The sequence below is a fragment of the Streptomyces noursei ATCC 11455 genome (genome assembly GCF_001704275.1).
Taxonomy (GTDB): Bacteria; Actinomycetota; Actinomycetes; order Streptomycetales; family Streptomycetaceae; genus Streptomyces; species Streptomyces noursei.
This window is the reverse complement of record NZ_CP011533.1, coordinates 3,539,643-3,597,313: the sequence shown is the minus strand read 5'-3', so window position 1 is coordinate 3,597,313 and position 57,671 is coordinate 3,539,643. Positions and strand designations below refer to the sequence as shown.

General features: G+C 74.1%; 45 protein-coding genes, 2 tRNA genes and 1 pseudogene (2 of these 48 cut by a window edge). 34 read left to right on the top strand and 14 right to left on the bottom strand.

The genetic code is table 11. The features are described 5' to 3' along the window. The 5 genes from SNOUR_RS14880 to moeZ form a co-directional block, all read left to right on the top strand. Positions 1-1,237, top strand: the 3' portion of a protein-coding gene (locus tag SNOUR_RS14880) for a DUF3152 domain-containing protein (RefSeq protein WP_067347150.1). Its footprint begins 200 nt before the window's first position; only the last 1,237 of its 1,437 coding nucleotides appear in the window; the start codon falls outside the window, past its left edge; the stop codon is at positions 1,235-1,237. A 369-nt stretch (positions 1,238-1,606) separates the two neighbouring features. Continuing rightward, positions 1,607-3,364 carry a DUF3492 domain-containing protein gene (locus tag SNOUR_RS14875; RefSeq protein ID WP_067347148.1) on the top strand — a complete coding sequence of 586 codons (1,758 nt, stop codon included), beginning with the start codon at positions 1,607-1,609 and terminating at the stop codon, positions 3,362-3,364. A 241-nt stretch (positions 3,365-3,605) separates the two neighbouring features. Then, positions 3,606-4,865 carry a hypothetical protein gene (locus SNOUR_RS14870; RefSeq protein WP_067347146.1) on the top strand — a complete coding sequence of 420 codons (1,260 nt, stop codon included), beginning with the start codon at positions 3,606-3,608 and terminating at the stop codon, positions 4,863-4,865. 250 nt (positions 4,866-5,115) lie between these two features. After that, on the top strand, positions 5,116-6,075 hold the full coding sequence (locus SNOUR_RS14865; protein WP_067347144.1) for an NAD-dependent epimerase/dehydratase family protein: 960 nt from the start codon (positions 5,116-5,118) through the stop codon (positions 6,073-6,075). A gap of 419 nt (positions 6,076-6,494) precedes the next feature. Next, on the top strand, positions 6,495-7,673 hold the full coding sequence (gene moeZ / locus SNOUR_RS14860) for an adenylyltransferase/sulfurtransferase MoeZ (RefSeq protein ID WP_067347142.1): 1,179 nt from the start codon (positions 6,495-6,497) through the stop codon (positions 7,671-7,673). Between the two features lie 114 nt (positions 7,674-7,787). Here moeZ and SNOUR_RS14855 read toward each other — a convergent pair whose 3' ends face one another. Then, entirely contained in the window at positions 7,788-10,793 is a 3,006-nt protein-coding gene (locus SNOUR_RS14855; protein WP_079142643.1) for a lysylphosphatidylglycerol synthase transmembrane domain-containing protein, read from the bottom strand. 187 nt (positions 10,794-10,980) lie between these two features. Here SNOUR_RS14855 and SNOUR_RS14850 point away from each other — a divergent pair, with 187 nt between their 5' ends. From SNOUR_RS14850 to nudC, 5 genes are all read left to right on the top strand, one after another. Next, positions 10,981-11,430 carry an MGMT family protein gene (locus tag SNOUR_RS14850; protein ID WP_067347138.1) on the top strand — a complete coding sequence of 150 codons (450 nt, stop codon included), beginning with the start codon at positions 10,981-10,983 and terminating at the stop codon, positions 11,428-11,430. A 175-nt stretch (positions 11,431-11,605) separates the two neighbouring features. Further along, positions 11,606-15,130 carry an ATP-dependent helicase gene (locus SNOUR_RS14845; RefSeq protein WP_067347136.1) on the top strand — a complete coding sequence of 1,175 codons (3,525 nt, stop codon included), beginning with the start codon at positions 11,606-11,608 and terminating at the stop codon, positions 15,128-15,130. 87 nt (positions 15,131-15,217) lie between these two features. Then, a complete protein-coding gene (locus SNOUR_RS14840; RefSeq protein ID WP_067358322.1) occupies positions 15,218-18,841 on the top strand; it encodes an ATP-dependent helicase in 3,624 nt (1,207 codons plus the stop codon). 10 nt (positions 18,842-18,851) lie between these two features. Beyond that, positions 18,852-20,252: a dipeptidase gene (locus SNOUR_RS14835; protein ID WP_067347135.1), complete on the top strand. Its 1,401-nt coding sequence runs from the start codon at positions 18,852-18,854 to the stop codon at positions 20,250-20,252. 75 nt (positions 20,253-20,327) lie between these two features. Continuing rightward, positions 20,328-21,263: an NAD(+) diphosphatase gene (gene nudC, locus SNOUR_RS14830; protein WP_039632985.1), complete on the top strand. Its 936-nt coding sequence runs from the start codon at positions 20,328-20,330 to the stop codon at positions 21,261-21,263. 117 nt (positions 21,264-21,380) lie between these two features. Here nudC and SNOUR_RS14825 read toward each other — a convergent pair whose 3' ends face one another. Then, positions 21,381-21,626, bottom strand: coding sequence for a mycoredoxin (locus SNOUR_RS14825; protein ID WP_039632983.1), 246 nt, complete (start codon positions 21,624-21,626; stop codon positions 21,381-21,383). Positions 21,627-21,857: 231 nt separating this feature from the next. Here SNOUR_RS14825 and SNOUR_RS14820 point away from each other — a divergent pair, with 231 nt between their 5' ends. The 5 genes from SNOUR_RS14820 to SNOUR_RS14800 all read left to right on the top strand — a co-directional run bounded on the left by SNOUR_RS14820 (position 21,858) and on the right by SNOUR_RS14800 (position 25,659). Next, on the top strand, positions 21,858-24,092 hold the full coding sequence (locus SNOUR_RS14820; RefSeq protein ID WP_067347133.1) for an ATP-dependent DNA helicase UvrD2: 2,235 nt from the start codon (positions 21,858-21,860) through the stop codon (positions 24,090-24,092). A gap of 142 nt (positions 24,093-24,234) precedes the next feature. Further along, a complete protein-coding gene (locus tag SNOUR_RS14815; protein WP_067347131.1) occupies positions 24,235-24,561 on the top strand; it encodes a hypothetical protein in 327 nt (108 codons plus the stop codon). Positions 24,562-24,680: 119 nt separating this feature from the next. Further along, positions 24,681-25,031, top strand: a complete 351-nt coding sequence (locus SNOUR_RS14810) for a WhiB family transcriptional regulator (protein WP_039640881.1) — start codon at positions 24,681-24,683, stop codon at positions 25,029-25,031. Further along, positions 25,028-25,345: a putative WhiB-interacting protein gene (locus SNOUR_RS14805; RefSeq protein WP_039632976.1), complete on the top strand. Its 318-nt coding sequence runs from the start codon at positions 25,028-25,030 to the stop codon at positions 25,343-25,345. The genes SNOUR_RS14810 and SNOUR_RS14805 overlap by 4 nt, the downstream gene beginning before the upstream one ends. Before the next feature lie 113 nt (positions 25,346-25,458). After that, positions 25,459-25,659, top strand: coding sequence for a hypothetical protein (locus SNOUR_RS14800; protein WP_067347130.1), 201 nt, complete (start codon positions 25,459-25,461; stop codon positions 25,657-25,659). Between the two features lie 3 nt (positions 25,660-25,662). Here the strand turns inward: SNOUR_RS14800 and SNOUR_RS14795 are convergent, their stop codons facing one another. Then, positions 25,663-27,081 carry an ABC1 kinase family protein gene (locus SNOUR_RS14795; RefSeq protein WP_067347128.1) on the bottom strand — a complete coding sequence of 473 codons (1,419 nt, stop codon included), beginning with the start codon at positions 27,079-27,081 and terminating at the stop codon, positions 25,663-25,665. 34 nt (positions 27,082-27,115) lie between these two features. Continuing rightward, complete coding sequence (locus SNOUR_RS14790; protein WP_174717958.1) at positions 27,116-28,255, bottom strand: ThiF family adenylyltransferase; 1,140 nt, start codon at positions 28,253-28,255, stop codon at positions 27,116-27,118. A 190-nt stretch (positions 28,256-28,445) separates the two neighbouring features. Here SNOUR_RS14790 and SNOUR_RS14785 point away from each other — a divergent pair, with 190 nt between their 5' ends. Then, complete coding sequence (locus SNOUR_RS14785; RefSeq protein WP_067347125.1) at positions 28,446-29,057, top strand: M48 metallopeptidase family protein; 612 nt, start codon at positions 28,446-28,448, stop codon at positions 29,055-29,057. A gap of 109 nt (positions 29,058-29,166) precedes the next feature. Then, positions 29,167-30,276: pseudogene (locus tag SNOUR_RS14780) on the top strand (TerD family protein); the annotation flags it as partial. Positions 30,277-30,523: 247 nt separating this feature from the next. Here the strand turns inward: SNOUR_RS14780 and SNOUR_RS14775 are convergent. Both SNOUR_RS14775 and SNOUR_RS14770 read right to left on the bottom strand, forming a co-directional pair. Then, a complete protein-coding gene (locus SNOUR_RS14775) occupies positions 30,524-31,066 on the bottom strand; it encodes an NUDIX hydrolase (protein WP_067347121.1) in 543 nt (180 codons plus the stop codon). Continuing rightward, complete coding sequence (locus SNOUR_RS14770; protein ID WP_067347119.1) at positions 31,063-32,553, bottom strand: zinc-dependent metalloprotease; 1,491 nt, start codon at positions 32,551-32,553, stop codon at positions 31,063-31,065. Before SNOUR_RS14770 ends, SNOUR_RS14775 begins: the two co-directional genes overlap by 4 nt. Positions 32,554-32,743: 190 nt before the next feature. On the opposite strand from SNOUR_RS14770, the gene SNOUR_RS14765 reads away from it, so the two are divergent. The 4 genes from SNOUR_RS14765 (at position 32,744) to SNOUR_RS14750 (ending at position 36,192) form a co-directional block, all read left to right on the top strand. Beyond that, complete coding sequence (locus SNOUR_RS14765; RefSeq protein ID WP_067347117.1) at positions 32,744-33,892, top strand: SDR family oxidoreductase; 1,149 nt, start codon at positions 32,744-32,746, stop codon at positions 33,890-33,892. Positions 33,893-34,035: 143 nt separating this feature from the next. Then, positions 34,036-34,515, top strand: coding sequence for a molybdenum cofactor biosynthesis protein MoaE (locus SNOUR_RS14760; RefSeq protein ID WP_039632957.1), 480 nt, complete (start codon positions 34,036-34,038; stop codon positions 34,513-34,515). A gap of 283 nt (positions 34,516-34,798) precedes the next feature. Further along, positions 34,799-35,002: a hypothetical protein gene (locus tag SNOUR_RS14755; RefSeq protein ID WP_067347116.1), complete on the top strand. Its 204-nt coding sequence runs from the start codon at positions 34,799-34,801 to the stop codon at positions 35,000-35,002. Positions 35,003-35,097: 95 nt separating this feature from the next. Next, on the top strand, positions 35,098-36,192 hold the full coding sequence (locus SNOUR_RS14750; protein WP_067347114.1) for a YlbL family protein: 1,095 nt from the start codon (positions 35,098-35,100) through the stop codon (positions 36,190-36,192). 59 nt (positions 36,193-36,251) lie between these two features. Here SNOUR_RS14750 and SNOUR_RS14745 read toward each other — a convergent pair whose 3' ends face one another. Beyond that, the gene (locus SNOUR_RS14745; RefSeq protein WP_067347112.1) at positions 36,252-36,806 is read right to left on the bottom strand and encodes a PPA1309 family protein; all 555 of its coding nucleotides are present in this window, start codon (positions 36,804-36,806) and stop codon (positions 36,252-36,254) included. Between the two features lie 136 nt (positions 36,807-36,942). Here SNOUR_RS14745 and SNOUR_RS14740 point away from each other — a divergent pair, with 136 nt between their 5' ends. The 4 genes from SNOUR_RS14740 to SNOUR_RS14725 all read left to right on the top strand — a co-directional run bounded on the left by SNOUR_RS14740 (position 36,943) and on the right by SNOUR_RS14725 (position 42,258). Then, entirely contained in the window at positions 36,943-39,834 is a 2,892-nt protein-coding gene (locus tag SNOUR_RS14740) for a UPF0182 family membrane protein (protein WP_312635988.1), read from the top strand. A gap of 111 nt (positions 39,835-39,945) precedes the next feature. Further along, positions 39,946-40,019: transfer RNA gene (locus SNOUR_RS14735), tRNA-Met, on the top strand. 208 nt (positions 40,020-40,227) lie between these two features. After that, positions 40,228-42,063 (top strand): tetratricopeptide repeat protein, encoded by a 1,836-nt coding sequence (locus SNOUR_RS14730; protein WP_174717871.1) that lies wholly within the window; start codon positions 40,228-40,230, stop codon positions 42,061-42,063. A 121-nt stretch (positions 42,064-42,184) separates the two neighbouring features. Beyond that, positions 42,185-42,258: transfer RNA gene (locus SNOUR_RS14725), tRNA-Met, on the top strand. A gap of 179 nt (positions 42,259-42,437) precedes the next feature. On the opposite strand, the gene SNOUR_RS14720 is transcribed toward SNOUR_RS14725, so the two are convergent. Continuing rightward, complete coding sequence (locus SNOUR_RS14720; RefSeq protein ID WP_039632946.1) at positions 42,438-42,857, bottom strand: Fur family transcriptional regulator; 420 nt, start codon at positions 42,855-42,857, stop codon at positions 42,438-42,440. A gap of 160 nt (positions 42,858-43,017) precedes the next feature. Here SNOUR_RS14720 and SNOUR_RS14715 point away from each other — a divergent pair, with 160 nt between their 5' ends. Beyond that, positions 43,018-44,481 (top strand): catalase, encoded by a 1,464-nt coding sequence (locus SNOUR_RS14715; RefSeq protein ID WP_067347105.1) that lies wholly within the window; start codon positions 43,018-43,020, stop codon positions 44,479-44,481. A 179-nt stretch (positions 44,482-44,660) separates the two neighbouring features. Here SNOUR_RS14715 and SNOUR_RS14710 read toward each other — a convergent pair whose 3' ends face one another. Further along, positions 44,661-45,059, bottom strand: coding sequence for a CBS domain-containing protein (locus SNOUR_RS14710; protein WP_067358320.1), 399 nt, complete (start codon positions 45,057-45,059; stop codon positions 44,661-44,663). Between the two features lie 202 nt (positions 45,060-45,261). Then, entirely contained in the window at positions 45,262-46,065 is an 804-nt protein-coding gene (gene hisN, locus SNOUR_RS14705; protein ID WP_067347103.1) for a histidinol-phosphatase, read from the bottom strand. Between the two features lie 184 nt (positions 46,066-46,249). On the opposite strand from hisN, the gene SNOUR_RS14700 reads away from it, so the two are divergent. Further along, entirely contained in the window at positions 46,250-46,897 is a 648-nt protein-coding gene (locus tag SNOUR_RS14700; RefSeq protein ID WP_067347101.1) for a TetR/AcrR family transcriptional regulator, read from the top strand. Positions 46,898-46,914: 17 nt separating this feature from the next. On the opposite strand, the gene SNOUR_RS14695 is transcribed toward SNOUR_RS14700, so the two are convergent. From SNOUR_RS14695 to SNOUR_RS14680, 4 genes are all read right to left on the bottom strand, one after another. Next, positions 46,915-47,238 carry a DMT family transporter gene (locus tag SNOUR_RS14695; RefSeq protein ID WP_067347099.1) on the bottom strand — a complete coding sequence of 108 codons (324 nt, stop codon included), beginning with the start codon at positions 47,236-47,238 and terminating at the stop codon, positions 46,915-46,917. A 137-nt stretch (positions 47,239-47,375) separates the two neighbouring features. Then, a complete protein-coding gene (gene rsgA / locus SNOUR_RS14690; protein ID WP_039632936.1) occupies positions 47,376-48,383 on the bottom strand; it encodes a ribosome small subunit-dependent GTPase A in 1,008 nt (335 codons plus the stop codon). A 13-nt stretch (positions 48,384-48,396) separates the two neighbouring features. Continuing rightward, positions 48,397-49,749: a 3-phosphoshikimate 1-carboxyvinyltransferase gene (gene aroA, locus SNOUR_RS14685; protein ID WP_067347098.1), complete on the bottom strand. Its 1,353-nt coding sequence runs from the start codon at positions 49,747-49,749 to the stop codon at positions 48,397-48,399. A gap of 176 nt (positions 49,750-49,925) precedes the next feature. Beyond that, positions 49,926-50,639 (bottom strand): M50 family metallopeptidase, encoded by a 714-nt coding sequence (locus SNOUR_RS14680; protein ID WP_067347096.1) that lies wholly within the window; start codon positions 50,637-50,639, stop codon positions 49,926-49,928. A gap of 35 nt (positions 50,640-50,674) precedes the next feature. On the opposite strand from SNOUR_RS14680, the gene SNOUR_RS14675 reads away from it, so the two are divergent. The 7 genes from SNOUR_RS14675 to SNOUR_RS14645 form a co-directional block, all read left to right on the top strand. Continuing rightward, positions 50,675-51,505 carry an SOS response-associated peptidase gene (locus tag SNOUR_RS14675; RefSeq protein WP_067347094.1) on the top strand — a complete coding sequence of 277 codons (831 nt, stop codon included), beginning with the start codon at positions 50,675-50,677 and terminating at the stop codon, positions 51,503-51,505. Between the two features lie 54 nt (positions 51,506-51,559). Continuing rightward, the gene (locus SNOUR_RS14670; RefSeq protein ID WP_067347092.1) at positions 51,560-52,207 is read left to right on the top strand and encodes an alpha/beta hydrolase family protein; all 648 of its coding nucleotides are present in this window, start codon (positions 51,560-51,562) and stop codon (positions 52,205-52,207) included. A 341-nt stretch (positions 52,208-52,548) separates the two neighbouring features. Beyond that, entirely contained in the window at positions 52,549-53,250 is a 702-nt protein-coding gene (locus SNOUR_RS14665) for a sigma-70 family RNA polymerase sigma factor (protein WP_067358318.1), read from the top strand. Next, positions 53,247-53,639, top strand: a complete 393-nt coding sequence (rsrA, locus tag SNOUR_RS14660) for a mycothiol system anti-sigma-R factor (RefSeq protein ID WP_039632928.1) — start codon at positions 53,247-53,249, stop codon at positions 53,637-53,639. The genes SNOUR_RS14665 and rsrA overlap by 4 nt, the downstream gene beginning before the upstream one ends. Positions 53,640-53,912: 273 nt before the next feature. Beyond that, entirely contained in the window at positions 53,913-55,316 is a 1,404-nt protein-coding gene (locus tag SNOUR_RS14655) for an HD-GYP domain-containing protein (protein WP_067347090.1), read from the top strand. Further along, positions 55,313-56,713: an HD-GYP domain-containing protein gene (locus SNOUR_RS14650; protein WP_107407300.1), complete on the top strand. Its 1,401-nt coding sequence runs from the start codon at positions 55,313-55,315 to the stop codon at positions 56,711-56,713. Before SNOUR_RS14655 ends, SNOUR_RS14650 begins: the two co-directional genes overlap by 4 nt. A 333-nt stretch (positions 56,714-57,046) precedes the next feature. Next, positions 57,047-57,671: the 5' portion of a tetratricopeptide repeat protein gene (locus SNOUR_RS14645; protein ID WP_039632926.1), read on the top strand. Its footprint extends 374 nt past the window's final position; only the first 625 of its 999 coding nucleotides appear in the window; its start codon is at positions 57,047-57,049; its stop codon lies beyond the right edge, outside the window.

Below are 57,671 nucleotides of genomic sequence, written 5' to 3'. Positions count from 1 at the left end.
AGCCGCACCGCACGGCTCCGCGCGGGGCGTGCCGGCCGAGCCGAGGATCCCCCGGCCGCGGTCCGCCGAGCCCGGTGGGCCGGTTTCCGGCACGCCGCCGTTCGGCACGCCGGCGTCCGGCACCCCCGTTTTCGGCACGCCCGCCTTCGGCACGCCGGTGGTCTCGCCGCCGGGCGGCGGTCCGGGGCCGCGGCAGGAGTATCTGGAGGCGTTCGGTGAGACGGCCCGCCGGGCCGCGCCGGGCACGCGGGCCGACGGTTTCCCGGTGGGCTCCCCGGACGGTGCCGCCGCCGGCTTCCCGGAGGGCGTCCCCGACGCCGTCCGCCAGGGGAACGCGGCGCCGCGGACCGATCGCCGGGACGGCGGTGGCGGGCTCGGGCCCGAGGCCGCCGGGCCGACCGATGACGGATCCGGCGCGCGGGGTCCCCGGAAGGGGAGCAGGGCGCGGACCTTCACCGGCGCGGCCGCCGCGGCGGTGACCACCGCGCTCGCCGTCGTCATCGGGGGCCAGGTCGCCGACCAGCACCGCGAGGACGGCGGTCCGCAGGCCCGCAGCGGCGACGACCGGGCCGACGGCGGCACCGGCGAGGCGTCGCGCTCGCAGGCGCGGGCCGGCCAGGACGCCAAGCCCGCCGACTACGCCACCCAGATGGCCGAGGTCTTCCCGCTGGACCCGCACCTGACCGCCGACGGCCGGTTCCGGCCGGTCGGCGGCGACGCCAAGGCGCCCGGCCACGGCAAGGTGCTGCGCTACCGGGTGGACGTCGAGGAGGGACTGCCGCTGGACGGCGAGCTGTTCGCCGAGGCGGTGCACAAGACCCTCAACGACGACCGGAGTTGGGCGCACGGCGGGCAGCGGACCTTCCAGCGGGTGGGCTCCGGCGACGCGGACTTCGTGATCTCCCTGGCCAGTCCGGGGACCACCGCGAAGTGGTGCGCCAAGTCCGGCCTGGACACCACCGAGGACAACGTCTCCTGCGACTCGGCGGCCACCCAACGGGTGATGATCAACGCCTATCGGTGGGCGCAGGGCGCCAAGACCTACGGCCCCGACAAGATGCTGGCCTACCGGCAGATGCTGATCAACCACGAGGTCGGGCACCGGCTCGGGCACAACCACGAGGTCTGCTCCCGGGCGGGCGCGCTCGCCCCGGTGATGATGCAGCAGACCAAGTTCCTCACCACGGACGGGGTGACCTGCCGCCCCAACTCCTGGCCGTATCCGACCGGGCAGTGAGCCCGGTGCCGGCGGCGGCGATGCGGGCCGGCCGGGGCGCGGGGGAGGGGTGGGCGAGCGGGCGCACGGCGACGCCCAACGCCCTTGCGTGCGAGGGGCGTTGAGGGTCGTCTCCACACAGGATCCGCAGGTCGCGTCCGGGGTGCGCGCCCCGCGGGCGGCGGCGCGACGGCCGGACCTCACCGTCCAACGGGCCACATAGCGCGTCGAAACGCCCTGAGGGGTGGAAAGTCACGCGTGTTCACCCCTTCCGGTGGTGCGACGGACAACCGTCCATCGCGCCACCGGGCCCTTTGCGTAGCTTCTTCCTGCAGGTGGCGGGGGACGTGCCGCGCCAGGACGCCGATATGGGAGGACGGGGGTGCCGTCGTGCGCATTGGACTGCTCACCGAGGGTGGCTATCCCTATGCGTCCGGTGAGGCGCACGGCTGGTGCGACCGGCTCGTGCGCGGGCTCACCGGCCATGACTTCGCGCTGTACACGCTGATCACCGACCCTCGCCAGGAGGCCCGCGGCCCCGTCGAACTGCCCGTCAACGCCCGGCTGATGGGGCGGGCGCGGCTGTGGGGCGACATCCCGCCGGGGCGTCGCCGGTCCGCCGGCCGCCGCGCCCGGCGCCGCTTCGCCGAGCACTTCGGCGACCTCGCGGCGGCCTGCGTGGCGCTGTCGGCGGGGGAGCCGGCGGCCGGTGCGGAAGCTGCCGCGGACGGACAGGCGGACCGTTTCGCCAGCGGCCTCTACGGGCTCGCCGACCTCGCCCGGGGCAGTGCCGCGCTGCCCTCCCTGCTCCGCTCCGAGGACGCCGTCCGCGCCCTGGAGGCCGTCTGCCACGGCGCCGGCGCACCGTCCGCCGTCCGCGGCGCACAGGTCGCGGACCTGCTGGCGGTCGCCGCCGAGCTGGAGCCGGCGCTGCGCCCGCTCTCGCTGGCCTGGTACGGCGACGCCGGGCTGGCCGCGGTGGACCTCTGCCACGCCGCCTCGGCCGGCACCGCCGCGCTCCCGGGGCTGCTGGCCAAACGCTTCTTCGGTACCCCGCTCCTGGTCACCGAGCACGGTGTGGGGCTGCGCGAGCACTACCTCGCGCACTCCGCGGCGCCGCGGACCGTGCCCGTACGGGTCCTGCTCGCCGCCTTCCGGCGCGCCCTCGCCGCCGAGACCTACACCCGGGCCGCGTTGATCACCCCGGGCGGCACCCGGGCCCGCCGCTGGCAGGAGCGCTGCGGCGCGGACCCGGCCCGGCTGCGCACGGTCTACCCGGGCATGGCCGCGGGCCCGTTCGCGGCGGTCCCGGACGCCGCGGCGGACGACTCCGCGACCCTGGTGTGGACCGGCGCCATCGCCCCGGACAAGGACCTCGTCGGACTGCTGCACGCCTTCGCCGACCTCCGCAGGACCGTCCCCGCCGCCACCCTCCGGATCATCGGCGGCCTCGGCGCCGACCCGGAGGCCGCCGGATACCGCGCCCAGTGCCGGGCGCTGGCCGCCCAGCTCTTCCCCGACGAGGCCGCCGACGCCCGGACCGCCGGGGAGAACCCGGTCAGCTTCGAGGAGATCGGCGGCCCCACCGCGCCCACCGCGGCGGACGCCTACGCCTCGGCGACGGTGGTGGTGCTCTCCAGCGCGGTCGAGGGGTTCCCGCGCTCCCTGGTGGAGGCGATGTTCTGCGGCCGGGCCACGGTCTCCACGGACACCGGCGCGGTCTGCGAGGTGATCGGCGGCACCGGTCTGGTGGTCCCGCCGCGCAACCCCCGTGCGCTGGCCGACGCCTGCCGGGCGCTGCTCGGCGACCCGGAGCGGCGCGCCCGACTGGGCGCCGCGGCCCGCGCCCGGGCCTTCGAACTCTTCACCGTCGAGCAGAACATCGCGGCATTTCGTGGCATCTACCTGGAGCTGATCGCCGGCGCCCCGGGCGGTCCGGCGGGGCGCGGCGCAGGGGGCGGCGTCCCGCGGCCCTTCGCCCGGCCCGCCGAGTCCCGGGTGCCCGGGGGGCCGCCCCCGGCCGGCACCGCCCGCACCCCGAGCTGGGCCCGGGCCGAGCAGGCGGATCCGGCGGACCAGACAGGTGGACGGTCCCGGCGTACGCGGCGCGGAGCGGCCGGCGAACCGGCCGCGGGGCAGGTGTGGTGAGGGTGAGGGAGGCGACAGTGGTGACAGTCGTGCTGGACGTGCTCCGCACGAGGGGCGTGGTGGGCGCGGCCCTGGTGACGGGGAGGGCGGACGTGGCACACGAGGGGAGCCGGGGCGCCGCGTGGCGGGACGGCCGTCCGGGTGCCGGACGCGGCCCCCGTGCCGGGTGCGCGCCGCTGCCCGCCCCCGTCATCCGCGCCGCCGGCCTCTGTCCCCGGGGCCGGGGGAGGGGAGACGGCGCATGACCGCACCCGAGAGCGGCACCGCGGCCCCGCCCGCCCGGCCGGCCCCACGGCACGGCCCCGCCGACCCCGTCAAGATTCTGATGTACCGTCACCGCACCTTGTGCGAAAGGGCAGTCGACCCACTGGAGATCGCCGCCGGACTGGAGGCGCACGGGGTCACCGACCGTGCCGCCGCCCGCTTCCGACACCGCGACGTCTTCTCCCTGGCCGAGGAGCTCTACGCCCGGGTCCCACGCGCCGACGGACCGGAGCGCGGCGCGTCGGCGGGCCCGGAGGACGAACCGGAGGCACCGAATCCGGCACCGGCCCCGGACCCGGCGGCCCCCGCCCCGGCCCCCCGCTCCCGGTTCACCCGCGGTGCGGTGCAACTGCTCCCCGGCGCGATCGGCCTCGCCACGGTCGCCGCCCACGCCTCCGTCGTGGCCCCGACTCCGCCGGTGCGCGGCGCCGTCGACGCGGCCGGGCTGCTGTTGACCGTCCTCGCGCTGCGGCTGGCGCTGCGCCACGGACCGCTGCGGCTGCGGCGCGGCCCCGGTTCCCGTACGGCGGTGCTGGGGGCGGTCTGGGCGGTGGGGTACGCGGTCTACGGCGACTGGCTGCTGGCGCAGCTGCTCTCCGGCGGGCCCGATGTGCCGGGCCCGCACCCCCGGGCCGCCGTCGCCGCCGGCGTGGCACTGGCCTGCGTGATCGCCCCGGCCGCCGGCTGCGCCCACTGGTTCGCGCGGCGCGCCCGGCGCGGGGTGGTCGCCAGTCGCGCACTGGCCGAACTCGCCGCCCGGGTACGGCCGTTGCTGATCGGTGCCACGCTGCTCTTCGCGGTCGCGGCGGGGGCGCTGACGGTCGGCGCCCAACTGCTGCTCGCCCGCGCGGGGAACCCCGGCGGCCGGTGCGTGGTCCCTGCGGTGGTCGCGCTGGCGGTGCTGCTCTTCCTCGCCCGGCTGCTCGCGGTGCACGGCTTCCCGGCGGCCGCCGCGGCCGGCCTCGGCGCCGCCGCCACCCTGGAAGCGGTGGCCCTGGCCCTCGTTCTGACCGCTCGGCTCCCCGGCCTGGCGCGGCTCGGCACTCCGGTGGAGGCGCTGGTCACCGTCGCCGGACCGGCCGCGGTCCCGGCCGTCGCGTGCGCGGTTGCCGCGCTGGGCCTCCTCGTCCGCGGCCTGCGGGCGCTCACCGGCGCCTGTGCGCACCTGCCCGCCGACATGCCCGAACAGCTCGGCGGCACACCCGTTGGCGACCCCGCGGAGGCCCACCGGCCATGACCGCCCCCCTACGCCCGTACGGGCCTTCGTACCCCTCGCACGGCGCGGCGCGGTGCCCCGATGCCGCCGCTCCGCGCTCCCCGGCCTCCGTGCCGCGGACCTCACCCCCCACCTGGTCCCCGCGCCCAGTGGCGGACGCCGAACCCGCGGCCGGAGCCGGAGGAACCGGCCCGCTTCCCTCGATCCCCATGAGGAGTCGACACATGAACGTCCACCCGACCACACGGCACGCGCGCAGGGGGGCCGCACGATGAGGGTGCTGCTCATTGGCGCCAACGGGTACCTCGGCCGCTATGTCGCCGACCGCCTGCTCGCCGACCCCGCCGTCCAGCTCACCGCCCTGGGCCGGGGAGACGACGCCGACGTCCGCTTCGACCTGGCCACCGGCAGCCCCGGGGCGCTCACCCGCTTCCTCGACGCGGTCCACCCCGGCGTGGTCGTCAACTGCGCCGGCACCACCCGCGGCGGGGCCCGGGAGCTGACCCGGCACAACACCGTCGCGGTCGCCACCATCTGCGAGTCGCTGCGCCGCAGCGGCTGCGGCGCCCGCCTGGTCCACCTCGGCTGCGCCTCGGAGTACGGGCCCTCGCAGCCCGGCTCGTCCACCGCGGAGGACGCGGTGCCGCGCCCCGGGGGCCCGTACGGGGTCAGCAAGCTGGCCGCCACCGAACTGGTGCTGGGCTCCGGGCTGGACGCGGTGGTGCTGCGGGTCTTCTCACCGGTCGGGCCGGGCACCCCGGCCGGGTCGCCGCTGGGCCGGCTCGCCGAGGCGATGCGGCGCGCGATGCAGTCCGGGGACAACGAGCTGAAGCTGGGCGGGCTCGGCGTCCAGCGGGACTTCGTCGACGTCCGGGACGTGGCCCGGGCGGTGCACGCCGCCTCGCTGTCCGCCGCGCAGGGCGTGGTCAACATCGGCACCGGGCGCGCGGTGCGGCTGCGGGAGGCCGCCGCGGTGCTCGCCCGGGTCGCCGGGTTCGGCGGCTCGCTGCACGAACTCGACTCCCCACCCGCCCGGTTGGTGATCCCGGCCCCGGCCACCGAGGGGCACGCGGCGGGCGCACCGCCCACCGCCTACCCGTATCCGGACGGCTGCGGCACCTGGCAGCAGGCCGATGTGCGCACCGCCCGCGACCGGCTCGGCTGGCGCCCGCGGATCGGCCTGGAGGAGTCCCTGGCCGACATCTGGATGGAGGCCGCCTGCCGTATCTGAGCGGTGGCGCCCCGAGCGCTGCCCTTGTCCCCACCGGGACCGGGCCGCTGCGGGCGGGGGTGCCCGGCTTCGCGCACCCCCGCCGGCGCCCGCGCCCGTGAGACGGATGTCCACCCAGTGGGACACCTGGACGTGGAGCGGGACGCCCGGCCCTTCGCCGCGCCGCTCTCCGGCGCCCAGCGCGGCCGGGAGCGGCCTCGGAGGACGGCTTCCGCCTGGGCCTCCGCCCCGCGGGCCGGCCGCCGCCGGTGCCGCCCCGGAGTCGCTGCCCGGCCACTGGGACACATTCGTCTCGCACATCGGACCGGGTGTCTCGGAATGAAGATGGGCGTGGCAGTGTTACGGGGAGAACCCTCTCCACCGTTCCCGGTTCCGACCGGGGCGGGGGAACCCCATCGAGACCGACCAACGGAGTCCCCGTGTCGCTGCCACCCCTGGTCGAGCCCGCTCCGGAGCTCACCGTCGACGAGGTCCGCAGGTACTCCCGCCACCTGATCATCCCCGATGTCGGGATGGACGGGCAGAAGCGGCTGAAGAACGCCAAGGTGCTGTGTGTCGGCGCCGGCGGCCTGGGTTCGCCCGCGCTGATGTACCTGGCCGCGGCCGGCGTCGGCACCCTGGGCATCGTGGAGTTCGACGAGGTCGACGAGTCGAACCTGCAGCGCCAGATCATCCACAGCCAGGCGGACATCGGCCGTTCCAAGGCCGCCTCCGCCAAGGACACGGTGCTCGGCATCAACCCGTACGTCACGGTCAACCTCCACGAAGAGCGCCTCGACTCCACCAACGTGATGGAGCTCTTCGCCCAGTACGACCTGATCGTCGACGGCACGGACAACTTCGCCACCCGTTACCTCGTCAACGACGCCTGCGTGCTGCTGAACAAGCCGTACGTCTGGGGTTCCATCTACCGCTTCGACGGCCAGGCGTCGGTGTTCTGGAGCGAGCACGGCCCCTGCTACCGCTGCCTGTACCCGGAGCCCCCGCCGCCCGGCATGGTGCCGTCCTGCGCCGAGGGCGGCGTGCTCGGCGTGCTCTGCGCCTCCATCGGCTCGATCCAGGTCAACGAGGCCATCAAGCTGCTCGCCGGCATCGGCGACCCGCTGGTCGGCCGCCTGATGATCTACGACGCGCTGGAGATGACGTACCGCCAGGTCAAGGTCCGCAAGGACCCCAACTGCGCGGTCTGCGGCGAGAACCCGACCGTCACCGAGCTCATCGACTACGAAGCGTTCTGCGGCGTGGTGTCCGAGGAGGCCCAGGAGGCGGCGGCCGGTTCCACGATCACTCCGCGGCAGCTCAAGGAGTGGATCGACAACGACGAGAAGATCGACATCATCGATGTCCGGGAGCCCAACGAGTACGAGATCGTCTCGATCCCCGGCGCCCGCCTGATCCCGAAGAACGAGTTCCTGATGGGCACCGCCCTCCAGGACCTCCCGCAGGACAAGAAGATCGTCCTGCACTGCAAGACCGGCGTCCGCTCCGCCGAGGTGCTCGCGGTCCTGAAGTCCGCCGGCTTCGCCGACGCGGTGCACGTCGGTGGCGGCGTCATCGGCTGGGTCAACACCGTCGAGCCGGAGAAGCCCGTCTACTGAGCGGCGAGAGTCGCCCTGTGACACGTGAGGCGCCGGTCCGTTCACCACGGACCGGCGCCTTCGCGCGTACCGGCGGAGGCGGGCTTCCCCGGGTGCCGGGGCAGCCCGCCTCCGTCAGATCTCGCCCTTGCGGCTCAGGAAGTTGAAGGCCAGCCAGCCCGGCAGCACCGGCAGCCAGAAGACCATCAGCCGGAACAGCAGCACCGCCGGCAGCGCCGTCTCGGCCGGCAGCCCGCCGAAGGTCAGCGCACCGATCAGCGCGGCTTCCACGGCGCCCACCCCGCCCGGTGTCGGCGCCGCCGAGCCCAGCGCGTTGCCCGCCAGGAAGGCCACCGCGATACCGGCGTAGCTGATCTGGTCGCCGCCGCCGAACGCCCGGATCGAGGCGTCCAGACACATCACGTTCGCCCCCGTCAGCAGCAGCATCCCGCCGATGCCGGTGACCAGCTTCCGCGGTCGCTGGAGGATGTCCAGCATCCGCGGCACCACGCCGGCGAACAGCGACCGCAGCCGGGTCACCACGAACTTCCGCAGCACCGGGACCGCCGTGACGACCAGGATCAGCACCGCCACCGTCAACAGACCGGCGATCACCGTCCGGGACGCCTGGATCTGCGGGGCGTGCTCGGTGCCGGTTAGATAGCCGAACGCCAGCAGCAGCACGATGTGGCTGCCCAGCCCGAACAGCTGGGACGCGCCGACGCTCGCCACCGCCAGGCCCGGACGCACCCCGGCCCGCTGGAGGAACCGGGTGTTCAGCGCCACCCCGCCGATCGCGGTGGGCGCCACCAGTTTCACGAAGTCGCCCGCGACCTGCGCGAGCAGCGTCCGCAGGAACGAGACCTTCTCGGTGACGAACCCCAGCAGGCTCATCGCCGCCGCGACGTACGTCAGCGCCGAGAAGAACGCCGCCACCAGCACCCACACCCATCGGGCCTGGTTGATCACGTCGCCGAGGTTGAAGTTGGTGAGCTGGGACAGCAGCAGGTACGCGGCGAACGCACCGGCGATCCAGGTGATCAGGATCCGCGGGCTCAGCCGCTCCAGCTTCGCCGGCTCGATGACCGCGGTCGGCCGGATCAGCAGCACCTGTCGGCGGATCTGGGCGAGCAGGTCCTCCTCCAGGGCCTCTTCCGACGCCTCCTCCAGGGCCCGCTTCTCGGCGGTCTTCTCCGCGTTCCGCATCGCCCGCAGCGCCTTGCGGTCGCGGGGGCCGCTCGTTTCCCGGGCCTCCCGCGCCTCCTTCGCGGCCTGCGAGGCGGCGAGCACCGCCTCCCGCTCCCGCTTGGACCGCTCCCTGGCCAGCTGGCGCAGGGTGGCCCGGGTGGTGCGGCTGAGCGCGATCGGCTGGAGCAGCGGCAGGCTGTCGGCCACCGCGTCGGGGCCGAGCACCTCGACGGCCGCGGCGACCGCCCGCTCGGCGCCGACCCGCAGCCCACAGGTGGACAGCAGCTGGGCGATGTCCATCCGCAGCACCAGATCGCCGGCGGCGATCTCGCCGCCCCGCAGATCGGTCAACACGATGTTGCCGGAACGATCCACCAGCAGGGCGTCCCCGACCAGCCGCCGGTGCGCGATCCGCCGCGACTGCAGCGCGGCCACCTGCCGCCAGGCGCTGTGCATCAGCTCGTCGGTGATCTCCTCGTCGGCCAGCGCGTCGAAGCTGCGGCCGCCGATGTGCTCGTAGACCAGCATCACCGCGTCCGGTCCGAGCTCGGAGGTGGCGATCAGCTTGGGTGCGTTGGCCCCGGCCGCGATCGCCGCGTACGCCAGCAGCGCCTCCTGCTCCAGGGCCTGGCGCAGCGACTGGAGGCTGCGGCGCTGGTTGATGCCGCGCAGCGACAGCCGCCGCCACACCCGGTAGAAGAAGCCCTGCGCCTGCTGCTCGCGGTCCACGACGGTGACGTCGATCGGCGGGCCGTCCTCCAGGGCGACGAGGTAGCGGCGGCCCCGGTCGCCGTGGTCCGGGCTGCCGTCCTCCGCGCGCATCGCGCTGACCGGCCGGAAGCCGACCCGGCGCAGGCCCGCGAGGAGGTTCTGGCCGGTGGGGCGGACGTTGGGCGAGCCGACGGCGTAGAGGGTGCCGAAGGCGACGGTCCAGCCGATCAGCACGGTCACCACGATCGCGAACGGGGTGGTGTACCGCCCGATCAGCACCGCGAACGCGTCCAGCAACAGGACGCACCACATCGCGACCCGCCAGCGGGGCCGCCGGGACATCCCCACTGCCGTCATGTAGGCGATCACCGGCGCCAGATAGCTGTGCACCGGCGCGGACAGCGCCCCGTTGGCCAGCGGCTGGGTCAGCGCGCTGCGGATCGAGGCGGGGGCCGCCTCGGCCACCCACAGGTCGGTGGCGAGCGACACCCCGTGCGCCAGTACGGCGGCCAGTACGCCGTCCGCGATCCGCAGCCCGTCCCGCTTGATCAGGCGTTCCACGGCGTAGGCCACCGGCACGATCAGCACCAGGACGCTGGAGGCCAGCCCGGCCAGGTTGATCAGCAGCGGCGGGGCCGCCCCGGCGCCCTGCCCGATGTCGTTCTTCAGCCCCTGGGTGGTGCCGTGCGCGAACGTCGCCAGCGCCAGCACCAGTGCGATCCCGGCGATGCCGAGCAGCAGCCGCAGCAGGTCGGCGGGGCGGTGCACCCGCGCCGGCAGCAGCGGCTCGTCGACCGCGAGCCGGTCCACGTGGAACTCGCCGCTGTCCTCCGGGCCGCCCGTGGAGCGGTACGCGCCGGTGCGGGGCACGCCCCGGGGCGCGTCGTCGGCGGTCTTGTGGTGCTCCAGCCGCTCCTCCGGCTGCTGATCGCTCTGGGCGCTCTCCTTCGTCCGCCGTACGGGCTGGTGCCGCTCGGGTGGCTCCGGCGCCGTGGGCCGTCCCGGCCTCGCGGACGCCTCGGGTCGTTCGGCCTTCTCGATCGTGCTCGCCTTTTCGGTAGCGGAGGCCGCGGTCGGCTTCCGTTGTCGCTTCCCCTGTTCCGCCGCCCGCGGCCCTTGCGGCTGCGCGGTCCCTGCGGTCGGATCCGGGGCGGTGCCGGCTGCCAGCACATCAGGGGCGCCCGCCTCCCGTGGAGGCGCCGCACCCTGCTGTTCGGCCGTCTCTTCTTGATCTCGTATCACCAGTCACCGTCCGGAAGATGGTGGCACGGCCGTCCGGCCCGGGGAGGCATCAGGGTGCATTTGGGGTCCACGGGAAGTGGAACCACCGCCACCGCACACGGTCTCCGCCGTTCTCAGGGTTTACCCCGGCCGGCGCAGGACCGAGCGTCCAAGCCCATTGTCGGTGCTGTGCGGCAGGATGGACCGAATGAAGGGGACCGGAGACACGGACAGCGCCGGCACCGCCGGCGACGGACCGGCCGCCGCCGTGGAACTGCCCGACTACGCCGAGCGGGTCCTCGGCGTCGCCGAGCTGATCCCGCCCGGCCGGGTCATGACGTACGGGGACGTCGCGGAGTGGCTCAAGGACGAGGAGCACCCCCAGGGGCCGGCGCCCGGCGGCCCCCGGCAGGTGGGCCGGGTGATGGCCCTCTACGGGGGCGCGGTGCCCTGGTGGCGGGTGGTGCGCGCGGACGGCGTCCTGCTCCCCGGGAGCGAACTGCGCGCCCTGGCCCACTACCGCGACGAGGGCACGCCCCTCCGAGGAGCCTCGGAGGCGTCGATGAGGGGCGGTGGCCGGGCGACGGGCGGGCATGTACCGCGGATCGACATGCGGCGGGCACGATGGGACGGCGGCGGAGGCCCGGACGTGCCCTAGGGTCTGTCCGATGGGTCAGGGTCGGGCAGACCCTTAAAGTTGGCCCCTTGGCCGGTACGGTCGGCGGACCGCCGTACCGGGCGCGGCCCGCCGCGGCGCCCCGGACGGGCAGCGGCACCGCCCGGCACCCTCCGCACCACCACCAGCACTTCCCTTCCCAGGACCGGCGATCCACGTGAGTTCCTCCCTTCCGGCCGTCCCGCCGGCGCAGCCCCGCGAGGCGGCGCGGCGGGACGCCCCCGGCGCGTACCGGCTGGTGCGCACCCCGCCGGAGCGGACCGTGCCGCCCACCCTGGACAGCGGCCAGCGCGCCGTGGTGGCGCACCGGGACGGGCCGCTGCTGGTCCTCGCCGGCCCGGGGACGGGCAAGACCACGACCCTGGTGGAGTCCGTGGTGCGCCGCATCCGGGACGGGGGCGACCCCGAGCGGATCCTCGTCCTGACCTTCAGCCGGAAGGCCGCGGTCGCCCTGCGCGACCGGCTGGCCGCCCGCCTGGCCGACCACGACGGTGCCCCCGTGCCGTCCCGGCGCGGGGGAGGCCCGTCCGCCGTCCGCCGGCCGGGCGTCCCGCAGGCCACCACCTTCCACTCCTTCTGCTACGCCCTGGTCCGCGCCCACCAGGACGCCGACCTCTTCGCCGACCCGCTGCGGCTGCTCTCCGGACCCGAGCAGGACCTCGTCGTCCGCGAGCTCCTGGAGGGCCAGGCGGAGCTCGCCGGCGCCGGCCGCGCCCGGGTGAGCTGGCCGGACGAGCTGCGGGCGTGCCTGACCACCCGCGGGTTCGCCGACGAGGTCCGCGCGGTGCTGGCCCGCAGCCGCGAACTGGGCCTGGGCCCGGACGCGCTGGGCGCCTTCGCCCGCCGCACCGGCCGCCCCGACTGGCAGGCCGCGGCCGGCTTCCTCGCCGAATACCTCGACGTCCTGGATGCCCAGGGAGTGCTGGACTACGCCGAGCTGGTGCACCGCGCGGTACTCCTGGCCGAGGGCCCGGAGGCCGCCGCCCAGCTGGCCGGCGCCTACGACGCGGTCTACGTCGACGAATACCAGGACACCGACGCCGCCCAGGTACGGCTGCTGCGGGCGCTCGCCGGCCACCGGGGCGCACCGGCCGCGCCCGGCTCCCCGGGCCGCACGCTGCTCGCCTTCGGTGACCCGGACCAGTCGATCTACGCCTTCCGCGGCGCCGACGTCAACGGCATCCTCGACTTCCCCGAGACCTTCCGGCGCGCCGACGGCACCCCCGCCCCGGTCGCCGTCCTCGGCACCTCCCGCCGCTCCGGAGCCGAGCTGTTGGCCGCCACCCGTCTGCTGACCCGCCGGATGCCGCTCACCCGTCTTCCGGCCGACGCCGTCCGCGCCCACCGGGAGCCGACGCCCGTACGGGACGGCGGCCGGGTCGAGGTGTACACGTATCCGACCCCCGGCGCCGAGCTGGACAACATCGCGGACCTGCTGCGCCGCGCCCACCTGGAGGAGGGGGTGCCCTGGCGCGAGATGGCTGTCCTGGTACGCGCCGGGGGGCGCTCGATCCCCGCCGTGCGCCGTGCGCTGACCGCCGCCGGGGTCCCGCTCGACATCGACGGCGACGACCTGCCGCTGCGCCACGAACCGGCGGTCGCCCCGCTGCTGACCGCCCTGCGGGTGGCCGCGGGGGCGCCGGGCGCACCGGACGACACCGTGGGCGCACCGGACGACACCGTGGACGTACCGGACGACGCCGTGGACGTACCGGACGACGCCGTGGACGCATCCGACGCGCCCGACGGCGCCCCGGGCGACCCGGACCCGCAGGACGCCGCCCCGGACGGCGCGACCGCCCTGCGCATCGACCCCGAGACCGCCGTCGACCTGCTGACCTCCCCCCTGGGCGGCATGGACGCCGCCGATCTGCGGCGGCTGGGCCGGGCGCTGCGCGAGGAGGAGCGGGCGGCCGGCCGCCCGCTGCCGCCCCCCTCCGACGAGCTGATCGCCCGCGCGCTGTCCGAGCCCGAGCGCCTGGTGGCCCACGACCCCGGTTACGCCCGCGGCGCCCAGCGGCTCGGCCTGCTGCTGCGCAAGGCCCGGGAGCTCCTCGCCGGCGGCGGGACGGCCGAGGAGGCGCTGTGGCAGCTGTGGGACGGCACCCCCTGGCCGGGGCGGCTGGAGCGGGCCGCCCGGCGCGGCGGGGCCGCCGGCCGCAACGCCGACCGGGACCTGGACGCGGTGGTCGCCCTGTTCGAGACCGCGGCCCGCGCCGAGGAGCGCACCGGTGGCCGCGGCGCCCTGAACTTCCTGGAGGAGCTGGACGCCCAGGACATCGCCGCGGACACCCTCACCCGCCGCACGGTCCGCCCGGACGCGGTGCGCTTGATGACCGCGCACCGCGCCAAGGGCCTGGAATGGCGGTTCGTGGTCGTCGCCGGGGTCCAGGAGGGCCTCTGGCCCGACCTGCGGCGGCGCGGCTCGCTCCTGGAGGCGGACCGGATCGGCCGGGACGGCCTGGCCGAACCGCTCACCCCGGGCGCCCTGCTCGCCGAGGAGCGCCGGCTGTTCTACGTGGCCGCGACCCGGGCCCGGGAGCGCCTGGTGGTCACCGCGGTGAAGGCCGCGGCCGAGGACGGCGACCAACCGTCCCGGTTCCTGACCGAGCTGGGCGTCGCCCCCCAGGACGTCACCGGCCGCCCCCGCCGCCCCCTGACGGTCGCCGCGCTCGTCGCCGAGCTGCGCGCCACCACCGTCGACCCGGAGGCCGGGCCGGCGCTGCGCGAGGCCGCCGCCCGACGGCTGGCCAAACTGGCCGCCCTGCGCGACGACGACGGGTACCCCCTGGTGCCGGCCGCGCACCCGGACAGCTGGTGGGGCCTGCACGAGCCCACCCACAACGCGGTCCCGCTGCGCGACCGCGACCAGCCCGTGGTGCTCTCCGGCAGCGCCCTCGACCAACTGGCGAACACCTGCGCCCTCCAGTGGTTCCTGGGCCGCGAGGTGAAGGCCGACGCCCCGGCCACCGCCGCCCAGGGCTTCGGCAACGTCGTCCACGTCCTCGCCGACGAGGTCGCCTCCGGACGCACCCCCGCCGACCTGTCCGTCCTGATGGAGCGGCTGGACTCGGTGTGGGACGCGCTCGCCTTCGACGCCCCGTGGAAGTCCCGCCAGGAGAAGGACAGCGCCCGCGCCGCCCTGGAGCGCTTCCTGCGCTGGCACGTCATGGAGCGCGAGACCCTCGGCCGGGACACCGTCGCCACCGAGCACGGCTTCGACGTCACCCTCGACGCCGGCTCCTACGAGGTCCGCATCCGCGGCAGCATGGACCACGTCTCGCGGGACGCCCAGGGCCGCGCCTACGTCGTCGACTTCAAGACGGGCAAGCAGAAGCCGACCGGGCCCGAGGTCGCCCGCCACCCGCAGCTGGCCGTCTACCAGCTCGCGGTCGTCGAGGGCGCCCTGGACGACGCCTTCGACGGCCGCCGGCCGGAACCGGGCGGCGCCGAACTCGTCCACCTGCGGCTGGGCGCGCCCCGCAAGGAGGGCGGCGACGCGCTGCCGGCCGTCCAGGCGCAGCCGCCGCCGGAGGGCGACTGGGTCGGCGACCTGCTCGCCACCGCCGCCGGCCGCGTCCTGGAGGAGCGCTTCACGCCCACCGCCGGTTCGCACTGCACGCACTGCGCCTTCCGGGCCTCGTGCAGCGCGCGGCCGGAGGGCCGGCAGATCGTGGAGTGACCGGCCTGGGCCGGTTCGTGCCCGCGCTGACCTGCGCGAACGCCGAGCGCGGAGGGATTGTCGGTGGCGGCCGTTACGGTGTCCGATGTGTCAGCTCGTATCACCGACCCCGAGCAGCTCAAGGAGTTGCTCGGCATCCCGTTCACCCCGGAGCAGACGGCGTGCATCACGGCGCCGCCCGCCCCGCAGGTCATCGTGGCCGGAGCCGGTTCGGGCAAGACCACCGTCATGGCCGCGCGGGTGGTGTGGCTGGTCGGCACCGGCCAGGTCGCGCCCGAGCAGGTCCTCGGGCTGACGTTCACCAACAAGGCGGCGGGCGAGCTGGCCGAGCGGGTCCGCGCGGCCCTGCTGGCGGCCGGCGTCACCGACCCCGAGGCGCTCCCCGAGGGCGCCGGGGGAGCCGAGTCGCCCCCGGGGGAACCGCGGATCTCCACGTACCACGCCTTCGCCGGCCAGCTCCTCAAGGACCACGGCCTGCGCATCGGCCTGGAGCCCAGCGCCCGGCTGCTCGCCGACGCCACCCGCTTCCAGCTCGCCGCCCGCACCCTGCGCGCCGCCCCCGGCCCCTACCCGTCGCTCACCACCTCGCTGCCCACCCTCGTGGAGGACCTCCTCGCCCTCGACGGCGAGCTGGCCGAGCACCTGGTGGAGCCGGCCGCCCTGCACGCCCACGACACCGCCCTGCTCGCCACCCTGGACGGCGCCAAGCTCAGCAACGCCGACCTGCGCAAGGCCCCCGAGGCCGCCCACGGCCGGCTGGAACTGCTCGACCTGGTCGGCGCGTACCGCCGCGAGAAGCGCCGCCGCGACCTGCTGGACTTCGGCGACCAGATCGCCCTCGCGGCCACCCTGGCCACCACCCGCCCCGAGGTCGGCGCGCTGCTGCGCGAGGAGTTCCGGGTCGTCCTCCTCGACGAGTACCAGGACACCTCCGTCGCCCAGCGGCTGCTGCTCTCCGGTCTCTTCGGCGCCGGTCCGACCACCGGGGCCGCCACCGGGCATGCCGTCACCGCCGTCGGCGACCCCTGCCAGGCCATCTACGGCTGGCGCGGCGCCTCCGTCGCCAACCTCGACGACTTCCCCGCCCACTTCCCGTTCGCCGACGGCAGCCCGGCCCGCCGCTTCGCCCTCAGCGAGAACCGCCGCAGCGGCGGCCGCCTCCTGGAGCTCGCCAACCGCCTCGCCGCCCCGCTGCGCGCGATGCATGCCGGGGTGGAGGCGCTGCGCCCGGCCCCCGGCGCCGAACGGGACGGCGTGGTCCGCTGCGCCCTGCTGCCCACCCACGCCGAGGAGCTCGGCTGGCTCGCCGACTCCCTCGCCCACCTGGTCCGCACCGGCACCCCGCCCGGCGGGATCGCGGTGCTGTGCCGCACCGCCGCCGACTTCGCCGCCATCCAGGGCGAGTTGGTGGCCCGGGACATCCCCGTCGAGGTCGTCGGCCTCTCCGGGCTGCTGCACCTCCCCGAGATCGCCGACCTGGTCGCGGTCTGCGAGGTCCTCCAGGACCCGACGGCCAACGCCTCACTGGTCCGCCTGCTGATCGGCCCCCGCTGGCGGATCGGCCCCCGCGACCTGGCGCTGCTGGGCCGCCGGGCCCGCGCCCTGGCCCACACCTCCCGCGGCGGCTCCGCCGACGACGACCCCGAGCGACGCCTCGCCGAGGCCGTCGAGGGCGTCGACCCGGCCGAGACGGTCTCGCTCGCCGACGCGCTCGACACCTTCCTGGAGACCGGCGGCTCCGACGACGGCCTGCCGTTCTCGCCGGAGGCCCGGGTCCGCTTCGCCCGCCTGGCCACCGAACTCCGCGACCTGCGGCGCTCGCTCGCCGACCCGCTGATGGACGTGCTCCACCGGATCCTCGCCGTCACCGGTCTGGAGGTCGAGCTGTCCGCCTCGCCGCACGCCCTGGCCGCCCGCCGCCGGGAGACCCTGGGCACCTTCCTCGACCTCGCCGCCGGGTTCGCCGCCAAGGAGGGCGGCGCCGCCCTCGACGGCGAGGCGACCCTGCTGGCCTTCCTCGGTTTCCTGCGCACCGCCGTCCAGTACGAGAAGGGCCTGGACAGCTCGCTCCCGGGCGGCGAGGACACCGTCAAGGTGCTCACCGCCCACAAGTCCAAGGGCCTGGAGTGGGACGTCGTCGCGGTGCCCGGCCTGGTGGCCAAGCAGTTCCCCAGCGAGCAGGCCCGTGAGTCCTGGATCAGCCGCGCCAAGGTCCTGCCGCACGCCCTCCGCGGTGACGCCGAGACCCTGCCCGACGTGGCGGAGTGGACCGCCCGCGGCGTCAAGGACTTCAAGGAGGAGATGAAGCACCACCAGGAGATCGAGGAACTCCGCCTGGGCTACGTCACCTTCACCCGCCCCCGCTCCCTCCTGCTGGGCTCCGGCCACTGGTGGGGCCCCAGCCAGAAGCGCCCCCGTGGCCCGTCCGCCTTCCTGGAGGCGCTGCGCGAGCACTGCGAGGCCGGCCACGGCGAGATCGAGGTCTGGGCCGACCCACCGGAGGAGGGCGCCGAGAATCCGGCCCTCGCCGAGGACGCCGCCGATCAGCCCTGGCCGCTGCCGCTGGATCCCACCGCCATGGCCCGCCGCCGCGCGGCCGCCGCCACCGTCCGCGACCACCTCGCCGCGTACGCCGCGCCCGCCACCCCGTCCCCCGCGTACGACCCGGAGTGGCCGCCGCCACCGGACGACGAGGAGTGGGACGGGGACTGGGCGGCCTCCTCCGAGGACGCGCCGTACCCGCCGTTCGACGACGCCCCGTATGACGAGTCCCCGTTCGACGACGCCCCGTATGACGACGCGTACGACGCACACGACGACGGGCCCGACGCCCCGCATGCCGGCGGCGAGGGCGTAGCCGCGCTCCCGCACCCGCGCCTCATCGCCCAGCGCTCCGCCGAGCCCGATCCGGCGACCCTCGTCGGCGGTCCCGCTCCCACGGACCCCCCGGGGCGACAGCCCTCGGCGCTGCTCCCCGAGGAGCGCCGCGCCGTGGCGTCCTGGGACCGCGATCTGGAGGCGCTCGCCACCGAGCTGCGCAGCTCCCGCGCCCGGGTCCGCGACGTCCCGCTGCCGGCCTCGCTCACCGCCACCCAGCTGCTCCAGGTCGCCGCGGATCCGGACGGCTTCGCGCGCGAGCTGGCCCGCCCGATGCCGCGCCCGCCGCAGCCCGCGGCCCGCCGCGGCACCCGCTTCCACGCCTGGGTCCAGTCCCGTTTCGAGGAGCTGCCGCTGCCCCTGCTCGGCCCCGACGAGCTGCCCGGCGCCGAGCCCGGCGAGGCGGCGGAGATCGCCGACGAACAGGACCTGGCGGCCCTGAAGGAGGCGTTCGCCCGGACCCCGTACGCGCACCGGACCCCGTTCCGGGTGGAGGTCCCCTTCCGGATGACGCTCGCCGGGCGGGTGATCCGCGGCCGGATCGACGCGGTCTACAAGGAGCACGGCCCGGACGGTGACCGCTTCGAGATCGTCGACTGGAAGACCGGCCGGCACCTGCCCGCCGGCAGCGGCGGCGCGGACCCGCTCCAGCTGGCCGTCTACCGTCTGGCCTGGGCCGAGCGGTACGGCCTGGCGCCGTCCGAGGTCGGCGCCGCGTTCGTCTTCGTCCGTACCGGCGAGGTGGTCAGGCCCGCCCGGCTGCCGGGCCGGGCCGGGCTCGAACGGATCCTGCTCGGGGAGACCGCCGACCGACATCCCCCGGAAGGCCGATAGGCTCGGGCGTATGAGCACCACCTCGGACAACGCCGTCCGCGCGTACATCGCCGATCACCGCGACGGCTTCCTCGCCGATCTCGCGGAGTGGCTGTGCATCCCCTCCGTCTCCGCCGACCCCGGTTGTGCGGCCGAGGTGCGTCGTAGCGCCGAGTGGCTCGCCGGCAAGCTCGCGGAGACCGGCTTCCCGGTGACCGAGGTGTGGGAGACCGAGGGGCTGCCCGCGGTCTTCGCCGAGTGGCCCGCCGGGGACCCGTCCGCCCCGACCGTGCTCGTCTACGGCCACCACGACGTCCAGCCCGCCGCCCGCGAGGACGGCTGGCACACCGACCCCTTCGAGCCGGTGACCGTCGACGGCAGGCTCTACGCCCGCGGCGCCGCCGACGACAAGGGCCAGGTCTTCTTCCACACCCTCGGGGTCCGCGCCCACCTGGCCGCGACCGGCCGCACCGCGCCCGCGGTCAACCTCAAGCTGCTCATCGAGGGCGAGGAGGAGTCCGGCTCGCCGCACTTCCCGGCCCTGATCCAGCGCCACGCCGACCGTCTGGCCTGCGACGCGGTGATCGTCTCCGACACCGGGATGTGGGCCGAGGACACCCCCACCGTCTGCACCGGCATGCGCGGACTGACGGACTGTCAGATCGAGCTGTTCGGCCCCGACCAGGACATCCACTCCGGCTCGTTCGGCGGCGCGGTGCCCAACCCGGCCACCGAGGCGGCCCGGCTCGCCGCCGCGCTGCACGACGCTGACCGACGGGTCGCGATCCCCGGCTTCTACGACGGGGTGATCGAGCTCACCGAGCGCGAGCGCGAACTCTTCGCCGAGCTGCCCTTCGACGAGGAACGCTGGCTGCGCACCGCGCACTCGCACGCCACCCTCGGCGAGACCGGCGCCACCACCCTGGAGCGCATCTGGGCCCGCCCCACCGCCGAGGTCAACGGCATCGGCGGCGGCTATCAGGGCCCCGGCGGCAAGACCATCGTGCCGTCCTCCGCCCAGCTGAAGCTCTCCTTCCGGCTGGTCGCCGGCCAGGACGCCGCCGCCGTCCAGCAGGCCGTCCGCAGCTGGGTCGCCGACCGGCTGCCGGCCGGCATCCGCCACGAGATCACCTTCTGGGGCGCCACCCGCCCCTGCCTCACCCCGCTCGACCACCCGGCGCTCCAGTCCGTCGTCCGCGCCATGGGGCGGGCCTTCGACACCACGATCCGCTTCACCCGCGAGGGTGGTTCGGGTCCGGCGGCCGACCTCCAGGACGTCCTCGGCGTCCCGGTCCTCTTCCTGGGCATCTCGGTGCCCTCCGACGGCTGGCACGCGCCGAACGAGAAGGTCGAGCTCGACCTGCTGATGAAGGGCGTGGAGACCGCCGCCTACCTCTGGGGCGACCTGGCGGACGCCTGGCGCCCGTCCTGACCCGCGCGCACCGCCGTACCGCTCCGCGCCCGCACGCAGCAATCACCCACGCCATAGGGGGAGTTGGAAACAGCAGTGACCACCTGGACCGACAGCACGGCCGACCGACCGATCACCTTCAGCGCGCCGAGCGGCATCGACCGCTCCGCCCATCACCGTCTCGACGAGGCATGGCTGGCGGCGGCCTGGAGCCACCCGACGACGCGCGTCTTCGTCGTGTCCGGGGGCCAGGCGCTGATCGACGACACCCCCGACGGCCGCACCGAACTGATCATGACGCCGTCCTTTGAGGCGCCGCTGACCGAGGCCCACCGCTACTACCTCGGCACCGACGAGGACGGGGTCAGCTACTTCGCCCTCCAGAAGGACTCGCTGCCCGGCCGCCTGGACCAGTCCGCCCGCGCCGCCGGACTCCGCGAGGCCGGTCTGCTGCTCTCCCCCCGGGACGCCGGCCTCCTCGTCCACGCCGTGGCCCTGGAGAACTGGCAGCGGATGCACCGCTTCTGCTCCCGCTGCGGCGAGCGGACGGTCATCGCGGCGGCCGGCCACATCCGCCGTTGCCCGGCCTGTGGCGCCGAGCACTACCCGCGCACCGACCCGGCCGTGATCATGCTCGTCACCGACGAGCAGGACCGCGCCCTGCTCGGCCGCCAGGTCCACTGGCCCGAGGGGCGCTTCTCCACCCTCGCGGGCTTCGTCGAACCGGGCGAGTCCATCGAGCAGTCGGTCGCCCGGGAGGTCTATGAGGAGGCCGGCGTCGTCGTCGGCGACGTCGAGTACGTCGCCAGCCAGCCCTGGCCCTTCCCCTCCAGCCTGATGCTGGGCTTCATGGCCCGCGCCACCTCCTCCGAGATCCAGGTGGACGGCGAGGAGATCGAGGAGGCCCGGTGGTTCTCCCGGGACGACCTCACCGCCGCCTTCGCCTCCGGCGAGGTCCTCCCGCCGTACGGCATCTCCATCGCGGCACGGCTCATCGAACAGTGGTACGGCAAGCCGCTGCCCCGGCCCTGACTCCCTCGGCCCCGGCCGCGGACGACGTCCCGGCCGGGGCCGAACACGGCATGGGGCCGCCGGCCGGCTCCCTCACCGGACCGGCCGACGGTCCCGCTTCGGCGGTGCGCCGGGCCCTCAGGCCGCGGCCACCTTCTCCTTGACCTGCGCCAGGGACGGGTTGGTCAGCGTCGTGCCGTCGGCGAAGAGCACGGTCGGCACCGTCTGGTTGCCGCCGTTGGCCTTCTCCACGAACGCCGCGGACTCCGGGTCCTGCTCGATGTTGATCTCGGTGTAGGCAATGCCCTCGCGGTCCATCTGGCCCTTCAGCCGACGGCAGTAACCGCACCAGGTCGTGCTGTACATCGTCACAGTGCCCGCCATGCGTCCCGCGCTCCTTAGCTCGGTTTCTCTCGTGATCATGTGCCACGCGCGTCCAGTCGACGCCGTGGCACCGTCCCTCACAACGCGCACCGGGCCCGGACCATTCCCGCCCGCCCACCGGCGCTCGCCCGCGCCCGCCGCCGTCCCCGGCCCGGCCCACCGGTACGACCGGTCCCCGGCCGGTGTGGACGGCTTTCCCGGGTGCCCCCGCGGACCTGGCAGCATGGCGGGGTGACAGCAGCAACGGACGCCACTCTCTTCCCGCAGGTTCCGGCGACGGCCGACGCGGTGCTCGACGGGCTCGACCCCGAGCAGCGCGAGGTCGCCACCGCCCTGCACGGACCGGTGTGCGTCCTGGCCGGTGCCGGCACCGGCAAGACCCGTGCGATCACCCACCGCATCGCCTACGGAGTCCGGGCCGGGATCCTCCAGCCCGCCAGTGTGCTCGCCGTCACCTTCACCGCCCGCGCGGCCGGCGAGATGCGCGGCCGGCTCCGGCAACTCGGCGCGGCCGGTGTGCAGGCCCGCACCTTCCACTCCGCCGCCCTGCGCCAGCTCCAGTTCTTCTGGCCCCGGGCGATCGGCGGCGAGCTGCCGCGGCTGCTGGACCGCAAGGGCCCGCTGATCGCCGAGGCCGCCGCCCGCTGCCGCCTCCGCCTGGACCGCAACGAGCTGCGCGACGTCACCGGCGAGGTCGAGTGGGCCAAGGTGACCCAGACGGTGCCGGCCGACTACCCGGCCGCGGCCGCCAAGGCCGGCCGCGAGGCACCCCGCGACCCCGCCGAGATCGGCCAGATATACGCCACGTACGAGCAGCTCAAGCGCGACCGCGGCACCATCGACTTCGAGGACGTGCTGCTGCTCACGGTCGGCGTGCTCCAGGACCGGCACGACATCGCCGAGCAGGTCCGCAGCCAGTACCAGCACTTCGTCGTCGACGAGTACCAGGACGTCAGCCCGCTCCAGCAGCGGTTGCTGGAGCTGTGGCTGGGCGACCGCGACAGCCTGTGCGTGGTCGGCGACGCCAGCCAGACCATCTACAGCTTCACCGGCGCCACCCCGGACCACCTCCTCGACTTCCGGGTCCGCCGCCCGCACGCCACGGTCGTCAAGCTCGTCCGCGACTACCGCTCCACCCCCCAGGTCGTCCACCTCGCCAACGGTCTGCTCTCCCGGGCCCGGGGCCGGGCCGCCGAGCACCGCCTGGAGCTGATCTCGCAGCGCGAGCCGGACACCGAGCCGGTCTTCACCGAGTACGCCGACGAGCCCGCCGAGGCCGAGGGCACCGCCCGCCGGATCCGCGACCTGATCGCCACCGGCGTCCCGGCGAGCGAGATCGCGGTCCTGTTCCGCATCAACGCCCAGTCCGAGGTCTACGAACAGGCCCTCGCCGACGCCGGGGTGCCCTACCAACTGCGCGGCGCCGAGCGGTTCTTCGAGCGGCCCGAGGTGCGCGAGGCCGGCGCCAAGCTGCGCGGCGCGGCCCGCTTCGGCGGCAACGACACCCTGCTCGCCGGCGCGACCGGCCTGCCCTCCGAGGTCCGGGCGGTGCTCAGCGACATGGGCTGGACCGACCGGCCGCCGGCCGGCTCCGGCGCCGCGCGCGACCGCTGGGAGTCGCTCGCCGCCCTGGTGCGGCTCGCCGAGGACTTCGCCCGGGCCCGGCCGACGGCCACCCTCGCCGACCTCGTCGCCGAACTCGACGAGCGGGCCGGCGCCCAGCACGCCCCGACCGTCGAGGGCGTCACCCTCGCCTCGCTGCACGCCGCCAAGGGCCTGGAGTGGGACGCGGTGTTCCTGGTCGGCCTCACCGAGGGCATGCTGCCGATCCACCACGCCCGCACCGACGAGCAGGTCGAGGAGGAGCGCCGGCTGCTCTACGTCGGCATCACCCGGGCCCGGCGGCACCTGGCGCTGTCCTGGTCGCTGGCCCGCTCGCCCGGCGGGCGGCCCTCGCGCAGCGCCAGCCGCTTCCTGGACGGCCTCCGGCCCGGCTCCCGCGCGGCGGGTCACCGCGGCGGCGCGGGCGTGCTCAGGGGCGGCGTCGAGCGCGGCGGCAGCGCCTCGGCGGCCCCCGGCCGGCCCCGGCGGACGCACCGCAGCCCGGCCCGCTGCCGGGTCTGCAACCGCACGCTGACCGACCCCGGCGAGATGAAGCTGATGCGCTGCGAGGAGTGCCCCTCGGGGCTCGACGAGGCGCTCTACGAGCGGCTGCGGGACTGGCGCGCCGAGCAGGCCGCCCGGACCCGTCAGCCCGCCTACTGCGTCTTCACCGACAAGACCCTGATGGCCATCGCCGAGGTCGTCCCGACGGCCGCCGAGGAGCTCTCCGTCATCCCCGGCGTGGGCCGTCGCAAGCTCGACCGCTTCGGCGCCGACGTGCTGGCGATCTGCGCGGGTGAGGAGCCCGGCAGCGCCGTCGCGGAGGGGTCCGAGGACGGCGCGGAAAACTCGTCGGAAAAATAGTTTGCGCGCGCGGAGCGCATCCCCATAGCCTTCGGAAGCAGCGGAAACAACGGAACTTCCGAGATCCGATGAATCCGTGCTGTACTTGAACGCCCTGGACCGGGTTTCCCGGTCCCCGAGACGCCGAGAGGAGGCGAGCCCAGTGATCAGCTTCATCGAGACCAACAAAATGACCGATCTCTCGGTCGTCGCCCCCTGCGCTCTCGGCACCTCGCTCCTGGGCACCGGTCTGTCCGGCCTCGGCCGCCTGTCCGGTACCAAGGTCGCGCGTCCGGCCGCCCTCGCCTCCCTGACGGCGAGCGAGCGCATCGCGCGACCGACCGAGGCACCCGCGGCAGCAGTAGCGACGGCGGCGCATGCCTTCGCCTTCGCGACGGCGGCCAATGGTGCCGAATCCCGGGAGCAGTACCAGCCTCAGAACGACATGTGGGCCTACCGCGGCCTCGAACCCTGGAGAGATCCAGCCTGATCGGCGATCAGGTCGGCACCTTCCAGGGCCGCGGAACCCACACCGGGATCCGCGGTCCTTTTGTTTTGCCCAACGCGCCCGCCACCAGCCGGGCCGGAACAGACGAGGAACACACCACCGTGCAACTCCAGTCGCACACCCCGTCCGCCACCGACCTGATCCCTCCGCCCGACCTCCAGGAGAACCCCTTGTTGCCCCTCACCGAGCTCGACGACGAGATCGACCGCCTCGGCACCGCCGTACCGTGCCGCACCTATGACCCCGAGGTCTTCTTCGCCGAGTCCCCGGCCGACGTCGAGTACGCCAAGACGCTGTGCCAGACCTGCCCGGTGCGTGAGGCGTGCCTGGCCGGCGCCAAGGACCGCCGCGAGCCGTGGGGCGTCTGGGGCGGTGAGCTCTTCGTCCAGGGCGTCGTCGTGCCGCGCAAGCGTCCGCGGGGCCGTCCGCGCAAGAACCCGGTCGTGGCATGAACACCGCCCGCACAGGAACGATCGACCGTCCCGTCACCCGGGACCCCCAGAAGCAGGACCCCACGATGAACCCGACTTTCACCGAGACCACCGCTCCCGCGAACTTCGGCGCCCTCGAGTCGCGCCAGAACAGGAACCTCGCCATGCAACTCATGCCAGAAGCCCTGGCCAGGGCCCATGTGGAACAACGCCTGCAGGAAGCCGAGTCCCAACGCAGGGGACATCGGCTCGCCGCCGCGCGGCGGATGCAGCGGCGCGCCGAGCGCGCGTCGCTGCGCGCCCGGCGGGCGCTGGCCATGGCCGTGATGCAGTGACCGGGCACACCCGCACCGCACACTGATCCATCGTCACCACGGGGTCCGTCCGACAGGACGGGCCCCGTGCTGCGTTGCGCCCCGATTCGCGGGGCCTGCGGGGATATCGTCGGATGGTGGACCAGAAGACGCATCAACAGGCGGGGTTGACCCCCGACGGCACGGTCTGCGCGCGATGCGGCGCGGTGGCCGAGGGCGCCCCGCCGACCTGGACCTGCTCGGTCGAGAACGGCGAGCGCCGGTACTTCTGCGACCGCTGCGCCCGGGACAACATCCGTGCCATCGAGGGCCGGCTGGACTCCAGCTGGTGGTGACGGTCAGGCCGGACTCTCCGCCGGGTCCCCGGTGGAACTCTCCGCGCCCGGCTCGTCCGCGCCCGCTTCCTCCTCGGCCGCGTCCTCCGGCAGGAAGCCCGGCATCCACGCCGCCAGCTCGTCGCGCAGCCGCACCGTGGCACCCAGCTGGCACAGCACCCCGATAGTGCTCAACGTCACACGGTGTATCAGGAGGTAGGAGGGCGGCAGATTGAGCTGCTTGCCCAACTGGTGCGCGGGGGAGCGCGGGTCGCCGATCCGGGTCGCCTGGCGGCGCATCCAGCCCCGGGTGAAGGTGAACGCCTCCACCTGCGCGGGCTCGATGATCGGCAGCAGGTACTCCAGCACCGTGTCCGGATCCAGCTCGATGGACTCCTTGACGAAGCCCTCCTCGCACAGCATGCGGTAGACCGCGTCCGCCTCGCCGTCCAGGGCCATCCGCAGCGAGGTGCCGATCGTCGGCGGCAGCCCGCCGGGCAGCCGGTCGACCGTGCCGAAGTCCAGCACGCCCAGCCGCCACTGCGACACCGGACCGTCCGGCTCCTCCCCGGGCAACAGCCGGAAGTTGCCCGGGTGCGGGTCGGCGTGCAGCAGGCCCGTGCGCGCGGGACCGGAGAAGAGGAAGTGCGCCAGCAACTGGCCGGCGCGGTCGCGCTGCTCCTCGGTGCCGTCGGCGATCACCTCCGACAGCGGCACCCCCTCCAGCCACTCCGTCACCAGCACCTGGTCGCTCTGGTGCACCACGGCCGGTACCACCACGTCCGGATCGCCGGTGAACTCCGTTGCGTGCGCCTGCTGGGCCTCGGCCTCCAGGGCGTAGTCCAGTTCCTCCGAGACCCGGTCGCGCAGCTCGGTGATGAGCGGCTTGATGTCCATGCCCGGGATCAGCGGTCCGAGCAGCCGCGCGAACCGGCTGAGCTGCGTCAGGTCCGACAGCAGAGCCGGGCCCGCCCCCGGGTACTGCACCTTGACGGCCACCTCCCGGCCGTCGTGCCACACCGCCCGGTGCACCTGCCCGATCGACGCCGCCGCGGACGGCTTGTCCTCGAACTCCTCGAACAGTTCCCGCCAGTCCGCGCCGAGCCGCTCGGCCAGCACGGCGTGCACGGTGCTCGTCGGCATCGGCGGCGCCGCTTCCTGGAGCTTCGTCAGGGCCGCGCGGTAGGGACCGGCGACCTCCTCCGGCAGTGCCGACTCGAAGACGGACAGTGCCTGACCGAACTTCATCGCACCGCCCTTCAGCTCGCCGAGCACCTTGAAGAGCTGCTCCGCGGTGCGCTGTTGGAGCTCCCGGCCGACGATCTCGGCGGATCTGCCGCCGAGCCGTTTGCCCAGGCTCCAGGTGGCACGGCCGGCGAACCCCAGTGGCAGCGCGGCCAGCTTGGCGGTCCGGGTGACCGCCTTGCGGGGAAGATCAGACATGCGCCCCTCCAACTCACACCGTCCCCTACCGGGGTTACCCCGTCATTGTTGCGTGTCGCGGCCGCGGAACCGAGGCGTCCGCCGCTCCCCGTACGGCGGCGGCCCCGCAGCCGCAGTCGGGATGCGGGGCGATCCGCACCGTCCGGGCGCTCGCGCACGGCAGGGGGAGCTCCATCCGCGCCCCCGTGCACGGCGACGGCTCGCCGTCGAGGAACGCCAGCGCCTGGATGGCGGCGAGCCCGGCGACCGCCGTCGCCAGCGAGGCGTCACAGGCCGGCACCGCCGGTGTGCCGCGCCCCGAGCGCCACTGCGCGAGCAGGCGCGGCCAGGCTGGTTCCGCGTCCGTGCGCCGGAGTTCGTCGCAGCCGGCGCAGGCCGAGACGCCGGGCACCACCAGCGGGCCCACCACTCCGGTGCCCTCCAGCACACCCGCGTAGAGGTGCGGGATGCCCGCGGCGAGCAGCGGCTCGGCGAGCACCGGATCGGGAGCGTAGGCACCGAGGCCGTCGCGCGGGGCGAGCACCAGGAGCGAGATGCCGGGCTCGCCGGACTCGGTGACGGGGGCGCCCGGCCGCGGCCGGCGGCTCCACGGCGAGGACTCCCGGACCAGCCGGCGCGCGGCGTCGCCCCGCCGCTCGCCGATCTCACCGGCCGCTGGCCCGCCAGGGACGACGTCCCACGGTGCGACCGTGCCGCCGTCCACCGCGTCCACCCGGCCGATCCCCGACGCCGCCAGCAACGCCGCGATCTGGGCGCCCACCCGCCCCGCGCCCTTCACCTTGACCCGGACCGACCGTCGTGCCGCCATCTGCGCGAGCGGCCCCGCGGCCCCTCCGCGCTGCCGCACCGCCAGCGCGGCCAGATCCGCCCGCAGCCGCTCGACCGCCGGGCCGTCCGCCCGCACGGCGCCGTCCGACGGCCCCTCATCCGCCGGCGCCTCCAGCAGCCCTGCCGCGCCGAGCCGCGCCACCACCCCGCGCGCCCGCTCCGGCGGGACGTCCAGCGCCACGGCCTCGTCGACCAGTTGTGCCAGCGAGCGGGTGCCGTCGATCAGCTCCATGAAGCAGCCCGTCGCGAGGTCGAGCGGCCCGACCACCCGCGCATGGGCCGGAGCCACGCCGAACCGCACCGTCTCCCGGTCCCGCCAGCCGCGCCGCAGCGCGGGCTTGAGCATCGGATGCATGCCATCCGCCCCCCGTCTCTTCTCGTCCGACCCCCAGCATGCGCCGGCCGCGCGAACGGCACGGAAGTTATCCACAGGCGCCGGGGCATTACTCCTACGAGCCGTGCGCGCCGGGGCGTTCAGGTGGCGAACCGTCCGTGGGGCGGGACTTCCCGCAGTGCCAGCGGGTAACGTCGGGCGCGTGCCCGCCGACCCTTCCCCGCGCGGATCCGGGGAGACGCCCCTGCGCCGCGCCGCCGACCCCCCGCGCCGGGTCGAGCCGAGCCCGCCGGCCCGCACGGTCGAGGTGCGCCGCAGCACACGGCGCCGCCGCACGGTCTCCGCGTACCGCGAGGGCGACCGCACCATCGTCCTGATCCCGGCCCGGATGTCGCAGGCCGAGGAGGAGCGCTGGGTGGCGGTCATGCTGGACAAGCTCGCCGCCCAGGAGAGCAAGCGGATGCTGGGCGACGACGAACTGACCGAGCGGGCCGAGCGGCTCTCCGGGCAGTACCTCGACGGGCGGGCCCGGCCGGCGACGGTCCGCTGGGTCACCAACCAGAACACCCGCTGGGGGTCGTGCACCCCGGCCGAGGGCAGCATCCGCCTGTCGCACCGCCTGCAGGGCATGCCGGAGTACGTCATCGACTACGTCCTGCTGCACGAGTTGGCGCACCTTCTCGTCCCCGGCCACGGGCCGGAGTTCTGGCGCCTGCTGGAGCCCTATCCGCGCACGGAACGGGCCCGCGGCTACCTCGAAGGCGTGGTGGCCGCCGACCGGCTGCCGCATCTGCCCGCCGCCCGCCGCCGCTGACCGGGACGGGCCGTCCCCCGACGCGCACCGGCGCCGCTGGCCGCCCGCGCCAGGGGCTAGCCTGGCGCGGGTAAGGACTGAGCGCGAGAGTGGGGGAGGGGCGTTGCACATGGCCAGGCAATTCCAACGCGGCCACAAGGCCAGGCTTGCCGATCTGACGGCGGAACGGGACCTGTATATCGGGGTGCGGATCGCCGGCCCCGGTCTGACCTTCGACATCAGCTGCTTCGGACTGGACGCCGACGAACGGCTCTCCGACGACCGCTACTTCGTCTTCTACAACCAGCCCACGACGCCCGAGGGGGCGATCCGGCAACTCGGCCCGCAGGACGGCGACACCGACTCCTTCCAGGTCGCCCTCGACCGCATCCCGCCGCACATCCGGAAGCTGACCTTCACCGCCGCCCTCGACGGGGCGGGGCAGATGGCGCAGATCGGCCCCGGTTGCCTCCGTCTCGTTGCCGGCGGCGAAGAGGTGGCCCGGTACCCCTTCACCGGCGGCGAGTTCAGCACCGAGCGCGCCGTGATGCTCGGCGACCTCTACGTCAAGGACGCCTGGCGGTTCGCCGCGGTCGGCCAGGGCTTCGACGGTGGACTGGAGGCGCTGCTGACGAACTTCGGCGGCGAGGTCCTGGAGGAGGACGACGCGGCCGGTGCGGCGCCGGCGCCGCCCGCCGCGCAGGACGGGCCCGACTTCCTGCTGCCGCCGCCGGTCCCGGGCCCCGTCCCGTCCGCGGTGCCGCCCGCGTCCGTCCCGGCGCCGCCCGTGGTGTCCGTCCCGGACCCGCGCGCCCCGATGCCGCAGCACCCCCAGCAGACTCCGCCCCAGCAGACTCCGCCACCGCTGCCGCAGCCGGCCGCCGCGCAGATCCACAGTGCGCCGACGGTCATCGCGCCGATGGTCCCGCCCGGTGGTCCGGCGCCGCACCCGGGCGTACAGGGGCCGCCCCCGCCGCCGCCCCCGCCCCCGGGCGTGCGCGGCACCCAGCCTCCGCCTCCGCCTCCGCCTCCGCCGCCCCTGTACGGCCAGGCCCCCGGCGGCTTCCCGAACGGTCAGCAGCCCCCGCCGCTGCCCCCCTATGGACAGCAGCCACCGCCGCCTCCGTACGGTCAGCAGCCGCCGCCGCTGCCTCCGCAGGGCCAGCAGCCCCCGCCGCCCCCGTACGGTCACCAGCCCCCGCCGCCCGGCGGATACGGCGCGCCCCAGGGGCAGCCCGTGCCGCTTCCGCCGCCGGGTGCGTACGGTCAGCCCGGCCAGCAGCCCCCGGGAGCCCCGTACGCCCCGTATCCGGGGCAGGGCGCGCCGACCCCGGAGGACGGCGGCACGGGGCCCTGGCCGCACCCCGAATATCCGGGAGCCCCGGGCGATCCCCAGGGCGACCCGCACCGGGGGCGCTGAGCGACCCGGTCCGGACATGCCTCCGGCGTCCGCCCCGAGGAGGGCGGACGCCGGAGGTGATGGTTCGTCAGGAGCTCGCGGACAGCAGCGCGCGGGTGTCCGCCACCAGGCGCACCACCGAGTCGTCGGCGACCGAGGGCACCTCGTCGTAGCGGAACCATCGCAGGTCCAGCGACTCGTCGCTGATCGCCGCCACCGCGCCCGCCGGCGCCAGCGCGGCGTACTGGACGTCCAGGTGCTCCGCGCAGGGCGTCTGATGCCGGTCCAGCCGCACCGGCGTGCCGCCCAGCAGCGTCAGCCCGTGCGCGATCCCGGACTCCTCACGCGCCTCGCGCAGCGCCGCGTCGGCCAGTGAGGCGTCCTCCGGCTCGCAGTGGCCGCCCATCTGGAGCCACATCTTCAACTTGCGGTGCAAAGTGAGCAGCACCCGGCCGCCGGCCGGGTCCACCACCAGCGCGCTGGCCGTGATGTGCCCGTCCTCGCACGGCTTCCACATGCCGTCCTGATGGGCCGCGAGATGGTCCAGATAGGCCAGCCGCAGCCGCTCCTGGTCGGCCGACGGCGCGGGCCACTCCTTGAGCACCCGCGCCGCGTCCTCACGCAGGCTCACTTGGCGCCGTCACCCTTGCCCTCGTCCTCGGGGCCGCGCGGGCCGCCGTCGGCCGGGCCGTCCCCGGTCCCCTCGACGTCCCCGGGTCGCTTGGTCAGGTCCGGTCCGCCGCCGCTCGCCGCCTCGCCCAGCATCTTGTCGAGCTCGGAGAAGTCCAGGTGCTCGCGGTGCACGAAGCCGTCCGGGTCGTCCAGATCGGCCGCCGTCGGCAGCATGTCCGGGTGCTCCCACAGGCCGTCGCGGCCTTCCAGGCCCCGCGCGTCCGTCAGGGAGGCCCACAGCCGCGAGGCGTCCCGCAGGCGCCGCGGACGCAGCTGGAGGCCGATCAGCGTGGAGAACGTCTGCTCGGCCGGGCCGCCGGTGGCCCGGCGCCGCCGCAGGGTCTCCCGGAGCTTGTCAGCGGACGGCAGGTGCGGCTTGGCGGCGGCGTGCACCACCGCGTCCACCCAGCCCTCGACGAGTGCCAGCGCGGTCTCCAGACGGGCCAGCGCGGCCTTCTGCTCCGGGGTGTCCTCGGGCTGGAACATGCCGCCCTGGAGGGCGTTCTGCAGCTCCTCGGGGTGCTGCGGGTCGATCTGGCCGACCATGTCCTCCAGCTTGGTCGTGTCGACCTTGATGCCGCGGGCGTAGCCCTCGACGGCACCGAACAGATGCGAGCGCAGCCACGGCACATGGGCGAAGAGCCGCTGGTGGGCGGCCTCGCGCAGGGCCAGGTAGAGCCGCACCTCCTCCTCCGGGACGCCCAGTCCGGCGCCGAACGCCTGGACGTTCGCCGGCAGCAGCGCGGCCTTGCCGGCCGGGCCCAGCGGCAGCCCGATGTCCGTCGAACCGACGACCTCGGAGGCCAGCACGCCCAGCGCCTGCCCGATCTGGGTGCCGAACATCGCGCCGCCCATGGAGCGCATCATCCCGAGCAGCGGGCCGGCCATGGCCTGCATCTCCTCGGGCATCACCTCGCCCATCGCCGACCCGACCCGCTCGGCGAGCGGATCGACCAGATCGCGCCACACCGGCAGGGTCTCCTCGACCCACTCGGCGCGGCTCCAGGCCACCACCGAGCCGGCGCCCGACGGGAGCGACGTCACACCGTCCAGCCACAGGTCGGCCAGGCGTACGGCCTCCTGGACCGCGGTCCGCTCACCGGCGGAGACGCTGGCGTCCTTGCTGCCGTCCTCGGCGCCCTGCGCGACGGTCTGCCGCGCGATGTCCTTGGCCATCTCCCAGTTCACCGGGCCGCCCTCGTAGGAGAGCATCTGGCCGAGCCGCTGGAAGGCGGCGCCGAGGTCGCCAGGGTTCATCTGGCCGCCGGGTCCCCCCATGCCGCCGAAGAGCGCCGCGAACGGATTGTCCGCAGCGCCGCTCCCGCCGCCGAACCCGAAGGGGTTCGCGGGGCCCTGGCTACCTCCCTGGCCGTCCTTCTTCTTGCCGTTGTCGCCGTCCTCCGGCTCCTCCGGCGGAAGGCCGAATCCAAATGGGGTGTCACTCACGGGTTTCCTCGGCTCGTAGGGCCGCCGGCCCTACGCCGACGGCGGCTGCCCGACATCACCTCCAGCGTAGACACTCGCCCCGCCTCGGGGCTCGGTGCTTCGCTGTCCCGGTGGCTGCGGCAGGATGGATGTCACCTGGTGCGGACGCGTTCGTCGCGCCCGTACTGAAGACAACCGCTGGAGACGCCCGGTGAGTTCCCCAGATCCGACCGTTCGCGCAGCGCGAAACGCTGCCGCCACAGCCGATCAGGCAGACCGCACCCCGGTCGGCGCCGACCGGCCGCTGCGCCGCCCCGTCGTCGCCGTCACCGGAGCCGCCTCCGGGGTCGGCGCGCTGCTCACCCGTGCCCTGGTCGCGTCCGACGAGGTCAGGGAGGTGGTGGCCATCGACGAGCGCCCCGGCGACATCGCCGAGGCGAAGTGGCACGTCCTGGACGTCCGCGACCCCGCCATCGCCGACAAACTGCGCGGGGCGGACGTCGTCGTCCATCTCGCCCTCGACCTCGACCTGGAGACCGACGCCGCGGCCCGCACCGCCTACAACGTGCGCGGCACCCAGACCGTGCTGACCGCCGCCGCGGCCGCCGGCGTCCACCGGGTGGTGCTGTGCACCTCCGCCATGGTCTACGGGGCGCTGCCCGACAACGACGTCCCGCTCGCCGAGGACGCCGAGCTGCGCGCCACCGCGGACGCCACCGGGGTCGGCGACCTCCTGGAGATCGAGCACCTGGCGCGCCGCGCCCCGCGCGCCCACCCGGGCCTGAACGTCACCGTGCTGCGCCCCGCCGTCCTGGTGGGCGGCACCGACACCGCGCTGACCCGCTACTTCGAGTCGCCGCGCCTCCTGGTCGTCGCCGGATCCCGCCCGGCCTGGCAGTTCTGCCACGTGGAGGACCTGGTCAGCGCCCTGGAGTGCGCCGCCCTGGAGAAGGTCGAGGGTGAGCTGGCGGTGGGCTGCGACGGCTGGCTGGAGCAGGAGGAGGTCGAGGAGCTCTCCGGCATCAGACGCATGGAGCTGCCGTCCTCGGTGGCGCTGGGCGCCGCCGCCCGCCTGCACCGGATCGGCCTGACGCCGTCGCCCGCCGGGGACCTCGCGTACACCATGCACCCCTGGGTGGTCAGCGGCAGCCGGCTGCACGACGTGGGCTGGCGGCCCCGGTGGACCAACGAGGAGGTCCTCGCCGAGTTGCTGGAGGAGGTCGCGGGTCGGCACACGGTCGCCGGCCGACGGCTGGGCCGCAAGGACGCCACCGCCGCAGGCGCCGCCGGAGCCACCGTCGCCCTGCTGGGCACCGCCGCCCTGGTCCGCCGCGCCCGCAAGGCCCGTCGCCGCATCTGACGCCAACGGGGCCACCGACCACGGTCCGTCCCGTAACCGGGCGCAGCGCGGGCCGCCGACTGTACGAGCCTCCATACGGGGCCCCGGACGCCCGGTGGAAACGGCCATTCCCCGAGGCATGCCCGGTGCGGCACGATGGGACCATGTCTGGCACGCACTCCCGCCCGTCCACCGGCCGCGACCACCCTGGTGAGCAGGGCGCCGAGGATCCCATCCGGCTCCTGGAGATCCGCGACACCGCGCTGTCCGTGGACGAGGTCTTCGCGGCCGTCGGTGACGAGGCGGCGGGCGGCACGGCCCTCTTCGTCGGCACTGTCCGCTCGCACGACGGCGGCACGGACGTGGACGGCCTGGGCTACTCCGCCCATCCGTCCGCCGCGGCGGAGCTGCGCCGGGTCGCCGAGAAGGTCGTCGCCGACTATCCGGTCCGTGCGCTGGCCGCCGTCCACCGGGTGGGCGATCTGGCCATCGGCGATCTGGCCGTGGTCGTCGCGGTGGCCTGCCCCCACCGTGCCGAGGCGTTCGCGGCCTGCCGCAAGCTGATCGACGACCTCAAGCACGAGGTCCCCATCTGGAAGCACCAGACCTTCTCGGACGGGACAGAAGAGTGGGTGGGCGCGTAGTGCCCTTCTCCTGGGGGTGGAGGTCGGGTGACAGAAGAGTGGGTGGGCGCGTAGCGCCCTCTTCTGGGGGTGGAGGTCGGGTGACGGGAGGGCGGGTGGGCGCGTAGCGCCTTCTTCTGGGGGTGGAGGTCGGGCGCGTAGTGCTTCCGGCTCTTGGCCTGCGGCCGAACCGGTACCCCCAGTTCCGGTTGCGTAACCCGCTCCCCGGCACCAGCGTTGACGTGGCAGATGGTTAATCTGTTTATTCGTCGATCGTGGGCGCGTGAGGTGTAGGGAGGTCGCCATGGGAGCGCTCCTCTGGCTGCTGATTCCGGTGCTGGCCGGTCTGGTCGCTGCGCTCTGGAGCAGCTGGGCCATGCGCAACCGCCGGACCGGGGACGTCGCCGAACTGGCCGGCTACGCCCGATTCCGCGCCGCGATGGAGAAGGAACACACCGCTCCCGTCCCCGCCGCCGCCATCGCCGAGGGCGCCTCGGACCCGGTCTGACCGCCGCCGGCGCCCGGTGCGGCCCGGTCGTCCGCCCGTCCCCGTACGGACGGCCCCGCGGGCCGGTTGTCATACCCGTCCCGTACTGTCGTTCCATGCCACGCCGCACCTCGACGCTGCTCGCCTCGACCCTGATGCTGATCGCGCTGCTCTGCGCCGGGGTGCTGATTCCCGTCCCGTATTCCGAGATGTCGCCGGGACCGACGGTCAACACCCTCGGAGACCACAACGGCGAGCCGGTGCTGCAGATCTCCGGCCGCAAGACGTATCCGACTTCCGGCAACCTCAACATGACCACGGTGCGGGTCACCGGCCCGGACTACAACATGAACCTCTTCGAGGCGGTCTACGGCTGGCTGGACCCGAGCAGTGCGGTGGTGCCGCACAAGACGCTCTACCCCGAGGGGCAGACGGCCGCGCAGGCCGACCAGCAGAACGCCGAGGAGTTCACGCAGTCCCAGGAGAGCGCCAAGGTCGCCGCGCTCAAGCAGCTGCACATCCCGGTCGCCACCCAGACCGTGGTGGGGGCGGTGGTCAAGGGCAAGCCGGCCGACGGGGTGCTGCACGCCGGCGACGTGATCAAGGCGGTGGATGGCAACGAGGTCCAGCAGACCGGCGACGTCGCCAAGTTCGTCACCCGGCACAAGCCGGGCGAGAAGGTGGTCTTCACCCTCATCCCGGCCAAGGACGCGGCCGCGGCGGAGAAGCAGGGCAAGCGGCCCGAGGGGCCGCAGAAGCAGGTCGCGATCACCACGGCGGCGGACAGCGGCCGGGCGGTGGTGGGCATCCAGGCCCAGGCGGACCACACCTTCCCGTTCACCATCGACGTGAAGCTCGCCGACGTCGGCGGCCCCAGCGCCGGGCTGATGTTCGCGCTCGGCATCGTCGACAAGCTCACGCCCGGCGGCAATCTGACCGGCGGCAGGTTCGTCGCCGGCACGGGCACCATCGACGACCAGGGCAAGGTCGGCCCGATCGGCGGCATTTCGATGAAGACGATCGGCGCACGGGACAAGGGCGCGGAGTTCTTCCTGACGCCCAAGGAGAACTGCGCGGCCGCCGCGAAGGACACCCCCAGCGGTCTCCGGCTGGTCAAGGTCGGCACCATAGGGGACGCGGTGCAGGCGCTGGAGAAGATCCGCAAGAACGACCTCGCCGGCCTGCCGAGCTGCAGCCCGGCAGGCCGGTAGCGAGGCACGAGTACGAGCCCGACGGCGGGGCATCCGGTGTCCCGCCCGTCAGAAGCGCCCTAGTCCTCGAAGGTCGCCGTCAGGGCGTCCGCGAGGCTGGGGACCAGCGACTTGCCGGTCAGCACCTCGGAGGTGGAGTCCTTCTCCCGCAGCCGCAGCGCCGACTCGCGGGCGCCGTCCCGGAGGACGGCCACCGTCATCCGCACCTCCTGGCGCTCGGGGTGCTCGGCGACCCACTTGGCGAGCTGCCGCTCGGTCATGCCCTCCGGCTCGGCCTTCTCGGCGGACGGCGGCAGCATCAGGCGTTCCACGGTCAGTGCGCAGCCGACGACGGCGTCGGGCCAGGCGATGGTGGCGAGGAACTCGTCCAGCGGGGTGCCGGCCGGGATCTCGTCCTGCTCGATGGGGGTCAGGGAGGTGCCGGTGGACTCGTCGATGCCCAGCTGGGCGGCGAGCGAGGGCTCCTGTGCACGGAGCTTGGCGGTGTCGACGAGGGCGAACAAACGGGCGGGCTGGTCCCAGCCGAGGCTGGCCGTGTACTCGTCGATTTCGAGTACCGCGCGGGTCAGTGGGTCGGCGGCGAGGGGGGTGCCGTCAACGGGGAGGTTGGTCATGCTCAACATCGTGCCTTGTGCACCCCGGAAATCGGGAACCGAGTAAAGCCGTCGTAAGTTGCATCACTGGGTCCTAGTATCGCCGGGCCTGCCCCACACGACAGCGAACTTCGAGGTGCGCACCTTGGCTTTCCAGATGCCGGACCGCGGCGGAGGCCCCTCCGGGCCACGGATCAGAGTCGGCCGACCGTCGCGGCGGTTCAGGACCCTGCTCATGACGTTGGGTGTACTGGCCGTGCTGGCCATGCTCTTCGTGATGTTCTCGGGCTTCTGGACCGACTGGCTCTGGTACCGCTCGGTCCACTTCTCCTCGGTCTTCACCACCACCCTGTGGACCAAGATCGGACTGTTCTTCTCCTTCGGCGTCGTGATGGCGGTGGCCGTCGGCGTCAACATCTGGCTGGCGCACCGGCTGCGGCCGCCGCTCAGCGCGATGTCCGTGGAGCAGCAGAGCCTGGACCGCTACCGCATGGGCGTCGCCCCGTTCAAGAAGTGGGCGCTGGTCGCGGTCACCGCGGTGATCGGGTTGATCGCCGGGGCCTCCGCCTCCGGTGAATGGCGGACGTGGCTCCAGTGGGTCAACGGCGTTCCGTTCGGCACCACGGATCCGCAGTTCCACAAGGACGTCTCGTTCTACGCCTTCGACCTGCCGTGGTACCGCTTCCTGCTGAGCTTCGGCTTCGCCTGCGCGGTGCTGTCCCTGGTGGCCGCCGTGCTCACCCACTACCTCTACGGCGGGCTGCGGCTGACCAGCCCCGGTTCGCGGGCGACCGCCGCGGCCACCGGCCACCTCTCGGTGCTGCTTGGCCTCTTCGTCTCCCTGAAGGCGGTCGCGTACTGGCTCGACCGGTACGGCCTCGCGGTGAAGTCCAGCGGCCTGAAGTCGGCCGACAACTGGACCGGTCTGCGCTACGTCGACGCCAACGCCTATCTCCCGGCGAAGACCATCCTGTTCTTCATCGCGGCGATCTGCGCGGTGCTGTTCTTCGCCACCCTGTGGCGGCGCACCTGGCAACTGCCGGTGATCGGGTTCGGTCTGATGGTGCTCTCCGCGGTCCTGATCGGCGGGCTGTACCCGGCGATCGTCCAGAAGTTCCAGGTCCAGCCGAACGAGCAGGCCAAGGAAGCGCCGTACATCAAGCAGAACATCAAGGCGACCCGGGACGCGTACGACATCCAGGACTCCGAGGTGACGCCCTACAAGGGCAACTACAAGCCGGCCTCCGAGGAGGACCGGCAGCGGCTCCGGGACGACGCCGACACCGTCGCCAGCATGCGGCTGCTCGACCCGAACGTGGTCTCGCCGGCCTTCCAGCAACAGCAGCAGGTGCGGTCCTACTACCAGTTCCCGTCCACCCTGGACGTCGACCGGTACAAGGACAAGACCGGCAAGGAGCAGGACACCGTCATCGGCCTGCGCGAGCTGAACCTCGCCGGCATCCCCGAGCGCAACTGGATCAACGACCACTTCAAGTACACCCACGGCTACGGCGCGGTCACCGCCAAGGGCACCGAGACCGCCGACGGCGGCGGCCCGCAGTACACCGAGTCGGACCTGCCGACCAAGGGCCAGCTCCCGCCGTACGAACAGCGCGTCTACTACGGCGAGAAGACCACCCAGTACTCCATCGTGGGCGGGCCGCAGAAGGAGCTGGACTACTCCGACGACAGCGGTGAGAAGGGCTACCGCTACCAGGGCAAGAGCGGGGTGAGCCTGTCCAACCCGATCAACCGCGCCGCGTACGCGGTGGCGTTCGGGGAGCCGCAGATCCTCTACTCCGGCGCCATCGGGGACAAGTCGCGGATCCTGTACAACCGCACGCCCAAGGAGCGCGTCGAGTCCGTCGCCCCCTGGCTGACCATCGACGGCGACGCCTACCCGGCGGTGATCGACGGCCGGATCCAGTGGATCGTGGACGCGTACACCACCAGCAACGGTTACCCGTACGCCTCCCGCACCACCCTCGGGGACAGCACCACCGACTCGCTCACCAACGGCCAGCGTGCGGTGGTGGCCCAGCAGAACCAGGTCAACTACATCCGCAACTCCGTCAAGGCGACGGTCGACGCGTACGACGGCACGGTCAAGCTCTACCAGTGGGACACCAAGGACCCGGTCCTGAAGACCTGGATGAAGGCGTTCCCCGGCACGGTCGAGAAGAAGAGCTCCATCAGCCCCGACCTGCTGGCCCATCTGCGGTACCCGCAGGACCTGTTCAAGGTGCAGCGCCAGCTGCTGACCACGTACCACGTCACCGACCCGGGCACCTTCTACACCGGTTCGGAGCGCTGGCAGATCCCCAGCGACCCGACCACCAAGTCGGGCAACGCGGTGCCGCCGTACTACCTGAGCATGAAGATGCCCGACCAGAAGGCACAGGCGTTCTCGCTGACGACGACCTTCACGCCCAACAAGAAGGACAACCTGGGCGCCTTCATGGCGGTCGACGCCGATGCCACGAGCGCCGACTACGGCAGGATCAGACTGCTGAAGCTGCCGGCGCAGACCCCGGTGCCGGGCCCGCAGCTCGCCCAGTCGAAGTTCAACTCAGACCCGACGATCGCCAACGAGCTCAACATCCTCAAGAAGTTCGGCGACTCGGAGATCGAGTACGGCAACCTGCTGACCGTGCCGCTGCACGACGGCCTGCTCTACGTCGAACCGGTCTACCTGCGCGGCGCCAACACCAACTACCCGCTCCTGAAGAAGGTGTTGGTGAGCTACGGCGACAGCAAGCCGGTCCTGGAGAACAGCCTCAAGGACGCCCTCGACGTCGTCTTCGGCAAGAAGGCGCCGAGCACCGGCTCGGAGAACCCGCCGCCCGGCGGCGGGCAGACCGGCGAGCAGCCGCCGTCCGGCCAGACCGTGCAACAGGCCCTGACGGACGCCGAGAAGGCGTACGACGACGGCGAGAAGGCGCGGGTGGCCGGCGACTGGGCCGCCTACGGCGACGCCCAGAAGCGACTGAAGGACGCGCTGGACCGGGCGGCCAAGGCGTCCGAGAAGGGCGGCAAGGCGAGCGACTGAGCCCCCGGCGCAAATCCCTTCGGTCCGGTGGCCGCCGGCGCACATCGGCGGCCACCGCGACCCGGGTGTCAACCGCGCTCCCCGTGACGTGATACGTTGGAGTCACAACGGCGCGGGGTGGAGCAGCTCGGTAGCTCGCTGGGCTCATAACCCAGAGGTCGCAGGTTCAAATCCTGTCCCCGCTACTGAAAGACCAAGGCCCGGATTCCTTGAGAATCCGGGCCTTTGTCATGCGTTCGGGTCAAAGCTTCCCGGGGGCGGGTCGGACAACCCATGTGGGAAAGCTGTGTGCTTGAGTTTGGCATGTCGCCGTGTCGGGAAGTCGACAAACCGCCGAAGTGACCTCACTGGCTGCGGTATACCAGGTGTACGCGGGTTACGGGTGATGCGACGATGGTTCTTATGGGGGACAAGGCAAGGTTGTTGGAGACGGACCGGTTTGTGCAGGCGCCCGACGACGGGCGCGATTCCGAGATGGCGATGGACGCGATGGAGGCCGACGGCACGGCCGAGGCGTCCGACGCGGTGACCGAGTCCGGCCACCGCCGTGCCGCAGAGGCGGGCGACACCGCCGCCATGAGCGCGCTGGGTGCGATGCTGCTGCGCCGCGCCGACCTCGACGGCGCCGAGCCGCATCTCCGCTCGGCCGCCGCCGCCGGGGACCGGGCCGCGGCCAACAACCTCGGCGTCCTCCTCCACCAGCGGGGCTACGCCGACGAGGCCGCCGGCTGGTGGCGGATCGCCGCCGTCGCAGGCTCCGCCGCCGCGGCGCACGCCCTGGGCCGCCACTACCGCGAGCGCGGCGACGAGCCGGCCGCCGAGTACTGGCTGCGCCAGTCCGCCGAGTCCGGCCACTGCCTGGGCGCGTACGCCCTCGCCGACCTCCTGGAGCACCGCGGCGACATCGGTGCCGAGCGCTGGTTCCGGGCCGCCGCCGAGCGGGGCCACCGCGAGGCCGCCTACCGCCTCGCCCGGCTCATCGAGGACGGCCGCGACGGCGACCGCCGGACGGTGCCCGCCTACGGGGAGCTGACCCAGCAGGCCGAGGCCGAGCAGTGGTACCGCCAGGCCGCCGCCCGCGGCCACCGGCGGGCCGCGCTCCAGCTCGGCGCGCTGCTGGAGGAGCGCGGCGACATCCAGGAGGCCGGCCGCTGGTACCTCTCCGCGGCCAAGGACGGCGAGGCCCGCGCCGCCTGCGCGCTGGGCTTCCTGCTCCGCGACGCCGGGGACGAGGAGAGCGCCGCGGAGTGGTGGCGGCGGGCCGCCCAGGACGGCGACGGCAACGCCGCCAACGCCCTCGGTGCGCTGCACGCCGACCGCGGCGAGCTGCAGACCGCCGAGCGCTGGTACCGCGCCGCGCTGGACGCCGGGGACGTCAACGGCGCCTACAACCTCGGCCTGCTCTGCGCCGAGCAGGGCCGGCCCGGCCGGGGCGAGCAGTGGTACCGCCGCGCCGCCTACGCCGGCCACCGCGAGGCCGCCAACGCACTGGCCATCCTGCTGCTCCAGCGCGGCGACGCCTCCGGTGCCGAACCGTGGTTCTCCAAGGCGGCCGAAGCGGGCAGCGTGGACGCCGCGTTCAACCTCGGCATCCTGTTCACCGGCCGCGGCGAGGAGCGACTGGCGCGCTCCTGGTACGAGCGGGCGGCGTCCGCCGGGCACACCGACGCGGCGCTCCAGGTCGCCATAGCGCAGCTGCGCGACGGCGACCTCCAGGACGCGGAGCGGAACCTGCGCTGCGCGGCCGGCGGCGGCAGTGCGGAGGCGGCCTTCCGGCTCGCCGACCTCCTCGACCGACGGTCCGGGGAGTCGGACGGCGAGCGGTCCGAGGGCGACGAGAGCCGGCAGTGGTACGAGCGCGCCGCGCGCCAGGGCCACCGCCGTGCCCAGGTCCGGGTTGGCATGTTCGCGGCGGCTCGCGGGGACGCCGTGGAGGCGGCGTCCTGGTACCGCGCGGCGGCCGAGGCCGGCAGCCGTAACGGCGCCTTCAACCTCGGGCTGCTGCTGGCCCGCGAGGGCAGCCTCCCCGAGGCCGTCCTGTGGTGGCAGCGCGCCGCCGAGAGCGGCCACGGCCGGGCGGCGCTGCGGCTGGCGCTGATCGCCGCCCGCCGCGGGGCGCTCACGGAGGCCCAGCGCTGGTGCGCGCGGGCCGTGGAGCTCGGCCCGCCGGAGGTGGCGGAGCGGGCGGCCCGGCTGCGGACCGCACTCCAGGAGGAGCTGAGCGCGTGACGGCCGGCGGCCGGGGGCGGTGACCCCGGTGCCCGGGGCGCAGCCCGACGGCCGCGCCCCGGGCCGGCCGGAGCGAATTTGCGCTGGTCGTCGGCGTGGGGTTAAAGTAAAGCCACAACGACGCGGGGTGGAGCAGCTCGGTAGCTCGCTGGGCTCATAACCCAGAGGTCGCAGGTTCAAATCCTGTCCCCGCTACTGAAACCGAAGGCCCGGATCCTCAGGATCCGGGCCTTCGGTTTATCCGGGGCGATGACTTCGAGCGCTGCCCCACCGCCTCCGCGTACGTGTCCGCTCCGTGGAACGCCGAAGATCCCCGGGGCGGCAGGGGCCACGGGGTGGCGGAGTACGGCGCGGCCCGGACGGGGCAGGCGGGGTCAGGAAGCGGCGCTGCAGTTGGGGCAGATGCCCCGGTAGGTCACGGTGACCTCGGAGACCTGGAAGCCGTAGCGCTCCGGCTCGGGCAGCGCGGAGAGCGGGTCGCCGTGGAGGTGCACGTCCCGGATCGTGCCGCAGCGCGAGCAGACGAGGTGCTGGTGGTCGTGGTGGGCGTTGGGGTCGTAGCGCTTGGCGCGGCCGTCGGTGCTCACCTCGATCACCTCGCCGAGTGAGACCAGCTCGCCGAGGGTGTTGTAGACCGTGGCGCGGGAGATCTCGGGGAGGCGCTCGGACGCCTTGGCGTGCACCTCGTCGGCGGTGTAGTGGACGTGGTCCCCGTCCAGGACCTCGGCGACGACGCGGCGCTGTGCGGTCAGCCGCCAGCCGCGTCCCCGGAGTCGTTCCAGCAGGTCACTCATGCCAATCACCTATCAGTCAGATAGTCACCAGGGTAGCAGCGGCGGTCCATCGCCGGATCAGGTACGAGTTTCGGGCTCTTCTTGACTTAGATATTGTCCAATGTAGGATCGGGTACGGCGCAAGCCAAGGGCAGGTGAACGAAGACATCAGGAGGCGCACGTGTCGGTAGAGAGCACCACCGGACCGCTGACCACGGAGACCGGGGCCCCGGTCGCGGACAACCAGAACAGCGAGACGGCCGGCCTCGGCGGCCCCGGTCTGATCCAGGACCAGCTCCTGATCGAGAAGCTCGCGCACTTCAACCGGGAGCGCATCCCGGAGCGCATCGTGCACGCCCGCGGCGCGGGTGCGTACGGCACCTTCACCGTCACCGCGGACGTGACGAAGTACACCCGCGCGAAGTTCCTCTCGGAGATCGGCAAGCAGACCGAGACGTTCCTGCGCTTCTCGACGGTCGCCGGCAACCTCGGTGCGGCCGACGCGGTGCGCGACCCCCGCGGCTTCGCGCTGAAGTTCTACACCGAGGAGGGCAACTACGACCTCGTCGGCAACAACACCCCGGTGTTCTTCATCAAGGACGCCATCAAGTTCCCCGACTTCATCCACACCCAGAAGCGCGACCCGTACACCGGCTCCCAGGAGGCGGACAACGTCTGGGACTTCTGGGGTCTTTCGCCCGAGGCCACCCACCAGGTGACGTGGCTGTTCGGCGACCGCGGCATCCCGGCCACGTACCGCCACATGAACGGCTACGGTTCGCACACCTTCCAGTGGAACAACGAGGCGGGCGAGGTCTTCTGGGTCAAGTACCACTTCAAGACCGACCAGGGCATCGAGAACCTCACCCAGGGCGAGGCCAACAGGCTCGCCGGTGAGGACCCCGACAGCCACCAGCGCGACCTGCGCGAGTCCATCGAGCGCGGCGAGTTCCCGACCTGGACCGTCCAGGTGCAGATCATGCCGGCCGCCGACGCGGCCACCTACCGCTTCAACCCGTTCGACCTGACCAAGGTCTGGCCGCACGAGGACTACCCGCCCATCGAGATCGGCAAGTTGGAGCTCAACCGCAACCCGGAGAACATCTTCGCGGAGGTCGAGCAGTCGATCTTCTCCCCGCACCACTTCGTGCCGGGCATCGGCCCGTCCCCCGACAAGATGCTCCAGGGCCGCCTCTTCGCGTACGGCGATGCGCACCGCTACCGCGTCGGCATCAACGCCGACCACCTCCCGGTGAACCGCCCGCACGCCACCGAGGCGCGCTCCCACGGCCGGGACGGCGCGCTCTACGACGGCCGCCACGGCCGGCAGAAGAACTACGAGCCGAACAGCTTCGGCGGTCCGGTCCAGACCGGCCGGGCGCTGTGGCAGCCGCTGCCGGTGTCCGGTGCGCCCGGCGAGACCGTGGCGCCCTCGCACGCCGAGGACGACGACTTCGTCCAGGCCGGCAACCTCTACCGCCTGATGTCGGACGGCGAGAAGGAGCGCCTGATCGACAACCTGGCGGGCTTCATCGCCAAGGTCTCCCGCGACGACATCGCGCAGCGGGCGATCGAGAACTTCCGCAAGGCGGACGCGGACTACGGCAAGCGGCTGGAGGCCGCGGTCCAGGCCCTGCGCGGCTAGGGGTCCCGCGCGGCGGTCCGTCATCTTGATGGCGAGCCGCCGCGGGGCGACCGGACGTCGCTTGCCGTACATGCCGAAGAGGCCGGACGCCACGGGGCTCCGGCCTCTTCGTGCGGGCGCGTGCGCCCGCATCCGCACGCTCGTGCGCCCTCGCGCCGTGACCGCCGGGGCAGCTGTCCTCAGGCCGCCGCGGGCGTCCGTACGGAGACGTCGGACCAGCAGCGGATGATGTCGCGGACCGAGACGATGCCGACCGGTTCGAGGTTGTCCAGGACGACGAGGTGGCGGAATCCGCCGCGCACCATGGCGCCGGCCGCCTCGTCCAGGGTCCAGTCCGGGGCCGCGAAGACCACGTCGGACGTGGTGTGGCTCTGTGCGGTCTCCCGGTCGGGGTTCTCGCCCGCGCCGAGGGAGTTGAGGATGTCGCGCTCGGTGAGGATGCCGATGCCGAAGGTGTCCTTGTCGAAGACCACGGCCGCGCCGATGCGGCGGGCCGCCATCAGTCGTGCCGCCTGGCGGAGGGTGTGGGCCGGCCCGATGGTGAGGACCATCGTGCTCATGGCTTCTTTGACGAGCATGGACATGAAGGGGAGCCACCTCCTTGGGTGCATGTGAATATGCGAATCGATTCACAAGTGCACAAAGTGGGGGGTTCTCATGTTCACATGCCCCCGTCCACGTCACAAGGGGCAGATGTTGGACATCAGTCCGAGCATCTGCCCCTTCGCAGGTCGGTGGCGGTTTGCGGCGGGCGGACCGGCGCCGTCCGCGCGGCGGCGGTCAGCCCCGGTTGTCCCCGACGTACGACAACAGGTCCTCGTGGAGCAGGCCGTTGGAGGCCGCCGCGTTCCCGCTGTGTGGACCGGGCCGGCCGTCCAGGCCGGTGTAGCGTCCGCCGGCCTCCTGGACGATCACCGCGCAGGCCGCCATGTCCCACAGGGACAGCTCCGGCTCCGCGCAGATGTCCACCGTCCCCTCGGCGACCATCATGTAGGGCCAGAAGTCGCCGTAGGCCCGGGTGCGCCAGCAGTCCCGGGTCAGTTCGAGGAAGCCGGGGAGCTTGTCGCGCTCCTCCCAGCCGCTCAGCGAGGAGTACGCGAAGGACGCGTCCTGGATGCGGGCGACCTGGGAGGTCCGCAATCGGGTCGCCGAGGTCAGGCTGCGGCCGGTGAAGGCGCCCAGGCCCTCCGCGGCCCACCAGCGGCGGTTCAGCGCCGGGGCGGAGACGAGCCCGACCACCGGGCGGTCGCCGCCCTCGCCGCGCTCCATCAGGGCGATCAGGGTCGCCCAGACCGGCACCCCGCGGACGTAGTTCTTGGTCCCGTCGATCGGGTCGATGATCCAGCGGCGCGGCCCCGAGCCCTCGCTGCCGAACTCCTCGCCGAGCACCGCGTCCCGCGGCCGGGCGCGCTGGAGTTGGCCGCGGATCAGCTCCTCGGCGGATTTGTCCGCCTCGGTGACCGGGGTCATGTCCGGTTTGGTCTCCACCTTGAGGTCGAGGGCCTTGAACCGCTCCATGGTCGCGGCGTCCGCGGCGTCCGCCAGGACGTGTGCCAGGCGGAGATCATCGTGATAGTCGGGCATGTGCGAACAGTATCCACTGGTATACGCGGGATCCACATGGCCATGCCGCGCCCTCCGGGTGGTCTCCCCGGAGTCGTCGACCGGGCCCGCCCGAGGGGTGTCCGCAGCGGGTCTTGACAGTCCCTGACGGTGCGTCAATTCTGTGATCTAGACCACTGTTCGGGTGGATTCGGGGAGGTGGCCGATGCCTTCGGTGCGCGAGGCCCTGCTGGACGCCGCCTACACGGCGCTGCTGACCCGGGCCTGGACGGCCGTCCGGATGGTGGAGGTGGCGGCCGCGGCGGGGGTGTCCCGGCAGACGCTCTACAACGAGTTCGGCGGCAAGGACGGGCTGGCCCGGGCGCTCGTCCGGCGGGAGACCGAGACCTATCTGGCCGGGGTGGATCGGGCGCTGGCCCGCGGGGGCGCCGGACCGGCGGACGACGCCGGCGCCCGGGTGGCCGCGGCGGCCGCCTGGACGCTGCGGACCGCACGGGCGAACCCGCTGGTGCGGGCGGCGCTGACGGGGTGTTGGGGCGATCGGCTGCCGGCCGGTCAGGACGGGCCCGGCGAACTCGTCGGCCGGTTCCGCGACCGGGCGGTGGCGGCGCTGGCGCCCGGCCGGCCCCGGGAGGAGCTGCCGGCCCTGGACGCGGCCTGCGAGACCGCGGCCCGGCTGACGCTGTCCTGTGTGATCGCACCGGCGAGCGCGGAGCGGGACCCGGAACCGGTCCGTCCACCGACCGACGTGCGGGTGTCGGTGCCGTGGCGGCGGGCGCGGCGCAGGCCCGAGGCCGAGACCGAGGCGGTCTCCCGGCTCGTGCGGGGCGCCTTCGCCGGACTCGCCGGATGACGTGGGCGGTCGGGGTGTCAGTGCGCCGAGCCGGAGAGCTGGAGCCCGATCACCCCGACGATGACCAGGGTGATCGAGATGATCTTCAGTGTGGAGACCAGGTCGCCGAGGAAGACCATGCCGTAGATCGCGGTGCCGGCCGCGCCGATGCCGGTCCACACCGCGTACGCCGGGCCGACGTCGAGCTTGCGCAGCGCCAGGGTCAGCAGGCCGAAACTGCCCAGGGCGAAGACCGCGAAGGCGACGGTCGGGTAGAGGCGGGTGAAGCCGTGCGAGAGCTTGAGGCAGACCGCGAAGCCGGTCTCCAACAGGCCCGCCACCACGACCATCAGCCACGCCATATCCCATTGCCTCCGTCAGCTCGGTGACTGCTTCAGCCCAGGCGACCCATCACGACCGGATCAGACCGGATCGGACCGGTCCTGGTGTGAGGGTGATTATGCCGCTGGCCCCGATGGACGGCAGGGGATTACCGGGATCAGTCGCCCTCGCGTCGCTCCCGGGTGGACAGCAGTCGGCGCAGGGAATACAGGCGGGCCGGGTCGGCGTGCCCCCCGGCCACCCATGCCTCCAGCGCGCAGTCCGGCTCGTCGTGGCTGCACGCCCGGGGGCACTCCTCGGTGCCCGGCTCCAGGTCAGGGAAGGCGTGGATGACCCGGGACGGGTCGATGTGGGCCAGCCCGAAGGAGCGCACGCCCGGGGTGTCGATGACCCAGCCGGTGTCGCCGGGCAGCGGCAGCGCCAGCGCCGAGGTGGTGGTGTGCCGGCCGCGGCCGGTGACCGCGTTGACGTGCCCGGTGGCCCGACGGCGCTCCGGCACCAGGGCGTTGACCAGGGTCGTCTTGCCCACCCCGGAGTGCCCCACGAACGCCGTCATCCGGCCGGTCAGCTTCTCCCGGACCCGCTCGGCGGCGCTGCCGTCGGCCAACTCCTCGCGGTTGGTGACGACGTACGGGACGCCGAGCGCGCCGTAGGACTCCAGCAGCGTGTCCGGCGCGGCCAGGTCGGACTTGGTCAGCACCAGCAGCGGGTCCAGCCCGGCGTCGTAGGCGGCGACCAGGCAGCGGTCGATCAGCCGCGGCCGGGGCTCGGGGTCGGCGAGCGCGGTGACGATCGCCAGCTGGTCGGCGTTGGCGACCACCACCCGCTCGTACGGGTCGTCGTCGTCGGCCGTGCGGCGCAGCGTGGAGCTGCGGGGCTCGACCCGCACTATCCGGGCCAGAGTGTCCTTGTCGCCGCTCAGATCGCCGACCACGGCGACCCGGTCGCCGACCACCGCGCTCTTGCGGCCCAGTTCGCGGGCCTTCATGGCGGTGACCTTGCGGTCGTCGATCAGACAGGTCAGACGGCCCCGGTCGACGGTCAGGACCAGGCCCTCGCGGGCGTCCTCGTGCTTGGGGCGGATGTTCGTCCGCGGGCGGTTGCCCTTGCGGTTGGGACGGACCCGGACGTCGTCCTCATCGGGGTTCTTGCCGTAGCGACGCATGGTGCGGCGACCCTCAGGCTCTCCGGGCGGCGGCGGACGCCGGATCCAGCATCTGCGTCCACAGCGCGGGGAAGTCGGGCAGGGTCTTGGCGGTGGTGGCGACGTTCTCCACCTCCACGCCCTCGACGGCCAGGCCGATGATCGCGGCGGCGGTGGCCAGCCGGTGGTCCTCGTAGGTGTGGAAGATCCCGCCGTGCAGCGGACGCGGCCGGATGTGCAGGCCGTCCGCGGTCTCGGTGACGTCGCCGCCGAGTTCGTTGAGCTCCTTGGTGAGTGCGGCCAGCCGGTCGGTCTCGTGCAGCCGCAGGTGCGCCACCCCGCGCAGCGTGGAGGGCGAGTCGGCGAGCGCGGCGACCGCGGCGATGCCCGGGGTCAGCTCGCCGACCTCGCCGAGGTCGATGTCGATGCCGTGGATGCGGCCGCTGCCGGTGAGGGTCAGACCGTGCTCGGTCAGCTCGCAGGAGCCGCCCATGGCGGTGAAGATCTCGCGCAGTGCGTCGCCGGGCTGGGTGGTGTGCTCGGGCCAGTCCGGGACGGTGACCCGGCCGCCGGTGACCAGCGCCGCGGCCAGGAACGGCTGGGCGTTGGAGAGGTCCGGCTCGACGACCAGATCGCGGCCGAGCAGCGCGCCGGGGGTGACCCGCCAGACGTTCGGCTCGCCGCCCGCCTCCGGGGTGTCCACCTGGGCACCGACGCTGCGGAGCATGTCGACGGTCATCCGGATGTGCGGCATCGAGGGCAGCGCCGCGCCGACGTGCCGGACCTCGACGCCCTGGTTGAAGCGCGGCGCGGACAGCAGCAGGGCACTGACGAACTGCGAGGACGAGGAGGCGTCGATCTCCACCGCGCCGCCCTCCAGGGCACCGCCGCCGAACACCGTCATCGGGAGGGCGCCGCGGTTGTCGTCGTCGATCCGGGCGCCCAGGGTGCGCAGCGCGTCGATGACGCCGTTCAGCGGGCGCTCGTAGGAGCGCGGGTCGCCGTCGAAGCGGATGGCGCCGTCGGCGAGCGTGGCGACCGGCGGCAGGAAACGCATGACCGTGCCGGCGTTGCCGACGTCGACGGTGGCCGGGCCGTGCAGGCCGGCCGGGATGATCCGCCACGCCTCGCCGCCGGAGGTGCCCGCGGAGCTGGACGAGGCGGTCTCCTCGATGCCGACGCCCAGGGCGCGCAGCGCCTCGGCCATCAGCAGGGTGTCGCGGGAGCGGAGCGGGCGGCGCAGCCAGCCGGGCTCCGAGGAGAGGGCGGCCAGGACCAGGCCGCGGTTCGTGACCGATTTGGAGCCGGGCACGGTGACGGTCGCATCGACCGCCCCGGGAGCGACGGGGGCGGGCCACAGGGCAGGGGGGGCGGGGCTCTCGGTCATGCCCTTACTTTAATGGCTGGACAAGGGTACCGATCTTGATCAAAAGCGGCGCAACCTGTGCGAAACACGGCTCCCACGGTGCAACCGCAGGCAGCGGGCCCCTCCGGGGCAACAGGCGCGACACCGACATACGGAATGTGGGTTACCGGATGCTCATCGGTAGGGACATCGGCTCCTCATACACCGAGCAGCCAGCGCCCGCCGCCCATCAGGGAACAGAGGGTCACCACGTGGAAGAAGCCGAGCCAGACGGCGGCCGGGACGTGGGTGAGCCGGGCCAACTGGTCGGGGTCGGAGTCCACGGCGCCGCCGCGCCGCCGCTTCCCCTGGAGCTCGAACGGCGGCCGCACGCCGCCCAGCAGCAGGAACCACACCACCGCGTACGCGAACCCCGCCTGCACCTCGGGCGCGGTCAGCCAGGACACCAGGAGGAAGGTGCCGCCGGCGAGCACGACGGTCAGGACGCCGTACGCGTTGCGGATCATCACCAGCATCGCCAGCAGCAGCGCGGTGGCCCCCCACAACAGCGCCGTGGTGTGCCCGGCGCCCAACAGGGCGGCGCCCGCCAGACCCAGCAGTGACGGGGCCAGATAGCCGGCCGCGGCGGTCAGGATCATGCCCACACCGTGCGGTTTGCCGCGGGAGACGGTCAGCCCCGAGGTGTCGGAGTGCAGCCGGATCCCGTCCAGCCGGCGGCCGGTCAGCAGGGCGACCAGGCCGTGGCCGCCCTCGTGGGCGATCGTGACGGCGTTCCGCGACAGCCGCCAGGCGGTGCGCGGTATGACGGCGCCCAGGGCCAGCACGCCGGTGGCGATCACCAGCCAGAGCGACGGCCCGGGCTGGGCCGAGAAGACCCGGTCCCAGACGTCCGTGATGTGGTGGGTGTCCATGTCTCCCCTTCGTGTGGCATGGCAGTGTGGCATGCATGTGCGGTAGGTATGCAGCGAGCCGGCAGCCCGAGGACCTGGTCGGGATCTTCGACGTCCAGCAGTGGCAGCCCACGGAGACCCTGGCGCCCAGTTGGAACATCGCCCCGACGGCCAACGTGCAGGCGGTACTGGAACGTCCCCTCAAGGGCGAGGCCGCCGCCGCTTTCCCGCCCGGCCCGGTGCGCCAGCTGCGGACGCTCAAGTGGGGCCTGGTCCCGTCGTGGGCGAAATCACCCGAGGGCGCCGCGCGGATGATCAACGCCCGGGCCGAGACGGTGCATGAGAAGCCCTCGTTCCGGCAGGCGTTCGCGACCCGCCGCTGCCTGCTCCCCGGGGACGGCTACTTCGAGTGGGTCACCGGTGCCGCCGAGCGGGAGCTGGAGGAGCAGGGCCGGAAGAAGCGGCCCCGCAAACAGCCGTACTTCGTGACGCCGGCGGACGGCTCGGTGATGGCGATGGCCGGCCTCTACGAGTTCTGGCGGGACCGCACCCTGCCCGGCGACCACCCGCTGGCCTGGTGGGTGACCTGCACGGTCGTCACCACCGAAGCTGAGACCACCCCGCTGGCCGGGGCCACCGGGGACGACGGCCCGCGGACGCTCGCCGAGATCCACCCGCGGATGCCGCTGGTGCTGCCGCCGGACCGCTGGGACGCCTGGCTCGACCCGTCCCGCACCGACCCCGACGACCTGCGCGCGCTGCTCGCCCCGCCGCCGCCCGGGCTGATGCGGGCCCACCCGGTCCCCACCGGCGTCAGCAACGTCCGCAACAACGGGCCGGAGCTGGTCACCGAGCTCGAAGGCCCCGAGGTCGGCACGCTGTTCTGACGCGCCGGGCGGGCCGCGCCGCCGCCCTCGGCCCGCCCCGGGCAGGATGGGCGTATGAGTACGAGGGCGAACGAGAGCGAGACGGTCGCGACGCCGGCGGGCGACGCCCGGATCTCCTGGTACCGCGACGCCGAGCCGGCCCGGGCCGTGGTCGCCGTCGGCCACGGCGCGGGGGGCGGCATCGAGGCGCGTGACCTGCAGGCCCTGGCGGCCGTGCTGCCGGCCCGCGGCTACACCGTGGCGCTGGTCGAGCAGCCGTGGCGGGTGGCCGGCAAGAAGGTGGCGCCCGCGCCGAAGACCCTGGACACCGGGTGGACGGCGCTCTGGCCGGCGCTGGAGAAGCCCGGCCTGCCGGTGGTCGCGGGCGGCCGGAGTGCCGGCGCCCGGGTGGCCTGCCGCACGGCGCGCGAGCTGGGTGCGCAGGCCGTGCTGGCGCTGAGCTTCCCGCTGCACCCGCCGGGGAAGCCGGAGAAGTCCCGGGCGGAGGAGCTCACCGGCGCCGGGGTGCCGACCCTGGTGGTGCAGGGCGGCCGGGACCCGTTCGGGCGCCCCGAGGAGTTCCCCGCGGGCACCGGGCTCACCGAGGTGGCCTACGGCGACCACGGCTTCGCGGTGCCGAAGTCGGCGGGGGTGACCGAGGCGGAGTCGATGGCGGTGCTCACCGACGCGGTGGTGGCGTGGCTGGACGGGATGTTCGGCTGACCGACCGGGCCCGGTCGGGGCGCCGCCCGGTGCGCGGAGCCCCGACCCGACCCGCCGGAACAGGCGGCGAAACCGGCCCGTCCGGCCGGGAATGATCCGCACCCGTGCCGCTGTTGTGCCAGGCGAAGGCAGTGGAGTACGTCCAGCGCGCACGAGGAATGGGAGTCCGTCGTATGGGGATCGCTTGCCCGGCCCGCCCGGCCGCCGACCTGCAGTGGTCGCAGATGCAGGTGACGCAGCCCGCTCTGGCTGGAGCGGCGGCGGCACCGGATCGTCGTCTATTCTCCGAATCGAGAGGGTCCGCGGCGGCAGCCGCGGGATCCGCCACGGTGTTGGAGGAGGTGGGTCCGGTCACCGGAACCGACGCAGGGACCGACGGCTCGGCTGCGGAGCAGCCCACGGGCCGGACGGAGAGCGACGTCGAGCGCAATGCGCGCTTCGAGCGGGATGCCCTCGTCTTCCTCGACCAGATGTACTCCGCCGCCCTGCGCATGACGCGCAATCCGGCCGACGCGGAGGACCTGGTGCAGGAGACGTACGCCAAGGCGTACGCGTCCTTCCACCAGTTCCGGGAGGGCACCAACCTCAAGGCGTGGCTGTACCGGATCCTCACCAACACCTTCATCAACTCCTACCGCAAGAAGCAGCGTGAGCCGCAGCGCAGCGCCGCCGACGAGATCGAGGACTGGCAGCTCGCCCGCGCCGAGTCCCACATGTCGACGGGTCTGCGCTCCGCCGAGTCGCAGGCGCTGGACCACCTCCCCGACTCGGACGTGAAGGCCGCGCTCCAGGCGATCCCCGAGGAATTCCGGATCGCCGTCTATCTCGCGGACGTCGAGGGCTTTGCGTACAAGGAGATCGCCGACATCATGGGGACACCCATCGGCACGGTGATGTCCCGTCTCCACCGTGGCCGGCGCCAACTGCGCGGCATGCTGGAGGATTACGCCCGTGACCGCGGGCTGGTCCCGGCGGGGGCGGCTGCCGAGGCGCAGTCCGCGCCGGCGCCGGAGTCGCACGACCGGAAAGGCTCGGGATCATGAGCTGCGGAGAGCCGCACGAGAAGGACTGCTCAGAGGTCCTTGACCACCTTTACGAGTATCTCGACCGCGAGATGCCGGCCGGGGAGTGCGCCGATTTCCAGGTCCATCTCGACGAGTGCTCGCCGTGCCTGGAGAAGTACGGCCTGGAGCAGGCCGTCAAGAAGCTGGTCAAGCGCTGCTGCGGGCACGACGACGTGCCCGTGGACCTGCGGTCGAAGGTCATGGGCCGGATCGAGCTGATCCGGGCCGGCGAGACCGTGCCCGAGGTGAGCGTGCTGGACCAGGCCCGGCACGAACAGGCCCAGCGGGAGCGGGCGGCGGACGCCCAGGGCGCCGCCGGCGCGTCCCCGAAGGCCGACGCGGCGGGCAACGCCGCGCACGCAGAGTAGGACCGCACGGCCCCTCCGGAGCCCGGCTCCGCACGGCCCGCGCGCGTACGCCCGACCCGCCCGTGTCTCGAACGGGCGCGCGCTCCCGTCATCCCTGGGAGTGAGGGGTGGGGCGATCCGTCCCGCTCGATCCGCCGATGCGCCTCCGCCGGCGCCCCGGCCCCTCTATTCTCGCCGGACCCCCGCGGTGCGTGGTCTCCCGCCGTGTGGCGGCGGGTGCGTCGGGCTGGGGGCACCTCCCAGCGGTAGCTGGGGGAGGGTGAGGAGGGCGCGATGCGGGAACTTCCGGCGGCCGCGCGGATGTACATCGGCTGTGCCGCCCTGGCCGCGGCGCTCTGCGCGGCCCCCGCGGTCCGGCTCGGCGCCGCCGCCCCCTGGACCGGCGCGCTGGCCCTCGGCGCCCTCCACGGCCTGTGCGAGCGGATGCGCCGCTGCCCGCTGACCGACGGCCCCGCGCGGCAGGCCACCGGCCCCGACGCGACGCCCGGGACGTTTCCGCCGGGCTGGGCCACCCCCGTCGTCCTCGCCGGATCCTTCCTGCTGCCGCCGTCGCTGGCCGTCCTGGTCGCCGTCCCCGGCGCCCTGCTCACCCCGGCCGTCCGGCCCTGGCCGGTGGCCCGCCGCGTCTGGCACACCGCCGAACTCGCCCTCGCCACCTGGACGGCCGCCCACGTCTTCCGGACCGTCGCGCCCGCCGCCCCGGCCGCCGCGCCCTTCCCGGAGCTGCTGCCGCCCGCGCTGGCCGCCGCCGGGGCCTTCTGCGCCGTGCTCGTCGCGCTCGGCGGCGGGGTGCTGGTCCTCGCCGAGCGGCACCCCGTGCGCACCGCCTGGCGCGGCCCGGCGGCCCGGCTGCCGGTCCCGCACCTCGTCCACGGGCTGACCGGGCTGATGATGGCGGTGCTCTGGCACAGCGTCTACGGGCCGACGGCGGCGCTGCTGGTGCTGCTGCCGGTGCACCTGTCCTGCTGGGCGTCCGCGCAGTACCAGCGGGAACGCGCCGCCCACCAGGCCACCGTGCGGGCCCTCGTCCAGGCCGTGGACATCAAGGACCGCTACACCCGCGGGCACAGCGAGCGGGTCGGGCGGGCGTCGGTGCTGATCGCCCGGGAGCTGGGCATGGCGGAGGACCGGCTGGAGGTGCTGCGGTTCGCCGGGATCCTGCACGACGTCGGCAAACTCGGCGTCCCCACCCGGCTGCTGCGCAAGGACGGCCCGCTGACCCCGCAGGAGCGCCGGATCATCGAGCTGCACCCCGAGTACGGCCACGAGATCGTGCGCGGCATCGGCTTCCTCGGCGAGGCGCGGGCGGCGATCCTGCACCACCACGAGCGGATGGACGGCAGCGGCTACCCCTACGGACTGACGGGGCATCACATCCCGGAATGCGCCCGGGTGGTGGCGGTCGCCGACGCCTTCGACGCGATGACCTCCACCCGCTCCTACCGCCGCGCCCGCCCGGTCCCCGCCGCGGTCGCCGAACTCCGCCGGTGCGCCGGGACGCAGTTCGACCCGCGGATGGTCCGGGCGCTGGCCGCCGCCCTCGACAAGCACGACTGGCGGCCGGACCAGGTGACCGCGGAGGAGCAGCGGGCGCCGGACCCGGTCCCGGCGGGGCGCGGAAACGTCCCTCCGGCCCGGACCCACCGGCCGGGCGCGGGCCACGGCGCCGCCCGATGAGCCGCCGCGCGACCGCCTGGGTGCACGGGCCGGCCGCCGTACTGGCCTGCTGGGGCCTGGGCCACACCCTGTGGCACGGGATCACCGGGCCGCGCACCGCGCTGGCCTTCGGGGCGCTGATCGCGGCCGGCGAGGCGGTGCGCCGGCTCCCCGCCCGGCCGGCCGGCCACCGGCCCCACCCGCCCCGAGCACCCCGCTCCGCACCCGCCCCCGACGTCGCTCCGGCGGCGGGAGCCTCCTCCGCGGCGGAACCCCCGATCCCCCCGGTGCGCGGGCCGCAGCCGCCGGCCGCGCGGACCCGCCGCGCGGCACCGCCGCTCCCCGGCCTGCGGGAGGGCGCCCCGCTCGGCGCGGCCGGGGCGCTCGGGTACGCGCTGCTCGACGCCACCGGCGGGCGGCCGGCCGTGCACGGGATCCCGCAGACCGTGGCGGTGGTGGTGGCGGCCGGGCTGGTGGGGATCGTCCCGTACCTGGTGCGCGGTGGCGGGCCGGCGCTGGACCCGCTCGCCCGCCGGGTGCTGACCGTCGGGTTCGCCGCCACCTGCTGCCAACCCCTGTACCACGTCGATGCCTTGCGCTCCTGGGGCGCGGCCGGTCCGGTCCGCCCGCTCTTCCTGGCCGTGCTGCTGGGGCTGACCGCGCTGTGCGACGCGGTGCTGGCGGCGGCGCTGACCCGGGCCCGGACCGGCTGGCCGTACGGGCCGCTGCTGCGCGACGAGTTGCGGGCGCTGCCCGGCATCGGCACCGCCATCTGCGCCACCGGCGTGGTCATCGCGCTGGCCGTCGCCGCCGCCGGGCCGTGGGCGCTGCCGGTGTTCTGCCTGCCGCTGCTGCTGACCCAGATCGCCTTCCGCCGGTACGCGGCGGTGCGCGCCACCTACCGGCAGACGATCGCCTCACTGGCCCGCGCCACTGAGATCGCCGGCTGTACCCCGCCCGGCCACGCCCACCGGGTCGCCGCGCTCAGCCGTGCGGTCGGCCGGGAACTCGGGCTAGGCGGAGCGGACTTGGACGTCCTCGAACACGCCGCCCTGATGCACGACATCGGCCAGCTCTCGCTCGTCGACCCGGTGCCGGACGGCGCCACGCTCCCGCTGCCGGCCGCTGAACAGCGCCGGATCGCCCTGCTCGGCGGCGCCGTGGCCCGGCAGACCGGCGCCCCGGCACAGGTCGCGATGATCGTCGAGCGGCAGGCCGATCCGTACCGGGAGCAGCCGGTCACCGCCCGTATCGTCCGCACCGTCAACGCCTACGACGACCTCGTGGCGGGCGCCGCCGGCCCCGCCGGGCGGCTGCGCGCCCTGGAACGGCTGCGGCTGGCAACCGCCAGGGACCACGAGCCGGGGGTGGTCGAGGCGCTCGCCCGGGTGCTGGCGCGCGGGGGCCCGGCGGGCTGATCGCGCACGGTGTGCGCCGGTGCGCGGAAGCGGCCCGTACGCTCCCGGGGCGGGCCCCGCACACCCCCGCCGCACGGTGTTCCCGGGCCGTCCACCGCACGGGAACCCATGGGTAATGAGCGCCCCGCGAGATGGGCATGGTTGGATGCGAAGGGAGCCCCCTGAACGGGGGTTCAGGGGGTCGGCGCAGGGCATGAGCCGCAGGGGGGCGCAGCACACCGGGCTGAGCCCGACGGCAATCTGTGGCAGGTTGTCGAGTGGGCCCCCAGAAGGTCCCGGGCGCCGCCCGGGACACCTCCGGAGCGGCACAAGAGCAACCAGCAGGCGGGAATCGTGAGGATCTTCGGCAAGGTACGGCACCGGCCCTCCGCCTCGTGGCGGCAGGCGACCGACCGCGCTTTCACGCTGATCGGCGACGGCCGTTACGAGGACGCGGGGGCGCTCCTGACCCGCGCGGCGGACATGGAGCCCTGGCTGTCGGAGTCCTGGTTCAACCTCGCGCTGCTGCACAAGTTCCGGCACGACTGGGAGCAGGCCCGGGCCGCCGGACTGCGCGCGGTGGCGCTGCTGGACCGCGAGACCGGGGCCCCCGACTGGTGGAACGTGGGCATCGCCGCCACCGCCCTCCAGGACTGGCCGCTGGCCCGCCGCGCCTGGCAGGCGTACGGGCTGAAGGTCCCCGGCGAGGGCTCGCCCACCGGGGAGCCGCTGGGAATGGCGCTGGGCAGTGCCGCGGTCCGGCTCTCGCCCGAGGGCGAGGCCGAGGTGGTCTGGGGCCGCCGCCTGGACCCGGCCCGGATCGAGGTGCTCTCCATCCCGCTGCCGTCCTCCGGGCGGCGCTGGGGCGAGGTGGTGCTGCACGACGGCGTCCCGCACGGCGAGCGGACCACCACCGCGGTCGGCGGCGAGACCCGGGCGTTCCCGGTCTTCGACGAGATCGAGCTGTGGGCGCCCTCCC

Coding starts and splice junctions, on each gene's coding strand:
- SNOUR_RS14870 (WP_067347146.1), top strand. CDS start 3,606: ATGACCGCACCCGAGAGCGGCACCGCGGCCCCGCCCGCCCGGCCGGCC.
- SNOUR_RS14865 (WP_067347144.1), top strand. CDS start 5,116: ATGAGGGTGCTGCTCATTGGCGCCAACGGGTACCTCGGCCGCTATGTC.
- SNOUR_RS14850 (WP_067347138.1), top strand. CDS start 10,981: ATGAAGGGGACCGGAGACACGGACAGCGCCGGCACCGCCGGCGACGGA.
- SNOUR_RS14835 (WP_067347135.1), top strand. CDS start 18,852: ATGAGCACCACCTCGGACAACGCCGTCCGCGCGTACATCGCCGATCAC.
- SNOUR_RS14825 (WP_039632983.1), bottom strand. CDS start 21,626: ATGGCGGGCACTGTGACGATGTACAGCACGACCTGGTGCGGTTACTGC.
- SNOUR_RS14805 (WP_039632976.1), top strand. CDS start 25,028: ATGAACACCGCCCGCACAGGAACGATCGACCGTCCCGTCACCCGGGAC.
- SNOUR_RS14800 (WP_067347130.1), top strand. CDS start 25,459: ATGGTGGACCAGAAGACGCATCAACAGGCGGGGTTGACCCCCGACGGC.
- SNOUR_RS14795 (WP_067347128.1), bottom strand. CDS start 27,081: ATGTCTGATCTTCCCCGCAAGGCGGTCACCCGGACCGCCAAGCTGGCC.
- SNOUR_RS14790 (WP_174717958.1), bottom strand. CDS start 28,255: ATGCTCAAGCCCGCGCTGCGGCGCGGCTGGCGGGACCGGGAGACGGTG.
- SNOUR_RS14760 (WP_039632957.1), top strand. CDS start 34,036: ATGTCTGGCACGCACTCCCGCCCGTCCACCGGCCGCGACCACCCTGGT.
- SNOUR_RS14755 (WP_067347116.1), top strand. CDS start 34,799: ATGGGAGCGCTCCTCTGGCTGCTGATTCCGGTGCTGGCCGGTCTGGTC.
- SNOUR_RS14750 (WP_067347114.1), top strand. CDS start 35,098: ATGCCACGCCGCACCTCGACGCTGCTCGCCTCGACCCTGATGCTGATC.
- SNOUR_RS14745 (WP_067347112.1), bottom strand. CDS start 36,806: ATGACCAACCTCCCCGTTGACGGCACCCCCCTCGCCGCCGACCCACTG.
- SNOUR_RS14740 (WP_312635988.1), top strand. CDS start 36,943: ATGCCGGACCGCGGCGGAGGCCCCTCCGGGCCACGGATCAGAGTCGGC.
- SNOUR_RS14730 (WP_174717871.1), top strand. CDS start 40,228: ATGGTTCTTATGGGGGACAAGGCAAGGTTGTTGGAGACGGACCGGTTT.
- SNOUR_RS14720 (WP_039632946.1), bottom strand. CDS start 42,857: ATGAGTGACCTGCTGGAACGACTCCGGGGACGCGGCTGGCGGCTGACC.
- SNOUR_RS14710 (WP_067358320.1), bottom strand. CDS start 45,059: ATGCTCGTCAAAGAAGCCATGAGCACGATGGTCCTCACCATCGGGCCG.
- hisN (WP_067347103.1), bottom strand. CDS start 46,065: ATGCCCGACTATCACGATGATCTCCGCCTGGCACACGTCCTGGCGGAC.
- SNOUR_RS14700 (WP_067347101.1), top strand. CDS start 46,250: ATGCCTTCGGTGCGCGAGGCCCTGCTGGACGCCGCCTACACGGCGCTG.
- SNOUR_RS14695 (WP_067347099.1), bottom strand. CDS start 47,238: ATGGCGTGGCTGATGGTCGTGGTGGCGGGCCTGTTGGAGACCGGCTTC.
- rsgA (WP_039632936.1), bottom strand. CDS start 48,383: ATGCGTCGCTACGGCAAGAACCCCGATGAGGACGACGTCCGGGTCCGT.
- aroA (WP_067347098.1), bottom strand. CDS start 49,749: ATGACCGAGAGCCCCGCCCCCCCTGCCCTGTGGCCCGCCCCCGTCGCT.
- SNOUR_RS14680 (WP_067347096.1), bottom strand. CDS start 50,639: ATGGACACCCACCACATCACGGACGTCTGGGACCGGGTCTTCTCGGCC.
- SNOUR_RS14675 (WP_067347094.1), top strand. CDS start 50,675: ATGTGCGGTAGGTATGCAGCGAGCCGGCAGCCCGAGGACCTGGTCGGG.
- SNOUR_RS14670 (WP_067347092.1), top strand. CDS start 51,560: ATGAGTACGAGGGCGAACGAGAGCGAGACGGTCGCGACGCCGGCGGGC.
- rsrA (WP_039632928.1), top strand. CDS start 53,247: ATGAGCTGCGGAGAGCCGCACGAGAAGGACTGCTCAGAGGTCCTTGAC.
- SNOUR_RS14655 (WP_067347090.1), top strand. CDS start 53,913: ATGCGGGAACTTCCGGCGGCCGCGCGGATGTACATCGGCTGTGCCGCC.
- SNOUR_RS14650 (WP_107407300.1), top strand. CDS start 55,313: ATGAGCCGCCGCGCGACCGCCTGGGTGCACGGGCCGGCCGCCGTACTG.